The organism is Paraburkholderia sp. CNPSo 3281 (genome assembly GCF_024206515.1).
Lineage (GTDB): Bacteria > Pseudomonadota > Gammaproteobacteria > Burkholderiales > Burkholderiaceae > Paraburkholderia > Paraburkholderia nodosa.
The window spans coordinates 56,313-96,856 of the sequence record NZ_JAMBPS010000030.1 but is presented as its reverse complement, the minus strand read 5'-3'; the positions used below and the strand labels follow the sequence as shown (position 1 = coordinate 96,856).

At 65.3% G+C, this 40,544-nt stretch carries 36 protein-coding genes and 2 rRNA genes (1 of these 38 only partly in view); 17 read left to right on the top strand and 21 right to left on the bottom strand.

Annotated elements, in window-relative coordinates; translation table 11 throughout:
• The 5 genes from M3I56_RS25695 to M3I56_RS25675 form a co-directional block, all read left to right on the top strand.
• Positions 1-197: ribosomal RNA gene (locus M3I56_RS25695) — 23S ribosomal RNA — on the top strand; the annotation flags it as partial.
• Positions 198-358: 161 nt separating this feature from the next.
• Positions 359-472: ribosomal RNA gene (rrf, locus tag M3I56_RS25690) — 5S ribosomal RNA — on the top strand.
• Between the two features lie 531 nt (positions 473-1,003).
• On the top strand, positions 1,004-1,681 hold the full coding sequence (locus M3I56_RS25685; protein ID WP_028202497.1) for a CsgG/HfaB family protein: 678 nt from the start codon (positions 1,004-1,006) through the stop codon (positions 1,679-1,681).
• Between the two features lie 58 nt (positions 1,682-1,739).
• A complete protein-coding gene (locus tag M3I56_RS25680; RefSeq protein ID WP_254356312.1) occupies positions 1,740-2,105 on the top strand; it encodes a DUF4810 domain-containing protein in 366 nt (121 codons plus the stop codon).
• Positions 2,106-2,119: 14 nt separating this feature from the next.
• The gene (locus M3I56_RS25675) at positions 2,120-2,785 is read left to right on the top strand and encodes a DUF799 domain-containing protein (protein ID WP_028202495.1); all 666 of its coding nucleotides are present in this window, start codon (positions 2,120-2,122) and stop codon (positions 2,783-2,785) included.
• 93 nt (positions 2,786-2,878) lie between these two features.
• Here the strand turns inward: M3I56_RS25675 and rpoD are convergent, their stop codons facing one another.
• The 4 genes from rpoD to M3I56_RS25655 all read right to left on the bottom strand — a co-directional run bounded on the left by rpoD (position 2,879) and on the right by M3I56_RS25655 (position 7,041).
• Positions 2,879-4,861: an RNA polymerase sigma factor RpoD gene (gene rpoD, locus M3I56_RS25670; protein ID WP_028202494.1), complete on the bottom strand. Its 1,983-nt coding sequence runs from the start codon at positions 4,859-4,861 to the stop codon at positions 2,879-2,881.
• Positions 4,862-5,273: 412 nt separating this feature from the next.
• Positions 5,274-5,864, bottom strand: a complete 591-nt coding sequence (locus M3I56_RS25665; RefSeq protein ID WP_254356311.1) for a class I SAM-dependent methyltransferase — start codon at positions 5,862-5,864, stop codon at positions 5,274-5,276.
• 138 nt (positions 5,865-6,002) lie between these two features.
• The gene (locus M3I56_RS25660; protein WP_254356310.1) at positions 6,003-6,440 is read right to left on the bottom strand and encodes a GFA family protein; all 438 of its coding nucleotides are present in this window, start codon (positions 6,438-6,440) and stop codon (positions 6,003-6,005) included.
• Between the two features lie 259 nt (positions 6,441-6,699).
• Positions 6,700-7,041: a helix-turn-helix transcriptional regulator gene (locus M3I56_RS25655; RefSeq protein WP_254356309.1), complete on the bottom strand. Its 342-nt coding sequence runs from the start codon at positions 7,039-7,041 to the stop codon at positions 6,700-6,702.
• Positions 7,042-7,120: 79 nt separating this feature from the next.
• Between M3I56_RS25655 and M3I56_RS25650 the strand changes: the two genes are divergently transcribed.
• Genes M3I56_RS25650 through M3I56_RS25640 form a run of 3 tightly spaced genes read left to right on the top strand, consistent with a single transcriptional unit; the run spans position 7,121 to position 9,113 of the window.
• Positions 7,121-8,017: a hypothetical protein gene (locus M3I56_RS25650; RefSeq protein WP_254356308.1), complete on the top strand. Its 897-nt coding sequence runs from the start codon at positions 7,121-7,123 to the stop codon at positions 8,015-8,017.
• A complete protein-coding gene (locus tag M3I56_RS25645; RefSeq protein WP_254356307.1) occupies positions 7,965-8,213 on the top strand; it encodes a hypothetical protein in 249 nt (82 codons plus the stop codon). Before M3I56_RS25650 ends, M3I56_RS25645 begins: the two co-directional genes overlap by 53 nt.
• Positions 8,214-8,225: 12 nt before the next feature.
• Positions 8,226-9,113 carry an SAM-dependent methyltransferase gene (locus M3I56_RS25640; protein ID WP_254356306.1) on the top strand — a complete coding sequence of 296 codons (888 nt, stop codon included), beginning with the start codon at positions 8,226-8,228 and terminating at the stop codon, positions 9,111-9,113.
• A gap of 29 nt (positions 9,114-9,142) precedes the next feature.
• Here the strand turns inward: M3I56_RS25640 and bcsR are convergent, their stop codons facing one another.
• Genes bcsR through bcsB form a run of 9 tightly spaced genes read right to left on the bottom strand, consistent with a single transcriptional unit; the run spans position 9,143 to position 24,335 of the window.
• Positions 9,143-9,352, bottom strand: coding sequence for a BcsR/BcsP family cellulose biosynthesis protein (bcsR, locus tag M3I56_RS25635; RefSeq protein WP_254356305.1), 210 nt, complete (start codon positions 9,350-9,352; stop codon positions 9,143-9,145).
• The gene (bcsG, locus tag M3I56_RS25630; RefSeq protein WP_254356304.1) at positions 9,352-10,938 is read right to left on the bottom strand and encodes a cellulose biosynthesis protein BcsG; all 1,587 of its coding nucleotides are present in this window, start codon (positions 10,936-10,938) and stop codon (positions 9,352-9,354) included. Before bcsG ends, bcsR begins: the two co-directional genes overlap by 1 nt.
• Positions 10,939-10,977: 39 nt before the next feature.
• A complete protein-coding gene (gene bcsA, locus M3I56_RS25625; protein ID WP_254356303.1) occupies positions 10,978-13,572 on the bottom strand; it encodes a UDP-forming cellulose synthase catalytic subunit in 2,595 nt (864 codons plus the stop codon).
• A complete protein-coding gene (gene bcsQ / locus M3I56_RS25620; RefSeq protein WP_254356302.1) occupies positions 13,569-14,396 on the bottom strand; it encodes a cellulose biosynthesis protein BcsQ in 828 nt (275 codons plus the stop codon). Before bcsQ ends, bcsA begins: the two co-directional genes overlap by 4 nt.
• Positions 14,393-14,596 (bottom strand): hypothetical protein, encoded by a 204-nt coding sequence (locus M3I56_RS25615; protein WP_254356301.1) that lies wholly within the window; start codon positions 14,594-14,596, stop codon positions 14,393-14,395. The genes bcsQ and M3I56_RS25615 overlap by 4 nt, the downstream gene beginning before the upstream one ends.
• A 9-nt stretch (positions 14,597-14,605) precedes the next feature.
• Positions 14,606-16,459, bottom strand: a complete 1,854-nt coding sequence (bcsE, locus tag M3I56_RS25610; RefSeq protein ID WP_254356300.1) for a cellulose biosynthesis protein BcsE — start codon at positions 16,457-16,459, stop codon at positions 14,606-14,608.
• A gap of 57 nt (positions 16,460-16,516) precedes the next feature.
• Positions 16,517-20,635: a cellulose synthase subunit BcsC-related outer membrane protein gene (locus tag M3I56_RS25605; protein ID WP_254356299.1), complete on the bottom strand. Its 4,119-nt coding sequence runs from the start codon at positions 20,633-20,635 to the stop codon at positions 16,517-16,519.
• A complete protein-coding gene (gene bcsZ / locus M3I56_RS25600) occupies positions 20,617-21,906 on the bottom strand; it encodes a cellulose synthase complex periplasmic endoglucanase BcsZ (protein ID WP_375541787.1) in 1,290 nt (429 codons plus the stop codon). Before bcsZ ends, M3I56_RS25605 begins: the two co-directional genes overlap by 19 nt.
• Positions 21,907-21,956: 50 nt before the next feature.
• Positions 21,957-24,335 carry a cellulose biosynthesis cyclic di-GMP-binding regulatory protein BcsB gene (gene bcsB, locus M3I56_RS25595; RefSeq protein WP_254356298.1) on the bottom strand — a complete coding sequence of 793 codons (2,379 nt, stop codon included), beginning with the start codon at positions 24,333-24,335 and terminating at the stop codon, positions 21,957-21,959.
• Positions 24,336-24,803: 468 nt separating this feature from the next.
• Here bcsB and M3I56_RS25590 point away from each other — a divergent pair, with 468 nt between their 5' ends.
• Positions 24,804-25,472, top strand: a complete 669-nt coding sequence (locus M3I56_RS25590; RefSeq protein WP_254356297.1) for an O-methyltransferase — start codon at positions 24,804-24,806, stop codon at positions 25,470-25,472.
• A gap of 266 nt (positions 25,473-25,738) precedes the next feature.
• Here M3I56_RS25590 and M3I56_RS41125 read toward each other — a convergent pair whose 3' ends face one another.
• A complete protein-coding gene (locus M3I56_RS41125) occupies positions 25,739-25,936 on the bottom strand; it encodes a hypothetical protein (protein WP_302056994.1) in 198 nt (65 codons plus the stop codon).
• A 197-nt stretch (positions 25,937-26,133) separates the two neighbouring features.
• Between M3I56_RS41125 and M3I56_RS25580 the strand changes: the two genes are divergently transcribed.
• Positions 26,134-26,862 (top strand): PIG-L deacetylase family protein, encoded by a 729-nt coding sequence (locus M3I56_RS25580; RefSeq protein WP_254356296.1) that lies wholly within the window; start codon positions 26,134-26,136, stop codon positions 26,860-26,862.
• Positions 26,859-27,554 carry a 4-carboxy-4-hydroxy-2-oxoadipate aldolase/oxaloacetate decarboxylase gene (locus M3I56_RS25575; RefSeq protein ID WP_254356295.1) on the top strand — a complete coding sequence of 232 codons (696 nt, stop codon included), beginning with the start codon at positions 26,859-26,861 and terminating at the stop codon, positions 27,552-27,554. The genes M3I56_RS25580 and M3I56_RS25575 overlap by 4 nt, the downstream gene beginning before the upstream one ends.
• Before the next feature lie 127 nt (positions 27,555-27,681).
• Here the strand turns inward: M3I56_RS25575 and M3I56_RS25570 are convergent, their stop codons facing one another.
• The 3 genes from M3I56_RS25570 to M3I56_RS25560 form a co-directional block, all read right to left on the bottom strand.
• Positions 27,682-28,809, bottom strand: coding sequence for an aminotransferase class V-fold PLP-dependent enzyme (locus M3I56_RS25570; RefSeq protein ID WP_254356294.1), 1,128 nt, complete (start codon positions 28,807-28,809; stop codon positions 27,682-27,684).
• Between the two features lie 113 nt (positions 28,810-28,922).
• The gene (locus tag M3I56_RS25565) at positions 28,923-30,491 is read right to left on the bottom strand and encodes a sensor histidine kinase (RefSeq protein ID WP_254356320.1); all 1,569 of its coding nucleotides are present in this window, start codon (positions 30,489-30,491) and stop codon (positions 28,923-28,925) included.
• The gene (locus M3I56_RS25560) at positions 30,488-31,171 is read right to left on the bottom strand and encodes a response regulator (RefSeq protein ID WP_254356293.1); all 684 of its coding nucleotides are present in this window, start codon (positions 31,169-31,171) and stop codon (positions 30,488-30,490) included. Before M3I56_RS25560 ends, M3I56_RS25565 begins: the two co-directional genes overlap by 4 nt.
• A 145-nt stretch (positions 31,172-31,316) precedes the next feature.
• Between M3I56_RS25560 and M3I56_RS25555 the strand changes: the two genes are divergently transcribed.
• From M3I56_RS25555 to M3I56_RS25540, 4 genes are all read left to right on the top strand, one after another.
• On the top strand, positions 31,317-32,405 hold the full coding sequence (locus M3I56_RS25555; protein WP_375541789.1) for an ABC transporter substrate-binding protein: 1,089 nt from the start codon (positions 31,317-31,319) through the stop codon (positions 32,403-32,405).
• 124 nt (positions 32,406-32,529) lie between these two features.
• A complete protein-coding gene (locus M3I56_RS25550) occupies positions 32,530-34,278 on the top strand; it encodes an ABC transporter permease (protein ID WP_375541788.1) in 1,749 nt (582 codons plus the stop codon).
• Entirely contained in the window at positions 34,271-35,338 is a 1,068-nt protein-coding gene (locus tag M3I56_RS25545) for an ABC transporter ATP-binding protein (RefSeq protein ID WP_254356291.1), read from the top strand. Before M3I56_RS25550 ends, M3I56_RS25545 begins: the two co-directional genes overlap by 8 nt.
• A 97-nt stretch (positions 35,339-35,435) precedes the next feature.
• Entirely contained in the window at positions 35,436-36,506 is a 1,071-nt protein-coding gene (locus M3I56_RS25540; protein ID WP_254356290.1) for a porin, read from the top strand.
• 75 nt (positions 36,507-36,581) lie between these two features.
• On the opposite strand, the gene M3I56_RS25535 is transcribed toward M3I56_RS25540, so the two are convergent.
• Positions 36,582-37,004 (bottom strand): hypothetical protein, encoded by a 423-nt coding sequence (locus M3I56_RS25535; RefSeq protein WP_254356318.1) that lies wholly within the window; start codon positions 37,002-37,004, stop codon positions 36,582-36,584.
• A 223-nt stretch (positions 37,005-37,227) separates the two neighbouring features.
• Between M3I56_RS25535 and M3I56_RS25530 the strand changes: the two genes are divergently transcribed.
• On the top strand, positions 37,228-38,328 hold the full coding sequence (locus M3I56_RS25530; RefSeq protein WP_254356317.1) for an NADH:flavin oxidoreductase/NADH oxidase: 1,101 nt from the start codon (positions 37,228-37,230) through the stop codon (positions 38,326-38,328).
• A 35-nt stretch (positions 38,329-38,363) separates the two neighbouring features.
• Here the strand turns inward: M3I56_RS25530 and M3I56_RS25525 are convergent, their stop codons facing one another.
• Entirely contained in the window at positions 38,364-38,756 is a 393-nt protein-coding gene (locus tag M3I56_RS25525) for a cupin domain-containing protein (RefSeq protein ID WP_254356289.1), read from the bottom strand.
• Between the two features lie 2 nt (positions 38,757-38,758).
• The gene (locus M3I56_RS25520; protein WP_254356288.1) at positions 38,759-39,349 is read right to left on the bottom strand and encodes a LysE family translocator; all 591 of its coding nucleotides are present in this window, start codon (positions 39,347-39,349) and stop codon (positions 38,759-38,761) included.
• Positions 39,350-39,450: 101 nt separating this feature from the next.
• Between M3I56_RS25520 and M3I56_RS25515 the strand changes: the two genes are divergently transcribed.
• Positions 39,451-40,341, top strand: a complete 891-nt coding sequence (locus M3I56_RS25515; protein ID WP_254356287.1) for a LysR substrate-binding domain-containing protein — start codon at positions 39,451-39,453, stop codon at positions 40,339-40,341.
• Between the two features lie 27 nt (positions 40,342-40,368).
• Here M3I56_RS25515 and M3I56_RS25510 read toward each other — a convergent pair whose 3' ends face one another.
• Positions 40,369-40,544, bottom strand: the end of a protein-coding gene (locus tag M3I56_RS25510; RefSeq protein WP_254356286.1) for a LysR family transcriptional regulator. It continues 715 nt past the right edge of the window; only the last 176 of its 891 coding nucleotides appear in the window; its start codon lies off the right edge, out of view; the stop codon is at positions 40,369-40,371.

Genomic DNA, 40,544 nt, shown 5'->3' with positions numbered 1-40,544 from the left:
GGCATCGCCGGGTAGCTATGTTCGGAAGAGATAACCGCTGAAAGCATCTAAGCGGGAAACTCGCCTTGAGATGAGATATCCCCGGGGCTTCGAGCCCCTTGAAGGGTCGTTCGAGACCAGGACGTTGATAGGTCAGGTGTGGAAGCGCAGTAATGCGTTAAGCTAACTGATACTAATTGCCCGTAAGGCTTGATCCTATAACAGGTGTGCCTCCGCCCCGCGTGGGTGGGCAGGACGCACAGGTTGAGAGATCGGTGTTGTGCCGGAAACAACACAACCCCAATTCAGCAGCACACTCTTTACGCTTCTTCCCGATTGGCTGTGGCGCGATAACACCGCGACGCAGCAACCCGTCATGCCTGATGACCATAGCGAGCTGGTCCCACCCCTTCCCATCCCGAACAGGACCGTGAAACAGCTCCACGCCGATGATAGTGCGGATTGCCCGTGTGAAAGTAGGTAATCGTCAGGCTCCTTATGCTGTAACGTCCAGAACCCCGGTGTCTCCGAAAGAGCACCGGGGTTCTGGCGTTTGGGCGCGAGAAAAGACGATCATTCCCAGCGACTGATTTATTCGCGGTCGATAGCCAAAGCAAAAATCTCCAAACCGCTTTGAATAGCATTTCATGCGTGCGTCAATACGCCTCAGAAATCGCGCAAATAAAAATCCAATTCGCATTAAATTGCAGCTTTCCTAAAGTTTCTCCCTAACCCGGCCGATACATGCGTGTGTAGTCATTAACTACCAACTAAAGACCACACGCTACACCAATAAGAACCGGGGAGCTTCCACGCATGCGCTCGCGTGCGGGAAGCGAGAAACATGCACGACCGCTGGAATGACTGCGCGCGCAGCGACGCACTGCGCCCTCTATCTCCGCCGCAACGACGCTTGCGAGGACGCCCTGCGTGCTCCGCGTGCACGCCGCCGCCGCCGTCTGGTACCGCATCTCGCCAATCTCCCCTTGTCCAGCCGTTTCTGTCCTGACAACAAGGAGAATTCATGAAATCGTCCAAAACGTGCGGTGCGGTCCTTGCCGCCGTCGCCATCGTGGCCCTTGGCGGATGCGCGACGGAGTCGTCGCGCTCGCTGCCGGTGCCGCCAGTCGCCAGCGCGCAGCGCCCTGCCGTCGGCAAGCCGGTACAGATCGCAGTCGGCAAGTTCGACAATCGCTCGAGCTACATGCGCGGCATCTTCTCCGACGGCATCGACCGCCTCGGCGGCCAGGCAAAGACCATCCTGATCACGTCGATGCAGCAAAGCGGCCGCTTCAGCGTGCTCGATCGCGACAACCTCGACGAGATCCGCCAGGAAGCGGGCTTCACCAAGAAAGCCCAGGCGATCAAGGGCGCCAACTATGTCATTACCGGCGACGTCACTGAGTTCGGTCGCAAGGAAGTCGGCGATCACCAACTGTTCGGCATTCTCGGCAGCGGTAAAAACCAGATCGCTTACGCGAAGGTGAGCATCAACGTTGTCGATACCACGACTTCGGAAGTCGTCGCGTCGGCGCAGGGCGCGGGCGAGTACAGCCTTTCGAACCGCGAGATCGTTGGCTTTGGCGGCACCGCGAGCTACGACTCGACGCTCAATGGCAAGGTGCTCGAGCTCGCGATCCAGGAAGCGGTCAACCATCTGGCCGACCAGGTCGACGCGGGCGCGCTGCGCACCGCTCACTGACCGCCCACGTCGTCCGCGCTTCACGCTAGATCAGAACAACTACTCATACGGGGTTTTCATGAAATACATCGGCACGCTTCGGGGACTCTGCCTGCCCATCACGGCGGCAACGCTGCTGCTCGCGGGCTGCGCGAACACCACGCCGCCGCTCTACCAGTGGAGCGGCTATCAGCCTGAGGTCTACGACTACCTGAAGGGCGAGAAGGCGCCGCAGCAACAGATCGATGCGCTCGAGAAGTCGCTGCAGGAGATCCGCGCGAAGGGCAACATGCCGCCGCCCGGATTCCATGCGCAACTGGGCTTGCTCTACGCGAACGTCGGCAACGACACGCAAGCCATGCAGGAATTCGACGCCGAGAAGCACCTCTTCCCGGAGTCGTCGACCTATATGGACTTCCTCATGAAGAAACCGAAACAACAATAAGCGAGCGCACCGATATGACCAGATTTTCAACTCTCAAGCTCTGGCTGGCCCTGTCTGCGCTCGCATTGCTGGCCGCCTGTGCACAGCCGGTCAAGCACGCCGACTACACGGCGTTCAAGAATGCGCGTCCGCGCTCGATCCTCGTACTGCCGCCCGACAACGCGACGACGGATGTGAATGCGTCGAACAGCATGCTCTCCCAGATGACAATGCCGCTCGCCGAGGCGGGCTACTACGTAATTCCGGTCGCGGTCATGGAAGAAACGTTCAAGCAGAATGGACTGACGACGGCGGGCGACATCCAGCAGACCCCGCCGGAGAAGTTGCGCGAGATCTTCGGCGCCGACGCGGTCGTGTACTCGAAGATCACGCAATTCGGGACGCAATATCGTGTGATCGACAGCGCGACGGTGGTGACGGCGACGGCGAAACTCGTCGATCTGAAAACCGGCAAGGTGCTGTGGCAAGGCGCGGCAAGCGCCAGCAGCAACGAAGGCAACAACAGCAGTGGCGGCGGCCTGATTGGCATGCTGGTGATGGCGGCGGTCAAGCAGATCGCGAATTCGCTCACCGACAAGAGCCACGATATCGCCGGTATCACGAGCTACCGTCTGTTGCACGCGGGCCCGCCGACGGGCCTGCTCTACGGTCCGCACTCGCCGAAGTACGGCACGGACTGACCGGCACTTGCGTCGCATAAAGAAAAAGCCCGTCACCGGAAGGTGACGGGCTTTTTTTCAATCCAGCTCCGGAGAGCGCAGCAATAAAACCGCTTAGCGCTCCAGGAACGGACGCAGCTTGTCGGCGCGGCTCGGGTGCATCAGCTTGCGCATCGCCTTGCTTTCGATCTGGCGGATACGCTCGCGCGTCACGTCGAACTGCTTGCCCACTTCCTCGAGCGTGTGGTCCGAGGTCGTGTCGATGCCGTAGCGCATGCGCAGCACCTTCGCTTCGCGCGGCGAGAGCGCCTTGAGCGCCTCGTCGATGGCAGCGCGCATGTTCGCGTGGATCGCGGCATCGGCCGGCGAGGCCGAACCTGCGTCCTCGATCATGTCGCCGAGCGTCGCGTCGCCGTCGTCGCCCACCGGGCTTTCGAGCGAGACCGGTTGCTTGGCGATCTTGAGGATGCCGCGCACCTTCTCTTCGGTCATGCCCATACGCGCGGCGAGGTCCGCCGGATGGGCTTCCATGCCCGTTTGCTGCAGGATCTCGCGCGAAATGCGGTTGAGCTTGTTGATCGTTTCGATCATGTGCACCGGCACGCGGATCGTGCGCGCCTGGTCGGCGAGCGCGCGCGTCACGGCCTGACGCACCCACCACGTCGCGTACGTCGAGAACTTCCAGCCGCGGCGATATTCGAACTTGTCCACCGCCTTCATCAGGCCGATGTTGCCTTCCTGGATCAGGTCGAGGAACTGCATGCCGCGGTTCACGTACTTCTTCGCGATCGAGATCACGAGACGCAGGTTGGCCTTGACCATCTCGCCCTTCGCCTGACGCATCTTCGATTCGGCGACGGTCATGCGGCGATTGATCGCCTTGATCTGCTGCAGCGACAGCGATGCAGCCGCTTCGATCTCGGCGAGCTTGCGCTGCTCTGCCTGGATAGCCGGCAGGCTGCGCTCGATCGAGGGACCGTACTTGCTCGACGCGGCTGCGGCGCGCACGCCCCAGTCCAGATCGGTTTCGTGGCCCGGGAACTGCTCGACGAAGGCTTCGCGCGGCATGCCGCAGCGATCGACGACGATGGAGAGCACATTGCGCTCGATCGCGCGAATCTGCGCGACCTGATCGTGCAGCAGCGAGCACAGGCGGTCGATGGTGCGAGCCGTGAAGCGGATCGGCGCGAGTTCCGTCTGGATGTCGGCACAGATCTTCATTTCCGCAGCCGAGGCGCGCGCATTGGCGTCCGACGTGCAGGCCATCTGTTCGAACAACGTGCGAACGCGCGCGAAGATCGCGAGGCTGTCTGCCTTCAGCTGCGCGAGCAGGGCTTCGTTGGCCTTGCTGTTGTCGGCGTCGCTGTCTTCGTCGTCGCTCGAGTCGTCCGACTCTTCTTCTTCCGCTGCCTGGACTTCGACTTCTTCGCTCGCATCTGCGTCGGCCGCCGTGGCGGGTTCCTGCGCGGCTTCGTCGCTGCCGATGCCGTCGACGAGTTCGTCGATGCGCATCGCTTCAGCCGCGACGCGGTCGGCGTCGGCGAGGATGGTCGCGACGATCGACGGGCATGCCGCGATCGCCTGGATCATTTCCTGGAGGCCGTCTTCGATGCGCTTCGCCACTTCGATTTCGCCGGCGCGCGTGAGCAGCTCGCTCGAGCCCATTTCGCGCATGTACATGCGCACCGGGTCGGTCGTGCGGCCGAATTCGGAGTCGACGGTCGAGAGCGCGACTTCGACTTCTTCGTCGGCTTCGTCGTCGGCCTGCCGGTCGGCGCGGGAATCTTCGTTCAGGAGCAGCGTGTCGGCGTCGGGCGCCTGTTCGTACACCTGCACGCCCATGTCGTTGAACGTGGCGACGATCGTTTCCAGCGCGGCCGTCTGCGCGAAGTTGTCGGGCAGATGGTCGTTGATGTCCGCGTGGGTCAGATAACCGCGTTCACGGCCGAGCTTGATGAGCGCCCGCATTTGATGCTGGCGTTTTTCGAGTTGCGAGCCTGCGTCCATGGGCGTCGTATCGCCGGTCTTGTCTTTGGACGAGCGGCGTGCGGGGCGGGCAGACGAGGTGAGCGCGTCGTCCCGGTCATGGCTTGTCAATACATTCTCCTCGAAGGGATAGCCCGACAAGGGCAAAAAAGGTCACGCGCCAGCGGCGTGGCGTCCTGGCGATGACGAAATTGCAGGGGAGTGGGCGGGGGCGCATGCCGGTCCCGCCAAGCGAGCGCCAAACGTCTGACGACGTGGCAGCCTGGATTTTCGTGCAATGCAGAAAGACCGCGTATGGTAGTGCGTTACGGCATGCGAGGCAACCCGAATCGTCGTGTTTGCGGCACATTGTCCGCCTTCAGGGTCGTACCGTTTGCTAGCGCTCCGCCTTACATATTTCCTACATGAGTCCCTTAGACCATTTTTCAAGCGAGAAGTTCACGTATTTGTCACTCGCCTGGCCTATGGCGCGCTGTTATTCCCCGCCAATTCCCCGTTGTCCGATCGCCATGCATGGCAGCGCTCACGCGCGAATCGCGACAATCCGTTGAACGCGTTTGCCGGAGGACCGGTTGACCGCCTCCTCGTCGAGCGCGATGGTCGTGCCCTCGAGCGCGGCGGTGACGAGCGCCGGGTCGAAGGCACTATATAGACGTCCCGCCGAGTCGCGCGCGCTGTCGCCGTCGGTTATACGCCAACTTAGATAGAGCACGCCGCCGGGCTCGAGCAGTTCGACGAGGCGGCGGCAGGCCGGGCCGATCTGCGCGACAGGCAAATGCATGATCACGGTCTCGCAGAGGACGTTGTCAAAGCTCGCGGCGGGCACACCCTTTAATTCAGGCAACGTGGCCAGACCGAAGGCGTACTGCGGGTGGTCAGCGGCGGCCTTTGCGATCAGACCCTCCGACGCGTCGTAGCCCGCGGTGGGGTAGCCATGGGCGTTCAGCCACGCCACGTCGCGCCCCGATCCGCAGCCGATGTCCACCGTCCTTCCCTGGGGTCGGAAATACTGCATGAGACGCGCATAGAGGTCGTCTGGCGCAGGCTGGTTCGCCCATTCGGCTGCGTAGCCCGCGGCGCCACTCGTGTACGTCTCGATCGTCATGGAGTCCATATGGGGCTCGCCGTTCTTGTCACAAGAGGAAGGACGCTTCGAGACTAGCCGATCAACGCGACCACAGGCAGTAGCACAGTGATACCGGTATGGCCGCTGCCATGCTCGCCTGCGGCAAGTCACGCGATGCACACGACGTCAGGGCGGGAATTCGTCGTACTGGGGCAGCGAGTCGGCAATCTCGAACCACGGCGCTTTCGAGCGCACGAAGATATGGCCGGCGGGGCGGATGTCCGGCGGATCGGTCAGCGTGCCGAGCGTCACGTGCACATACGCTCCTTCGCGCACGACTGAATAGAGCAGTGAGCCGCAGCGGCCGCAATGCACGTCGTGGGCGGCCTGCGGATCGCCGTAGACCAGTGTCTGCCCTGCGCCCCCGGTGAGTCGCAGCGCCTCGCTTTCGATGCCCGCGAACGGTTTGAACGCGGAACCCGTGGCACGGCGGCACTGCGAGCAGTGGCAATGGAACGCGTAGCGGAACGCATCGGCTACCGCGTAGCGCACGGCGCCGCAAAGGCACTGGCCGCGCAGCGTGGCGGGAGCATTCGTGTGGGTGGGGGCAGTGTCGGCGGACATGATGGAGGCGGCGCTTTGGTGGCAAGTATCGAACATTGCACACGGACGGCTGGCGTGTGTGCACTCACATCATACGTTTGAGTCACCCGCGGCACAGGGAAACGCAAAGGTCGCCACATATGGGGATTGGCCGGCCGGTCATGGCCTCCGCACGGTTCGTGGCGGCCCTGTAGCCTCGAAATTCGCGGCGAATTTCCCATGGATGGTTACCTTTCGCGCCCTCGTGCACAACACACCGCCTAAGCCCACCCAGGCGAATCTACGCGGCCCGTTCCCGCAGTTCCTTCAATCCCTTGATGACGACGAGCAGCGCGCGGCCGTGCTCTTCCGAGCCGTCCCACGCCTCGACGATCGCATTGCGCAGCAATTCGTTGTAGGCGGCCGCGTGCCGACTGGACGGCGGCGCCTGCACGCCATAGAAACTGCATAGCTTATTGAATGACGCGCTCCGGCGTACCCGCCACCCGTTCGACGTGCGAAGACGCGAGACAGTAGGCTGGCTGACTCCGGAAAGCCGCGCAATTTCGCTGGCAGAGCGTGAATCGTCCGATAACCGCCGCAGCAGTTCCTGCACCGGAAAATAAGTATCTGGGGCTTCCATGTCATGCATTATACCTATACAGTAACGGTTATTGAATTGCCTGCCAAAATTGGCGGGCGGCTGCAATCCGAGGAAGTCGATGGCACTGAAACACCTACCGCCCACGTTTTGCTGGTCCCGCATCGGGCCAGAGGCTGGCGTTGATCTCCCCACACTGATCCTGCGCAAGGAGTGGGAGCGTCGGCAGGGTGGCGGGCGCTTCCTGTGGGGCATCGGCCAGTCGCTCGGCAGCAGCGCTCAAGTCGCCGCGCTGCGCACCGGTTCGCTTCTCGCCCTGTTCTCGCCGGCGGCAAGCCGCCCGCGCGCCACGCAAGACAAGCGCGGCAAGCGTGCCGGCGTGGTCGTCTGGAATGCGTGGGTCGATGCGAGCGGCCAGGTGCGCCAGCTTCCGCAGCACGTGTTCGTCACGAGCAGCGCCACGCTGCCCTCGGGCGCCGCGCGCGAGCATCACTACGCGCTCGTGTGCGTCTCGCCAACTGAACTGAGCGTCGGCAGTTCGCTGCGGGTGGTTCCGGAGCGGCTGCGCAGCGTGAGCACGGGGAAGCCGCCAGGACGCTCGCAGGGCACGGTGGTGGTGGATTGCGTCGAGCGCGCCGCCCAGGCGGGCGGCAAAAGCCATCCGCTGGTGTTCACGGCGGAACTGGAGGCGCCGTACTTCGTGCGGCTCACGCAGCCCACGCTCGTCAAGGCACGCGACCTCGCGGCCATTCACGAGGCGTCGCGCATGGGCGACTTCGACACCTACGCAGATCTCACCAAACGCGTGCGCAGCGAGGCCTGCGCGCAGCAAGCGCGCGGCGTCACGCGCGATCTCTTCGACGTGCCGCCTGCCGAGCACACGGCGTCTTCACGGCTTGGCGGCGCAAGAACGCGCCACGTCTCCCGGGCGGGAGACTGGACGCAGCTCACAATGGAACTCTTCCATGGCGATTCACATCCCTTCACAAGAGGCCGAGGCCGCGCAACGCTTTTTTGAGGCGAGCCGCAACGTCGACCGGGCATTTCGCGCCCTGCGTGCCGATGCCCATGACTACGTCGCAGCGCCGCTTGGCTATGGCGCCGCGCAATCGCGGCTCGACCACGCGCTGGACGAACTGGCGCGTGCCGAGGCGTTGTTCGATACGGTTACCGAAGTCCAGGCGCGTCAGATGATGGATCATCAGGATCACTGAGGAACTGGCGCGATGACCCGCGAAGCGGCGCGCACCGGCACGGGTCCCACTACGCTGGTCGCCGTCGAGCAAAAGCTGCCGCGCGCGGAGCGCATCGTCGACGATGCGCTTGCCGCCGCTTTTCTGCCGGTCGCGGCGCGAGCGTTTCTGGCCTGCTGTGGCCCGCGCACCGCAGGCTGGATGATGCAGGCGACCGAGCGGAAATATCCCGGCCTCTGGGGCGGCATGCTGTGCCGCAAGCGCTATATCGACGAGGCACTGCAGGACGCGTCGGCACCCGTAGAGGCGCTCGTCAACCTGGGCGCGGGCTTCGATACGCGTGTTTTCCGGCCAGGACGGGAGCCTGGCCCGGCGCTGCCCGCATGGGAGCTGGACCAGCCCGCGAACATCGAGGCGAAGCGGCGGCGGGTAGCGGCCCGCTTTGGCAACGTGCCTGTGCATGTCAGGCTCGTTCCGATCGACTTCGAGCACGAACCCATCGCGGCGGCGCTCGCCATGCAGGGCTACGAACGCACGCGGCGCACGTTTTTCATCTGGGAAGGTGTCACGCAGTATCTGGACGAAGCTAGCGTGCGCACGACACTCGATTTTCTTTCGACGGCCGCGCCGGGCAGCCGGCTCGCGCTGACCTACGTGCGCCAGGACTTTCTCGAAGGCCGCGAGCTTTACGGCGCGCCGGCCATGTATCGACGTTTCGTGGAGCGGCAGCGGATCTGGCGCTTCGGCCTCGATCCGCAGACGCTGCCCGCGTTTCTCGCGACCTACGGCTGGCGCGTGCTCGACCATCCCGAACCCGAGGCATTCGAACGGCGCTACATCGCACCCACGGGCCGCTCGCTGACCTGCATGCCGCTGGAGCGCTGTGTCCTCGCGCAACGCGTGGAGCAAGGCGGATCCTGATCGCGCCGCAGAGGCGGGTTCGCGCTAACTCAGCCTTTTTCCCCTGCAACCGGCAGCTCCAGCACGGCTGCCACGAGCGGCCAGCGCTTCGCGGCCGCCTGCCAGGCGTCCTCGGCCTGAACGTCGAGATAACGGTCGCGGTCCACGCCCTCGACGAGACGCGCGAGCGCATCGATATCGCCCGGCAGCGCGGGACCACTGCGCAAACGCCGGCCGGCCCCCCACAAGCGTATCGCCATTACCTGCCCTCCACCCACACGCCGTCCGGCGTATGGATCACATAACCGGTGGGCGTCGTCATCGTCACCGTGCCTTCGTTTTCGCCGACCATGCGCGTTTGCGGCAGGTTGTTCGCATACTGTGCGAGCGGCGGCGCGCCGGTGGCGAACGGGCTGTGCGCCACGAGATTCGACAGCAACTGCGCGAGCGCGAGATAGCTCGTGGGCGTGTCGATCGTCGTCACGCCGCCGGTGTGCTCGCTGCCGGCCGGCAGACCCACCACCTTCACGCCCACCGGCACGTGGACGATGTTCGGCGTGGGGATCTCGCGCATGCCGGCAATCTGGTTCTCTTCACCGCGCAGCGCCGCGCCGTGCTCGGGCACGAACACGATGACGGCGCGCCGACCCGATTGCGCGACGAGATTGATCAGCTTGTCGACGTCGCCGAGCAGATTCTGCAGGCGGATCGGGTACGACTGCAGGCTCGTGAGATTGGTGTTCGGAGGCGGCAGGCGGTTGCCGTCGTGCATCGAGACCGTGTTGTAGTAGAGCGCGACCGGGCCGCCACCCGCGGCGATGCGCTGCTTGTACCAGCGCGCGAGCACGTCGTAGTCGCCGACCAGTGTCGAGCCGTCGAACTCTTTCATCGCTTCCGGCAGGCCGTCGTTCGACGGAATCGTCACGCCCGGCACGCCGATTTCATTGGTCACCGTGCTGCGGAAATTGTCGAAGCGGCCGTTGTGGTTGAGCAGCGCCTGCGGCTTGTAGCCCGCTTGCGCGAGTTGCACGAACAGGTGGCACTCGGGCGGTGCGGGGTCGTAGAGCGCCTTGTGCGGTTCCTGCCCGCAGCTCGCGCGCAGCACGCGGATTGCGGCGGGCCCGCTATAGCTCGCGCCGGAACTGAAGTTCTGGAAGATGTAGTCGAAGCGCGAGAAGAGCGGGTTGTTGCGCATCTTCACGACATCCATGTCGTCCCACGAGAGCGAGCAGATGTGCACCACGATGATGTCGAATTGCGCGTTCGCATCGGTGGTGAGCGGCGTGAAGTTCACGTGCCGGCCTTCCTCGTTGGCGCGGAACGCCGCGAGCTGCTGGTCGTAGCTGCCCGACTGCTCGTCGCGCTTCTTGCCCGTGCCGCCGTCCTCGTCGCCGTTGCTCGCAAGTGAAGCGTTGGCAGTGGCGTTCGCCACGAATGAACCCACGCCCTGCCAGACCGGCATGACGACGAGCGCGATCAGCACGAGCGTCGTCACGCGCACCCAGCGGTTGATGAGGAAGTAGAGCAGCACGGCGATCGCCGCCGACACGACCATCGAAAGCGAAATCACGCGCCGCGTGAGCTCGAACATGTACGAGGGCGTGAAGGTGAGGAGCACGGGGATCTGCGAGATCGCCCGGCCGATATCGGGCATGCTCGACTCGTGGTACGCAATGGCGATGCCCACGATCACGGCGACTACATCGCGCGCGACACGCAGCCACCGGTTGTGCAGCGGCACGAGCAGCAGGATGACGAAAGCGAAGTTCATCCACCACTCGGGCTTGAGCGTGCCGATCGAGTAGAGGTACAGCTTGGCGAGGAAGTAAAGATTCCAGAGACCCATAGTGTTTCGTGTTCCAGGGTATAGCGGTGGTTCCGGTTATCAGGGCTGGCGGACCTGGCCAGCCCGGCGTCGCGTGAAGAAGTTTTCCAGCGCGTCGAAGAACGCATCGATGAGGCGCATGTAGCCTTGCCAGCTCAGCTCGATCAACTGAACGAGGCCGTGCAGCGGCGCGTCGGAGGGCGGCACGTCCTCCCATTCGAGCCAGGCATCGGCGCGGCCGAACGTGCATTCCACGAGCTTGCGCTCCGTCTCCACCGTCATGCCGACGAAGCGCACGCCGAGGCGCCGGTCGGCCAGACGCGCGACCACGGCAGGGAAGTCGTGCTCCAGCACGCCGCGCGCGAGCGTCACGTTGATGCGCTCGCCGGGCTCGAGCTTCGCTACGGCATCGGCGGGCAGCATGAGGCCGAGGCCGCCCATCGAATAGTTCTCGGTCTTGCAGGCGAGCGTGCGGCCGTCGGGCAGCGTGAGCATGGCGGGCACGCGCAGCGGAATGCGGTGCGCCACGCGCACCTGCTTCGCCTCTTTGGCCACGCCGAGCGCGAGCCCGAGAATGGTGAGATTCACGCCGGCCCAGAAGAGGTTCATGAACACGGTGGCGGGCTCCTCGGACTGCCAGATCGTGAGGCGGCCGATGCCGGCGAGCACAGAGCACAGGTTGATCGCGAGCAGCACGAGATAGGGCTTCGAAATCGTCCAGTCGAGATACTCGTGCTCGATATGGCCGCCCTTCGAGGTCACGTTGAACTTGCCGAGCTTTGGATTGATGAGCGCCATGGTGGTGGGCAGCACGATGTACCACGCGAGCACGGACTCATAGGCTTCGGCCCAGAACGAGTGCCGGTAGCGTCCCTGGATGCGCGAGTTGGCAATCGCGGCAATCACCAGATACGGCACCACGTAAGCGAGGATCACGGGCGCGGGCGTGTTGATCACGTGCAGTCCGAAATACAGGTACGCGCCCGGCATCACGAGGAAGATGAGCCGCGGGAAGCCGTAGAAGAAGTGCAGCATGGCGTTGCTGTAGCACATGCGCTGGAAGAACGAGAGCCCCTTGCCGATCCACGGATTGTCGACGCGGAAGATCTGCGTCATGCCGCGTGCCCAGCGGATGCGCTGGCCGATGTGGTCGGCGAGGCTGTCGGTGGCGAGGCCCGCCGCCTGCACGGTGCGCAGGTAGGCCGACGTATAGCCGTGGCGATGCAGCCGCAGCGAGGTGTGGGCGTCCTCGGTCACGGTCTCGGTCGCGATGCCGCCAATGTGCTCGAGCGCCGAGCGCTTGATGACCGCGCACGAGCCGCAGAAGAACGTGGCGTCCCAGAAGTCGTTGCCGTCCTGGATCAGCCCGTAAAAGAGACTGCCTTCGTTGGGCACGCGGTGGAAGGTGTCGAAGTTGCGCTCGAACGGATCGGGCGAGAAGAAGTGATGCGGCGTCTGCACCATCGCGCATTTTTTATCGGCGAGAAAGACGCCCACGGTCGTTTGCAGGAAAGAGCGCGTGGGAATGTGGTCGCAGTCGAAAATCGCGATGTACTCGCCCTGCGTGAGCGGCATCGCGTGATTGATGTTGCCGGCCTTCGCATGCGTGTGTTCGTCGCGGCGCAGGTAGCCCACGCCCGCCTCGCGCGCGAAGTCGCGGAATTCGTCGCGGTCGCCGTCGTCGAGAATGTAGACGCGCAGCTTGTCGCGCGGCCAGTCGATCGAGTTTGCCGCGAACACGGTTGGCCGCACTACCGAAAGCGATTCGTTGTAGGTCGGAATGTAGATGTCGACGGTCGGCCAGTCGGCCGGGTCGTCGGGCAACGGCTGCGGCTTGCGGCGCAGCGGCCAGGCGGTCTGCACATACCCGAAGATCAGCACGATCCACGTATAAAGCTCGGCCGCGTAGAGGATGTAGCCGACGATGGCCTCGGCGGGGCTCGAAAGATGCAGCGTTTGCGTGCTGCGCCACCAGACGTAGCGGCCCGTCATGAGGATCGAGAGCATCACCATGAGCATGGTGGCGAGGCGCCCCGGCAGGCGGCGCGCGATCATCACCACGACGTACACGAGCAGGAACAGCAGCACCTGGCCGGCGAACGGCAGCGGCGTCGTGCACACGGCGACAGCCGCGACGAACGCGAGCCACAGCAGGCCCTGGCGAAGGTAGGGCACGTTGTCGAGCGCCGCCGAAAGCTTCTCGAGCTGCTGCTCGATGCCTTCCCACGGCACGTCGGGCAGGCGCGCACCGACTGCGGCACTCGCGCGCGAGGCGCGGCGATAGATGGGTTCGAGCCGCCTGTCGAGCCATGCGCGCAGCGCGAAGCGATGGTGTCCTTGCGGCGCCTTGTGAAGCTTGCGCAGATCGGCGGCGAGACGCTGACGCGCGCGCCGCGGGCGCAGGAAGATGCGCAGGAGCCACGCGCCGACGCTGCGGTCGCGGCCCATGTTCAGCCGCTGGCCGATGTCCTGGCCGATCCGCGCGAAGGCGAGCGCGGGCACGTCGCGCTGGCCTGGGCGCGGCGGCCGGAAGAAGGCGCGCAGCAGCCACTGGCCGCCCGGCGCATCGGGCGCGAGATTGAACTCGGGCGCGCTCAGGCGGCGCAGTGAGGTCCAGAACGCCGTCCACAGGGCGACGATGCGCTCGCGGATCATGGCGTGCTCCCGCGCGCAACGTGTTGCGCGAGCAGTTCGTCGGGTGCGTCGAGGCTCGCGCCCGTGCTCCAGTGCGAGAGCCACGAGGCGATGCCGTGAAGGTCATGCGCGGCCTGCGAGCTGGGTGCGCTCAGGCAGAAGTTTTCGCCGGCGGCGAGCGCGGCGGGCACGCCGGTGTCCGCATGCACGAGATACGGGAGCATGGCGGCGCCGAGGCGCGCGCGCAGCAGCGCAACGACGTCCATGTGCAACTGGCGCGCGGGCACCACCGCATTGGCGACGAACACGCTGCGCTTCTGTGCGCGCACGAGCGCGGCGATCAGGCGCGGCAGCGTCGCGCACGCGCTGGCGCAGGGGGTGAGAATGCCGAGCACGAGGTCCGCGGCATCGATCGCCTGGCGCGCGTGCGCCGAGGGCCACGTGCCCGCATCGACGAGCGCGATCGTATGCGCCGGCAGGTCCACGCGGGCGAGCAGTTCGCGCAGCCAGCCGGGGCGGGCGTCGAGCAGGGCGCTGGCATCGTCGTCGCGCGAGTCGTCGGATGCATTGCCATTAGCGAGGCTGCCCCACGGCAGCACGAGCACGCCGTCGTCGCTTTGCAGCGCGGCCCGCGACCAGGCGTCGCCGGGGCCGCCCGACAGATGCGTGACGAGCCCTTCACGCGCACTCTCGCGCAGCCCGAAATGGAGCGCCAGCACGTTGCGCGGGTCGCATTCCGCGGCCAGCGCAACATGTTCGCGCGCCGCCAGCAGGCCGGCGAGCGCCGCGGTGAGGGTGGTGCGGCCCGCACCGCCCACGCTGGAGACGATGGCGATGGTTTTCATCGGCGCGGCCCCGTCTGGCTGAAGCGGCGCTGGCCGCGAATCAGCAGGGCGTCGACCTGCGGCGGGAGCTGGAGCGGGCGCGAGCGCGCGGGGCGCAGCCACATGGGCACGAAGCGCGCAAGACGCAGGCGCCAGCCGATCCAGTAGAGCGGCACGGCCAGTATCAAGCCCCAGACGAAGTAACCGAGGAAGACGTTCATGTCGCTCTCCTATGCTTTGAGCGGCAGCGGCGCGCGCTGCGGCGCTGCTCGCGGTTTCGCGTTGTCGGTGCGCGCGGCGGGGTCGAGCGCGGGCAACAGGTCGCCGTTTATGGGAGCGATGTTGACTGGCACTGCGGGTTCCGGTGCCGCGGTTTCTCTCGTTGCTGCCGTTGCTGCGCCCGGCGCGATCGAGGAAGCCGCCGCCGGAGGCACGGTCTGGCCGTTGGCCTGCACCGAAACGGCCGCGGGCGCGGCGGGCTGCCCCTCGTTGAGCGCGAGCCAGCCCGAATAGTCGGGCGGCGGCGAGGTGTCGATTTCCTCGGCGAGCGTGTCCAGCGCCTCCGTGATCGCGCGGCCGTCGCCGTAGCGCTCCTCGCCCTGGAACAGCTCGGCGAGCGGCCGCTGGAACACGCGCTGGCACACGGCGTCGGCGTCGCTCATGCGGCACGCGAAGAAGAACACGTAGAGGCTGTCGCCGCTCGCCGTCACGATGTCGCCCGCGCGGCGCAGATGGCACGCCTTGAGCGCATCCACGTGGGCAACTTCCGGCATCAGCGCGAGGCGAATCAGCACGCTCGGCAGCTGGATCACGCGGCTGCGCTCCACCGCCGCGCCCACGAGTTCGACGAAGTGCGCCGCGCCCACGTAACCGCTCTCCTCGCCATGCACTACGGCGGCGAGCGCCGCACGGTAATCGGCAGGCATGGGCCGCGAATACACCTGGCCCAGCAGACTGTCGACGATGGCCTCGACCTGCGCGAGCGGCGTCTGCCGCGCGACCACGCGGTTCGCGCCGAGGTTGAGCATGAGCGACTCGTAGCGCATGGCCACGGCGTCTTCGCGCACGATGATCTTGAGCGCTTCGCCGCACTGCAGGCGCAGCGTGTGCACCTGCTCCGCGAGCGTTTCGAGGTCGCGGTTCACGCTGAAATCGAGAATCACCGTGGCCGCGACCGAGGTGCGCGCGGCGGCCACCGCGGACTCGTTGTTATCGACGATCTGCCAGGCCTGCGGCAGTACGCGCTCGTGCAACATGGCGTCGCGCGAAACGATCACGCGGCCTTCGTCGGGCGCGAGCAGGCCCGCCTCGCCGATCTCGGTTTCAAAGGTGCCGCCGGAAACCGTGAGCCGGTGATCGGCGGCGGAAAAACGCAGCGGCACGCTCTGGCTGCCGTGCACGGCGTCGCCCGCGCGCCAGAACGCGACTTCCCAGTGATACTGCCCCTGCACCTGGTGCAATTGTGCGGCGCCCGCGAAGCGCGCCTGGAAGGCGGCCAGCTCGGGATGTTCCTGATCGTCGCCGAGACCGGGCGGCGCTGCCACGATCAGCACGCCGTAACGATGCTGCGCGCACCAGCCCGCGAGCTGCGCGCCCTGACCTGCGAGCGCGGCGGGGTCCTGCCAGTTGAAGAACGCCTCCGCGCCTTCGATGAAGAACTGGCTTTCGGGCGCGGCGCACTGCTCGGCGAGCGCGTTGAGCGCTTCGATCAGCACCTGCGCGCCGTCACGCTCCGGGAGCGGGCGCAGCGCGCATACGTTTGCCCACGCATGCGTCGAACCGCTCTTGTCGAGATCGACGCCATGATCGCGCAGCGCGGCCGCGAGGCTCGCGCCGTCGCGCGTGGAAAGGACGGTGGCGGGACCCATGAGCGCGGCGGCGGCGGTTTGCCAGAAAAGCGCGTCGCGCGCGGGCGAGGCGCTCGCGTAGACCACGTGCACCTGGCCCGCGCCGAGCGAAGCGAGCGAGGGCGGCAGGCCGTCGATCGCGAGCGGCTCGCGGCGCGCGAGCCGCGAGAACAGCGAGCGGCGCGTATCGCGGCCGGCGCCGGCGGGCGCAGCGGGGAGGGTGGCGGGATCGTTCATCGTGTCGCTCGTCTCGCGAGTTTCATCGTTGTCATGTGCGCTCGTTCAGTGGCCATGTCAGTAGGCCGAATATGGGACGACCGGCCGCGGCGGGAACGGCACCGGCCCCTTCTGCGGCGAGAAGAAATAGCGCAGGTAGAGCACGCCCACGTTCGGCGCATAGTCGCGCGAGCGGTCGAGCCGGAAGCGGCCGCCCACCACGAAGTGCGGCGTCACGCGATATTCGGCCGCCGCTTCGACCGTATAGCTGAAGCCGCCGCCCGAGCCGCCGCCGAAGAACGGCGAGCCGAGGTTGTTGGCGCTCATGAACGCGAGCGCCTGGGCCTGCAGACCGGGCCGCGTCGGGTAGAACGGCGACTCGTTCTCGTTCGTGAACGACATGCCCACCGATCCGTCGATCTCCCAGGAAAGCTTCTTGTAGCGGCCAGTCCAGTCGAGCGGAATGCTGACCGAGAAATAGCTTTGCGGACTGTAGTAGCCGCCGTTACCGAACGTGTAGTTGTGTTCGTTCTTCGAGTATTTCCAGTAGTTGAGCGTGAGGCCGCTCGACACGATCTGGTCGGGCCGCTTGAACACCGACCAGTCGTAGCCGCTGCGAACCTTGAACTCCTGGTTGGTCTCCACGTTGGTGCCGGTCAGCAGCCCGAAGCCAATGCTCGTGAAGATCGTGCCGGGCCCGAAGTCCTGCGCGCCGCGCACGGTGAAGCCGTTTCGCACCACGCCGCCCCATTTCTCGCCCGTGACCGGATCGATGCCGCCCGCATAGGAAACCAGGCTGGCGGTCACAGGACGGCGCGAGACGTCGAGCGAGAGCGACGAACCGCTCTGGAAGTCGTGGCGGTACTGAATGCCGCCCAGCACGCTCGTGATCGGGAAGCCCACCGGCGTGCTGCCGATGTCGGCGCGCCAGCTATTGTTCGCACCGCTGAACTCGTAACCCGCCGCGAGCGCGACGCCCGTCGCGGTCTCGTTGACGGATCCGAGCCCGGCGTTGCCGAGCGCGGCGATCTTGCCGTACTTGTACGCGATGTCGAGGTCGTTGCCGGGCAGCGTGCCCGCGTTCAGATAGACCGTATCGGCGTGGAAGAAATAGTGGCCCGTATAGCCATCAGGAATGCGAACGTATAGCGGGACTTCGGTGGCGTGCAGCTCGGAAATGCCGGGGTCGCCCGAGAGGTTCGACTGATACCATCCGGTCGCGACCTGCCCCTGCTTGCGGTCTTCCAGGCTTTGCAGCGCTCGGCCTGCCGACGTCGTGCCGTCGGCGTCGGGCTGCGTGCCTTCGGCCACTTCCTGCGTGCGCGAGGTCCGATAGAGGCTCGCGGCTTCGTTGTAGTTGCCGCGCGCCTGCGCAATGCGCCCCGCCTGGATCGTAATGTCCGGGTTGTCCGGATACTGCTCGCGCAACGGATCGACCACGGCGGAAGCCTCGTCGTTCAGCCCGAGCGCGGTGAAGCGCCGCGCCACGGCAAGGCGCGTGTCGATGTCGTTCTCCGCGGTGTCGGCCAGCACTGCGCGCACCATGTCGGCGGCCTCCCGGTCTCGGCCCATGCGCTCCAGCATACGCGCAACGGCGAGGCGTGCATCGGCGTCGTCGGGTTGCGTCACGAGCACCTTCTGCGCCGACGCCATCGCGCCCTTGTAGTCGCCCTTCGCTTCGCGCAGATCGACGTCTTCGAGCAGCCAGCGTTTGGTCGTCTTCAGGCGGTCGGGCACGGCGTCGAGCGTATGGCGGGCGCCCGTCAAGTCGCCCGCCTCGATCTGACGGTCGGTTTCGCGCGCGACGAGGCGCAGCTCCTGGTCGTCGAGACTGGCCAGTTGCTCCTCGGTGATGCCGGGCTGATCGCGCGTGGCGTCGATCCAGTTCGCCCACGCGTCGTCGCGGTTGGCCGCCGCCAGCAGCTCGCCGTAGCGTACGCGCGCGCCGTTCGCCGCCGGGTCGTCGGGGTGCGCCGCGAGCCAGTCCTGCACGAGCTTGAGGCCCCGGTCCGGCTCGCCTATCGCGATCCACTCGCGCCCGACCGTGGCGAGCATCTGCGGGTCGTTGGCCGCGTTCGCGTCGGCGGCCGCGGAATCGAGCAGCGCGCGCGCCTCGTCTTCCCTGCCCTGAGCGATGAGCTGGCGGGCCTGCGCGATCTTCTTCTGCGCGGCGAGATTGCCCATCAGTTCGCGCATGCCTTCGCTGCGCTCGGCTGCGGGGACGGCGTCGAGCTGCGCGGCGGCGGCATCGACGTCGTCTACGGAATTCAGATAGAGCGCTGTGGCATAGCGCATGTCGGGCGCCTGCGAGACCTTCAGGCCGTCTTCCATCACCTGGCGGCCTAGTGCGGGCAGGCCGAGGTCGCGGTATTGGCGCGCGAGCGTGAAGCGCGTCCATGCGTCGTCGGGCGTGAGTCGCACGGCCTCTTCGAGTTTAGCGATGGCCGGGCTCTTGCGGTTGTCCGCCAGTAGCTGGTCCGCCTGAATCGAGAGCAGTTCCGCGTGCAACTGCTTTTGCTCGGCGCTCGAGCCGCTTACGCGCGGCGTCGTGGCCGCGATGAGCGGCTCGATCTCGCTTTCGCGTCCCGTCTCGCGCAGCACCGTCACGAGGCCGCGCAGCGCATCCATGTCGGGCTTCGGCGCGTTCACGAGCGGACGCAGCACGGCTTCGGCTTCGGGCCACTTCTTCTGCGCAATGAGCGCGTTGCCGAGGATATCGCTGGCGGTCGTGTTGCCCGGATCGAGCTTGAGCGCCTCGCGCGCGAGTGTTTCGGCTTCTTCCGGTTTGCCCTGCGAATTCGCCTCGCGTGCCTTCGCAATGGTGCCCCAGATGGTGGCCGTCTTTTCGAGGCTGCGCCACTTGCCGGCGTTGTCCGGGTCGAGCTTGAGGGCGCGCGCGAACAGCTCGCGCGCCTCGTCGTGGCGGCCTTCGCGCAGCCGCACGAGACCGAGCGCGCCGATGGTTTCGCCGTCGTTGGGGTTCGCGCGCTGCGCGCTTTGCAGCGAGGTTTCGGCGTCCTTGAGATCGCCGCGATCGAGTTGTGCAAGGCCGCGCGCGCGATCGGCGGCGCCGGGGCCGGGACGGGGGCGTGCACGCGCCTGGGTGGACGCTCGCGCGTTGCCCGCGGCCGTGCCAGGCGGTGCGCTAATGACGGCCGATGGGTTCTGCGCCAGTGCTTGCGCCTGCGCTTGGCCCTTCGAACCGAGCTTCTTGCCGAGATCGGCGACGGTCTGCTTCGCGTCGGAGTCGTCGGGCACTTCCTGCAGATAGCGCAGATACCACACGTAATAGGCGGGATCGTCGTGCCCGGCGCTCGCGAGCGCGCGCCGCCACAGTTCGAGCGCGAACGCCCGGTTGCTGTCCTGCCGCTGGTACACGTGATAGATGAGGTTGAGGCCTTCCATGCGCGTGTCGGCGCGGTCGGTGAGCAGGTCGCCGAGGATCAACGCGAGGCGGGGATCGTTCGGATTCTGCTTCACGCGCGTGCGCAATTCGCTGATCGCCTGCGCGCGGCCCGCGGTCGTGCCGGCCAGGATGCGGTAGTAGTCGCCCGCGAGATCGCCCGCGGGCGCGCCGTTCGGAAACAGCTTGAGCAGGCGCGCCGAAGCTTCCTCGCTCTTGCCGGCGGCCGAGAGCAGGCGGATCTGGGCCATCTCCATCTTGCCGCTCGTGGCGACGCGGTAGGCGTCGTCGAGCTCTTTCGTTGCGCTCGCATTGGGCGCGATTTTTTTGAGCTGCGCGAGGATTTTCGCGGCTTCCGCCGGGCGGTTCGAGCGCAGCTCGATTTCGCCGAGCAAAGCGAGCGCCTCGGGCTGCTGCGGGTCGAACAGCAGCGCTTTTTTCACGAGCCCGCGTGCGATATCCGGACGATTCTTGCCTTCCCACATGCGCGCGGCCGAGAGCAGCTGCGCGGCCTGGGCGGCGGGCGTGGCGGCGTTGGCCGCTGGCTGCGGGCTGGCCTGCGCCGAGGCCAGATACGTCGAGGCCGCGAAGAGCAGCGCGACGATCGGCGCGAGTGTCGGTGCGAATTTTGGTGCGAGACGCGGTGCGATGTTCGGCAGCAAGCGTTGCGGCGTGCGTGAAACCGCCTCGCCTCGCAAAGCGTGCGCAGCCGCGCGCCGCGCCTCACGGCGCGCGCGGCGCACATGGGCAGCGCGGCGGGCGGACGCCAGGGCGTTCAGCGCGGCGTGGGGCATGCGCTCGTCCATGCTGGGGCAACGCGGCCTTGCGCGTCGAAATGGTAGAGCCCGTCGAGGTAGCCGAGCGCGAACAACATCAGCACGCTGCTGTAGTAGCCAGGCGGCGACTTCTGCGCGAGCGTGCGGCTGCGCTCGGCCTGGGCGTTCGCGAGATCGCTGCGGCCGAGCGCAGCCAGATACGGTGCGACCGCGGCGGAAAAGCCGCCGTTGCCCTCGTTCGGCCCCGGTGTGCCCGTGGTCGTGTCGACGCGCTCGGGCGGAAAACCATGCGCGCCGACGAAGTCCGCGAGCGGCTTGAAGGTGGCGAGCGTGCTGGTGCGCAGCGGGTCGTCGCCCGCGAGCATGCCGGCCCACAGGTAGACGCGGATCGCGTTGTAGGCGCTTTCGGCGTGCGTTTGCGCGTCGGGGGCGAAACCGCCTTTCGCGTGATATTCCACCCAGTCGGGCGAGTAGCCCTTCGGCGCGGTCTCGTTGACGAGTCTCGCCGACGAGGCGAGCAGCGCCTTCCATTCGCCCGCCTCCGGCAGCGCGAGCATGAAGCGCCGCATGACCTGCAGCGGCACGTAGCTGGGGTTCAGGCGCCAGCCGTCCTTGCCGATCGTAAAGCCCACGGGTCCCGGCAGCACCGTGCGGCCAAGACCTGGCAGCACGGCGGTTTCCTCGCGCACGATGTTGCGGGCCATCACCGTGCCGAGCGCGGTGTAGCGGCGCTCGTTCCAGAGGCGTCCGGCTTCGAGCAGCGTGTAGGCGATCCAGAGATCGGCGTCGCTGGCGGGGTTGCTGTCGATCACGCCCCACTGCGGCTCGCCGGCATGCGCGGCGCCTGAACTGCCAGATGCTGCCGACGCCGCAACCGGCTTGCCGTCCTCGCCGATGTCGCGCCGCCCCCAGATCCATGCAGGCAGATGCGTGGCGAGGTCGCCCTGCGCGAGATTGTTTTCGGTCCACGTAAGGACCTTGTCGAAGCTCGCGCGGTCGTTCGCGACCAGCGCGAAGAAGAGCGCGTAGGACTGCCCTTCGGAAACGGTCACCTGGCGCGGCGTGCTCGCGTCGATCACGCGGCCATCGGCGCTCAGCAGCGTGCCGCGAAACGCATTCCATGCGGGCCAGGCGCAGGCCGCGGGGCTGGCGGATTTTGCTGCGCTGGCATTGACGGCTGGCGCGGCCGCCTGTGCCGTGGCAACCGGCATCAGCAGCGCCAGTGTTGCGAGCGGTGCAAGCGGCACGAGCGGCGCGCAGGCGAGCGCGCCGGCCGCGAGCCAGCGCATGAGCCGTGGCGCCAGAGCGGGCGCAAGCGTAGCCAAGCCCGGGCGCATCGTCAGGTCCCGGAGCGGCGGGAGGCCATGCGGCCGAGCGCCCAGAACACGGTGAGCGCAACGATCAGACCGGCCAGAATGCCCGCGAGCGCCATCAGTGCCGGGTAGCGCGAGATAAACACCCAGGCGCGCGCATACCACGGCAGATCGCCGACAAAATAGCGGTTGCCCACGCGCAGGCCCTCCACCTGACCGGAGCGCACGAGCGTGAGATCGCCGTGCATCTGCGAGATCTTGCCGCCGTCCTGGAGCGCGTCGAGCACGTCGCCGAGCTGCGCCGACGAGGTGGCGGCGAGCGCCACCACGCTCCTGCCCGACTTGAGCGGCGACTCGAAGCCGATCAGCGCCGCCATCGGTCCGCCGAGCGTGACGATCGAGCGGCCCGAAGGTGTCGGGTCCTCGTCCTCGGTGCCCCCAAGCCAGCCGGGCCAGCCGCTGCGCTGGTCGCGCGTGGTTATCTCGGTCCTGCCGCGCTCGATGAGAAGCGGCAGATCCTTGCCCCACTTCTCGAGCAGTTGCGCGCCTGAGCCCGAGCCGATCACGAGCAGGTTGCTGTCGCGCACGCTGTCCACCTGGCTGGCGGGCACGATCGTCAGGCGCAGCGCGGGCAGGCCGGTCCACTGGCCCATGTGGCCGAGCAGCGTGAGCACGGCTTCCTGATCCTTCGTGTCGGGTTGGTCCGGAATCACGAGGGCCGTGTCGGAAAGGTCGGCCATGCGCGTGAACGGATAGCCGCTGTTCGCAAAGTAGGCGAGGTTGGGCAGCGCCGTGTAGTGCGCGAAGCCACTGAAGTCGATGAGCGAGTCGGGATCGACGGCTGCGCGCGCGACATCGGTGGCGGTGGAGGTGCACAGCCCCGTCTTCTGCGAATCGATATGAAACTGGAACTGGAACTGGTTGTCGCTGCCCACGCGGAATGCGGGGATTTCCAGATTGGTGGCGGCGCGCGTGTCCGAGCCCGAAAGCAGCGGCACGTTGATGCGCGCTTCGTCGGAGGCGCGCGTGACGGGCCGCAGCCGCTGCGAGCGCACGAGCTGATCGTTGATGCTCACGTTGAGCACCGAGTCGTTCCACGCGGAAGGCGCCGTGTAGCGATAGCGGATGTCGAGCGGCACGTTGCCCCGCGCCCACGCATAGAGGTCGGCGGGCACGCGCAGATTCACGCGGATCGCGGGCGGGTTGTAGCCCGACACCTGGAGCTGTTGCGGGTCGGTCACCAGCTCGCGGAACAGCACAGGGCGGTCGGTGGGCACCCAGTTCGGCGCGTCGTAGGGCTCGCGCGCCGGGCCGAGATCGATCGATTTCACCATCACGCTGCTGCCGGCCATGCCGGCCTGGCCGAGCGCGACCGCGTAGGCGGCGTTCAGGAGTTCCTCGGGCGTGCGGCCCGCGAGCACGAGCAGCTTGCGGCCCGACTGCGGATCCGCGGCCGGGTTCGCCATGACCGAGACCGTGGGGCCTTTGATTTCCGGCAGATTCAGCCCTGTGGGCACCTGGCCCGGCAGCACGAGCGCGATGGCGTTGGCGTCGGGCGGCACGGTGCGCGAGACCGGGAAGCGCGAGCCGCGATAGCTCGCGAGCGCGCCAAGCCACGATGAGACGACGCCCGCCGCGTGGAGCACGGGCACGCCCGCGTTGGCGGCGAGCACGAAGGGCACACGCACGAGGCGGTTGTCGTGGCGGTCGAAGAACGGCACAGGCAAAAGCCCGAGGCTGTCGGGCAGGACGATGCCCGCCGTATTGAGCGTGAGCGACGTTTCGGGACTCACGTCGGCCCAGAGGCTCGAGTGATAAGGATCCTCGCAATGATCGAGTGTGTAGTGCGCGATCATCTGCACGCTGATGCGGTTGTAGTCGCTGAAGAGGCGTGGATCGAGATCGATCTCGCTCGTCACGAGTTGCCCGGCCGTCTCCTTCACGAGCGGAATCGTGGCGACGACTTCACCGTTCACAAACACCTTGAGATGCGAAAGCGACCAGATCAGAGAGGGCGAGTAGGTGTAGACGAGCTTGAGCTTCGCGCCGGTCACGACTTCGTCGGTGCGCACATCGACGCTCATGCCGGCGGTGGGGTCGAGCCCGCGCAACGCGATGGGCCCGTACACACCCATCTGGCGCAGCGTGAACGTGCGCGTGCGCGGCTGCCCGAGCGGCGCCGACGCGGCAGGCTCGGGAATGACGGCGCCGGGGGCCGTCTGGATGACAGCGGGCCCGGTCAAGGTGGCAGAGGCCGCGACTGGCGCCGCGGCGGGAACGTCGCTTGCTCCAGGCGTCGCGGTCTGTGTAGCCGCGACAGCCGATTTGTCCACCGCGAAGAGGCTCGCCCCCAGCAGCAATCCGGCGACGAGTGCGCCCAGCCCAACTTGAACGGAGAGTCGCATCGCAACAGCCCTTTGTTTTCTTCGCAGTGCCTGTCTTTATCTTGCAAAGACAGCGACCAGGGATATTGGCGGCGTGGTGCCGCCAGGCGTTATCTCGAAACGGCGTCAATGTGGGTGGAGTTTAGCGGAGAGCCGAGGATCGCGCCCTATGAATGCACGTGTTTATGCCCGTTGCGTAAAGCGCGCAGATGACGGGCTGGCGCGGCCTGGCGACCGGTTTGACAGTTGGGCGCGTGGGTTGGGCCGGCAGGTTGGAGCGCTTGACAATTCCTGTGCGCGCAACAAAGCGCGGCGACATTGCGATTGCGCAACGCGGGCGCCGGAGGTGGTGTGCCGAAAGTCAGCGTTCCGGTTCATTCAATTAATCAGGATGCCGTATCGTTGAGGCGCGCAACAATCTCTCGCTTGTGCAGTGTCGCGAGCGGGTGAGGTAATCTTGGCGGCTTGATCCAGAAACGGAGCAGGTTGATGAACGAGCAAACGTGGCAGGCAGTGGACGACTGGTTCTGCGACCGGCTGATCGGTCCCGACGATGCGCTCGACGGCGCGCTCGCGGCGAGCGCCAAGGCGGGCCTTCGCGCGATCAACGTGGCGCCGAATCAGGGCAAGTTTCTGCATCTGCTCGCGCGCATTCAGGGCGCGCGACGCATACTGGAAATCGGCACGCTCGGCGGCTATAGCGCGATCTGGCTCGGGCGCGCGCTGCCCGACGACGGCGCGATGGTGTCGCTCGAATTCAGCCCGGAAAACGCGGCCATTGCGCGGGAGAACATCGCGCGGGCCGGGCTCGATGCGAAGGTGACGGTCGTGACGGGCCTCGCGCTCGAATCGCTCGATGCGCTCATCGCGCAAGGCGCGGCGCCGTTCGACTTCGTGTTTATCGACGCGGACAAGAGCAATAACCCGAACTACCTCGAACGCGTGCTGAAGCTTTCGCGTCCGGGTACGGTGATCGTGGCCGATAACGTGGTGCGCGAAGGGCGCGTGGCCGACCCCGCGCATCACGAGGACGACGTGGTCGGCTTGCGCCGCTACTTCGACATGCTTGGAAACGACAAACGGCTCGCGACCACGGCTGTGCAGACGGTGGGCAGCAAAGGCTGGGACGGCTTTGCGATTACGGTGGTGGGCGGGTAACAAACGTCGATTGCCCACACACATACGCCAACAGCAAAAAGGGCCTGGCAGATGAACTGCCAGGCCCTTCGTCCGTCTAGCTACGCGCTGACGATCGCCGGTCAGAAGTCCGTCGTCATCGAGAACAGCACGGTGCGCGGCGCGCCCATCGTCAGACCGCGTATGTGACGGGCGGCGCGCGCCACACGAACGAGCACGGCGAATACTTCTCGCCCTACTGTGGATCTGGGTGCGCGCTATGCGACGAATGTGTTCGGGCGCCCGACTCAGCCGGGCAGGAAGTCGTACTCGGCGCGCAGGAAGTTGCCGTAACCGTAGGCGGTGCGCACGGCCGGATCGTTCGAGAGCACGTCGCCAATGGTGCGCGCCTGCTGGTCCTCGATCAGCTTCGCGGTGTACGAAAGGTTGGGGAATTCGGGGCCACAAGACTTGAGCGCGTCAGGTGAGCGCGCGGTTTCGTCCAACGTTGCGCGCTCAACCAATGTGCCGCGCGGCGCTTGCCGCCGCATGGGCGAGACGCGGCCCGGCCCGATTTCGAGGCGCGTTCCATGCGGCGTCGATAAGCAGATTCGATGCCTTTCTGCAGTCCTTTCGTTGGTTCGCGCGGCGCGCCCAAACCTACAATGGGGCTTCGTGATAATCGACGTCGGGTGAACCGGAAATGACTGAAAAATCGATGCTCGTGGTCAGCGCGCACAGCGCGGATTTCGTATGGCGCGCGGGCGGTGCGATTGCCCTGCACAAGAACGGCTATCGCGTGAAAGTGGTGTGCCTCTCGTTTGGCGAGCGCGGCGAATCGGCGAAGCTCTGGCGCAAGGGCCCCGACATGACCATCGAGAACGTGAAAGCCGCGCGCCGCGAGGAGGCGCTCGCCGCCGCCGAGATTCTTGGCGCGGAATGCGAGTTCTTCGATCTGGGCGATTACCCGCTGCGCGTTTCCGATGAAGCGCTCCTGCGCCTCGTCGACATCTATCGCGACGTGCAGCCCGCGTTCGTGCTGAGCCACTCGCAGAAAGACCCGTACAACTTCGATCACCCGCTCGCCATGCATGTGGCGCAGGAAGCGCGCATCATCGCCCAGGCCGAGGGCCACAATCCGGGGCAGAAGATCGTCGGCGCGCCACCGGTCTACGCGTTCGAACCGCACCAGACCGAGCAGTGCGAGTGGATTCCGAACACCTTCCTCGACATCACCGAAGTGTGGGACGTGAAGCGCCGCGCCATCGAATGCATGGCGGGCCAGGAACACCTTTGGGAGTACTACACGCGTGTCGCGCAACAGCGCGGCGTGCAGGCCAAGCGCAACATCGGCATTACGGCGAAGCGCGACGTTCAATACGCGGAAGGCTATATGCGCCTGACGCCCGCAGTGGTGGGAGATCTGTCATGAAACGTGGTGTCGTCGTCACCCAGATTCCGCGCGCCGACGCGCGTCACATCGAAATCCTCAAGGAAGCCGGCACGGCCACCGTGCACGAGGCGCAAAGCCGTCTCGGCCTGCTCGCCACGTATCTGCGGCCCATTTATTCGGGCGCCGCGATTGCGGGCCCGGCCGTGACCGTGCTTATGCCGCCCTCGGACAACTGGATGCTGCACGTGGCCGTGGAGCAGTGTCGCGAAGGCGACGTGCTCGTGGCCGCGCCCACCTCGCCCTGCGAAGACGGCTACTTCGGCGAACTGCTCGCCACCTCGCTCGCGGCGCGCGGCGTACGCGGCCTGATCATCGACGCCGGTTGCCGCGACGTGCGCGCACTGAAGGCGATGGACTTCCCGGTGTGGTCGAAGGCCGTTTCGGCGCAAGGCACGGTGAAGGAAACGCTCGGTTCGGTGAACGTGCCGATGGTGTGCGCACAGCAAATCGTGCATCCGGGCGACGTCATCGTGGCCGACGACGACGGCGTGGTCGTGGTGCCGTTCGCCACGGTGGCGAAGGTCGTGGAGGCGACCCAGGCGCGCCTCGCCAAGGAAGAAAAGACGCGTGCGGTGCTCGCGGGCGGCACGCTCGGCCTCGACTATTACGGCATGCGCGAGCGCCTTGCCGAAAAGGGTCTGCGCTACGTCGACACGCCGGCAGACGCTTGAGTCTGCAACGTTCGATGGCTTTACACGAGGCGCACCGCAGCAAGAACGACAACGGGCGCCGCAAAGGCGCTCGTTTCGTTTCGCGATAACCTGAGGAAGCGCGTCGCGCGCCTCGAGGAAAAGCGGGTTAAAGGATCCGGTCCAACGCCTTCGCGAACCTTGCGACCGCGCCTTCGATGTCATGCAGTTTTTCGAGGCCGAACAATCCAATGCGGAAGGTCTTGAAGTCTTCAGGCTCGTCGCATTGCAGGGGAACACCGGCCGCGATCTGCAGGCCGGCGTCGGCGAACTTCTTGCCGGATCGTATGCCATCGTCGTCCGAGTAACTGACCACGACGCCGGGCGCCTCGAAGCCTTCGGCCGCCACGCTTCGGAAGCCCTTGCTAACGAGCAGCGAACGAATGCGCTTGCCGAGTTCGAGCTGCTCCGCCATTACCTTGTCGAAGCCGTATGCTTCGGTTTCCTTGATCACGTCGCGCAGCGTCGCGAGACTGTCCGTGGGCATGGTTGCGTGGTAACCGAATCCGCCGCTCTCGTAGGCTTCCATGATCTGCAGCCACTTGCGAAGATCGCAGGCGAAGCTGGTGCTGGTCGTTGCGTCGATTCGTTCGCGGGCGAGCGGGCCGAGCATGACGAGCGCGCAACAAGGTGATGCGCTCCACCCCTTTTGCGGTGCGCTGATCAGGATATCGACGCCGCTTTTCTCCATGTCGACCCAGACCGTACCGGAGGCGATGCAGTCGAGTACGAACATGCCGCCTACGGCATGCACGGCGTCGGCCACCGCGCGCAAATACGCATCGGGCAGCATCATTCCGGATGCGGTTTCGACATGCGGCGCAAAGACCAGATCGGGCTTGTTCTCCCTGATCGCCGCGACGACTTCTTCGACCGGTGGCGGTGCGTAGGCGGCCTGCCTTCCCTGTTCGACCGGACGCGCCTTCAGCACGATCGATTCAGAGGGAATGCTGCCCATGTCGAAAATCTGCGACCAGCGGAAACTGAACCAGCCGTTGCGAATGACGAGGCACTTCTTGTTCGTCGCGAACTGCCTGGCAACGGCTTCCATGCCGAAGGTGCCGCTGCCCGGGACGACAACGACCGACTTCGCGTTGTAGACTTTTTTCAGGGAGCTGGAGATATCTCGCATGACGCCCTGAAAGAGCTGCGACATGTGATTGATCGAGCGGTCGGTGTAAACCACTGAATATTCGAGGAGTCCCTCGCGGTCGACGTTGGGAAGTAAACCTGGCACGCTCGCCTCCGATAAGAAAATGAATAGTCGAATCGACAACCGATTCTAACCAAAGCCGTCTGCAATTGCGGCGACAAGGCTGTTCGCAATGTTGCACAGGTATTAGATCACGCTCATTGCCCGTTCGCGGCAATGTTAGCGCGCTCACTCTTTTTTGCGGAGCAGCAAATATCGACTGGCGCAGGCGCCGCCATGTTGAATCGCCTGTTTCGTGAAACTCCCTGCCTGGGTGCCCGTTCTGCGGGCGCGGCAGTGGTCGCGCTCGCGGTCGTGCCCGGTGCAATTGGCGCGCTAGCCGGGAACGCGACACTGACTGCGAGACCTCCGCCGGGAGCTTCGTCGAGTGTAACGCGTGCCTCGTGCACGCGCGCGATCTCCGCGACGATCGCGAGACCCAGCCCGTTGCCTTCTACGTTCTGCGTCGATTCGCAGCGGTAGAAGCGCTCGAACACGACTTCGCGCTCGTACCGGGCGATGCCCGGCCCGTTGTCGGTGACCTCGAGCACGGCACAGGTATGGCGCCGCCCCACTCGCACCGTGATGACCGCGCCGTCGCCCGAATAACGGATCGCATTGTCGATCAGGTTGCCGATCAGTTCCTTCAACAGGTCCCCGTGACCCACCAGTTCGACCGCGTGCTGCTGGTCGAAACCGAGATCGATGCCGCGTGATCGCGCCACCGGTGACCAGTCGAGCGTAACGCTGCGCGCGATCTTGTGCAGCAGCACCGGTGCCCGCTTCGCCGCCTGATCGCAGCCGGCATCGAGCCGCGAGAGCGAAAGCAACTGCTGCACTGCCCGCACCGCCTGGCGTACCGCCCGGTTCAGGCGCCGCAGATGCAGGCCGGTGCTGGCGTCGAGGTTGCCGCGCTGAGCCAGTTCCGCTTCCGCCTGAATCACCGCCAACGGGGTCTTCAACTGATGCGCGGCATCGGCAAAAAACCGCCGACGCGATTCCTGCATGCGTCGCGAGCGCGAGATGTACTGATTGATCGCATCGACAAGCGGCATGACTTCGCGTGGCAGGCCCGAAGCCGCCAGTGGCGCGCCGTCGTCCTCGCTGCGCGCCGCGACCTTTGCCGAAAGGCGGTTGAGCGGACGCAGGCCTCGCCCGACGCCGAGCCAGACGATGCCGAGCGCGAGCACGACCAGCAGCCCCTCCTGAAGCAGCGAACCGATCAGGATCTGCTGCGCCAGCGCCTGACGTGGTTCGATGGTTTCGCCAACCATGATCTGGACCATGCGCGTCTGCGCGGCGGGCACATCGTGAATGGGCAAACGCAGTAAGGCCATGCGCAAGGGCACGCCCCGATAGATCGTGTCGTAGAAGTGTGTCGCGAAAGGATCGAGACGGTGCCCCGCAGGCTGTGGCAAGTCTGCGTAGCCGGTGACAGGCCGTGCGTCCTGGCCCGCCTCTTCGCGAATCAGGTAGTAGATCTTGCTGTCGTTGCTGGATTCGAACATCTCCAGCGCGAGATAAGGCAGATCGACATGGACCCGCCCCTCGCGCAGGTGCACCCCCTCGCGGATCGAACGCAGCGAAAACTCGAGCGTGCGGTCGAACGCGGCATGGGCCGACTGCATTGCGCGCTGATAGGTGAGCCACGCATCCAGCGCGAGCAGGCCAAGCAGCGGCAGCAGCAGCCACAGCGACATCCGCATACGCAGATCGGGTGCCCTCAGGCGGGCGTGCATGCCTGCCTCGCTTCGAGCAGATAGCCGAGCCCGCGCAGCGTCACGATCGCCACGGCACTGCCTTCGAGCTTTTTTCTCAGCCGATGCACATAGATTTCGATTGCCTCGGCATTCACCGATTCGTCAATGCCGAAGATCTTCTCCGACAGCGTCTCCTTGTTGATCGCCCGGCCATTGCGCAGGATCAACACTTCGAGCACGGCGCGCTCGCGCGGCGTGAGAGGGAGCGGCTCGCCTTCGAGACTGAAGCCGCGGTCGGCGGCGTCGTAGACGAGTGTTGCGCAGGCCACGCGCAGACAATCCTGCCCCTGGCTGCGTCGTATCAACGCACGCGTACGTGCCTCCAGTTCGCTCAGCTCGAAGGGCTTGGCCAGATAGTCGTCGGCGCCGAAATCGAGTCCCCTCACGCGATCCTCCACCGATCCGTGCGCGGTCAGAATCAGCACCGGTACCGTGTTGCGGCGCGCGCGCAGCCGGCGCAGCACTTCCAGACCGTCGAGCTTGGGCAACCCGAGGTCGAGGATCACGAGCGCGTAGTCCTGGGTGCGCAGCACGTGATCGGCGGACTCGCCGTCATGCATGCAGTCGACCGTCAGACGCGCGCTGGAGAGCGCATCGGTCAGCGAACGGGACAGGATCGGGTTGTCTTCAACAAGCAAAACACGCATCGCCACCCCCAGGGAAATCCATGAGATGAATCATTCGTTTTCCTTCCAGTTTTCGCCCTGGATGAAAGCGTACAGAAAGCATTTAAACCTTACCATTCGCCAACACAAGATAAAAGCCCGTCTTGACCTGGAGGAAGACATGCCGATGTCATTCAAACGCTGTGCCGCTACGCTCGCTCTTGCACTCACCGTCAGCCCGGTCTGGGCGCAGTTTCCTGCCGGATACCCGAGCCACTACCAAGCCTCGGTGGAAGCCGCAAAAAAAGAAGGAAAACTGATCATCTACGCCGCGACGGATGCCGCCATCGCGAAGCCCCTCATCAAGGATTTCGAAAGCCTGTATGGCGTGAAAATCGAATACAACGACATGAACAGCACCGAGCTCTACAACCGCTTCATCAGCGAGAACGCCGCGAGCAGCACGAGCGCCGACGTGCTCTGGAGCTCGGCCATGGACCTGCAGATCAAGCTCGTCAACGACGGTCTGATGGCGACCTACGAGTCGCCCGAGACCCCGCATCTGCCGGTGTGGTCGCAATATCAGAAGCAGGCCTGGGGCACGACCTTCGAGCCCCTCGCGATCGTCTACAACAAACGCCTGATGCCGGCAGGCGAGGTACCGCAGACGCGCGCCGACCTGATCAAGCTGTTACAGACCCAGCCGGCACGCTACCAGGGCAAGGTCACCACGTATGACATCGAGAAATCGGGCACCGGCTTCAACTATCTGACCCAGGATGCACGCGTGAACCCTCAGGTCACGTGGGCACTCGTGCGGGCAATCGGCGCGACCGGTCCGAAGCTGCAGTCGAGTACCGGCGCCATGATGGAGCGCATCTCCTCCGGCGAAAATTTGCTTGGCTACAATATTTTGGGATCCTATGCGTATAGCAAGGCCAAAAAAGATCCATCCATCGGCTATGTCTACCCGAAGGATTACACGCAGGTGGTCAGCCGCCTGCTCACCATTTCGAAGAAGGCCCAGAACCCCAATGCAGCGCGTCTGTGGGTCGACTACGTTCTCTCGAAACGCGGTCAAACGTTGATTGCGAACGAAGCGAACCTCTTCTCGATCCGCGCCGACGTGACCGGCGAGACTTCGATGGCCGGCTTGACCGAACAGCTCGGAGATTCGCTTAAGCCGATTCCGGTCGGTTCCGGCTTGCTCGTCTATCTCGACCAGGCCAAGCGCCTCGAATTTCTCAGGCAATGGCAACAGTCGATCAAGCGCTAGCGCACGCCTGACACGGCGAACGCCGTGAAGCGCCGGGCGCTTCACGGTGCGCTCTCCCTGTTTCCCTTTTCCATATGCGGCCGCGTGCCGCAGGAGGACCCTCATGCTTTCACGACGCGCGCCCATCCCGGCCGCGGTGCCGCTCCATGCCAGGGAGATAAGCGATATTCCGGCGCTGCCCGAGGGGCCGCTGCGCCCCCTGGCTGGCTTGCTACGCTGGCTCGTCATCGCGGTACTGACCGTCGCTGTCGCGCTACCGGTTGCGCTCATCGTGTTCCAGAGTCTGTTGAGCGCCCCCTTCTTTGACGCGAGCCGCACCTTCGGCCTGGCCGGCTTCGCCTTCATCTTTACCGACGCCGATTTCTGGTCGGCCGCGGGCAACTCCTTCACGATCGCGAGCGGCATGCTGTTCATCTCCATTCCGCTCGGCGGCATCCTGGCCTTCCTGATGGTGCGCACCGATCTGGCAGGACGCCGCTGGCTCGAACCGGTCCTGCTCACGCCCATCTTCGTTTCGCCGATGGTGCTCGCCTTCGGTTACGTGATCGCCGCAGGCCCAGCCGGCTTCTACTCGATCTGGTGGAAGCAGTTGACCGGCATGGAGGGCACGCCATGGAACGTGTATTCGGTCTTCGCGATCACCGTGATCGTCGGGTTGACGCACGTGCCGCATGTCTATCTTTATGCCGCGGCGGCCTTGCGCAACCTTGGCTCCGACGTCGAGGAGTCCGCGCGCGTATCGGGCGCCCGGCCGCTGCGCGTGGCCCTCGACGTGAGCCTCCCCATGAGCATGCCCGCGCTGCTCTTTGCCGGCGTACTGGTGTTTTTCCTCGGCTTTGAGGTGTTCGGTCTGCCACTCGTCCTCGGTGACCCCGAAGGGCATCTCGTGCTGGCCACATATCTTTACAAGCTCACCAACAAGCTCGGCGTGCCCTCGTATCACCTGATGGCCGCGGTCGCCGTGTGCATCATCGCCGTGACCTTTCCGCTCGTGCTGCTGCAACGGCATCTGCTCAAGAGCGCCAATCGCTTCGTCGCTCTCAAGGGCAAAGCCACGCGGCAGACCGTGCTGGCACTCGGTACATGGCGTTGGGTCGCGCTCGCCGTCGTCGCGCTCTGGTTGCTGCTCACGATCTTCGTGCCGCTTTCCGGCATCGTGCTGCGAGCATTTGTCACTCACTGGGGCGAAGGCGTGGACCTCGTCGAGACGTTGACTCTCGCGAACTTCTCCGAACTGTTCGAGCACAGCAATCTGGTTCGGGCCATTTTCAACACCTTCGGCATCGGCGTGCTGGGCGGCGCGCTCGCGGTCGGGTTCTACACGCTGGCCGCCTTCGCGGGCCATCGCCAGCATGACTGGGCCGCCCGCCTGCTCGATTACATCGTGCTGCTGCCGCGCGCCGTGCCAGGCCTGCTCGCCGGACTGGCGTTCCTGTGGGTCTTCCTCTTCGTCCCCGGCCTCAAGGAACTCAAGAACTCGATGTGGAGCATCTGGGTGGCCTACACCGTTGTGTGGCTCGCCTACGGCATGCGCCTGATCCAGAGCGCGCTGCTGCAGGTCGGCCCCGAGCTCGAAGAGGCCGGACGCAGCGTCGGCGGCACACGTGCGCGCGTCAGCCTCGACGTCACGCTGCCGCTGGTGCGCTTCGGGCTGCTCGCCGCGTGGCTACTCATTTTCATGATCTTCGAGCGCGAGTATTCGACTGCCGTCTACCTGCTCTCCCCCGGCACCGAGGTCATTGGCGCCCTGCTCGTCTCACTGTGGGCCGCAGGGTCTGTCGATCAAGTCGCCGCCCTTTCCGTCATCAACATCGCAATGGTCGGCGCCGGTCTCGCCGTGGCCTTGCGCTTCGGAGTGAAATTGCATGGATAAGCTCTCGGTTAACGACCTCCATCTGAGTTACGGCGCGCATCCGATCCTCGAGGGCGTCTCGTTCGAACTGAAGGCGGGTGAAGTCGTATGTCTGCTCGGCGCATCGGGCAGCGGCAAAACCACGCTGCTGCGTGCGGTGGCCGGTCTCGAACAGCCCTCATCGGGCCGCATCCAGCTGGACGAACGCGTCTTCTTCGACGGCGCAGCCGGCATCGATCTGCCCGTCGAGCAGCGCTCGCTCGGTCTCGTGTTCCAGTCCTACGCTTTGTGGCCGCACCGCACCGTGGCTGAAAACGTCGGCTACGGGCTCAAGCTGCGTCGCGTGTCGGCCCCGGAGCGCAAGCGTCGGGTTCAGGCCGCGCTCGATCAACTCGGCCTCGGTGCGCTCGCCGCGCGTTATCCCCATCAGTTGTCGGGTGGGCAGCAGCAGCGCGTCGCCATCGCGAGGGCGCTCGTTTACAACCCGCCGGTGATTCTGCTCGACGAACCGCTTTCGAACCTCGACGCGAAGCTTCGTGAGGAAGCTCGCGCATGGCTGCGCGAGCTGATTGTCACGCTCGGCCTCTCGGCGCTATGCGTGACCCACGACCAAACCGAAGCCATGGCGATGTCCGATCGCATCCTGCTGCTACGCAACGGTCGCATCGAACAGGAAGACTCGCCGGCAGACCTCTACGATTCGCCCCGCACGCTGTACGCCGCCGATTTCATGGGTAGCAACAATCGCTTCGAAGGACACGTCTGCGCTGTCGAACCGAGCCATGTTGTATTGAGCGGCGCGGGCTGGACGTTGCGGGCATCCGCACGCGAAGCGCTTACGCCCGGTCAGGCAGTCGAAGCGGTGATCCGGCTCGAGCGTCTTCAGGTTGTCGATGGTCCCGGGCAGAACCGCCTGCGCGCCGAACTCGTCACGTCGATGTTTCTCGGCGATCGCTGGGAATACCTGTTCCATTGCGGCGAACTGCGCTTGCGTGCCTTCGGCGTGCAACCACGCGCCGCCGGCGAGCACTGGCTCGAACTGCCGGCGAACAACTGCTGGGCCTTTGCCCAGGCGGGCTGACAAGGGGCTCGTGCGATTCAAGCTTGTTTGCAGCTGCAGTAACCGTGGGTTGGCGCATGCCGCCACCGGAATCCAACGCAGAAACTGGGAGTAGACAATGAAGTCGCCTATCACAAGAACAACCATGTTGGGTCTATCATGCGCGGGCATCGCCGCCGTCGCGCAGGCGCAATCAACGGTCACCCTCTATGGGATCGTCGATGCGGGCGTCGAATACACGAATCACACCAGCGCAAACGGTGGTTCTGCACGGCTCGTTTCGGGCGGCAAGAATACGTCGCGCTGGGGTCTGCGCGGCGTCGAGGACCTGGGTGGCGGGCTGAAGGCGGTATTCCAGCTCGAAAGCGGCATCAACATCGCGAACGGCACCTTCGACGACGGCCCCGGTGCAATCTTCGACCGGCGCGCTACGGTCGGGCTGAAAAATCGTTTCGGGCAGTTGACGCTCGGGCGCACCTTCACGGTGACGTACGACTACATGCTGCCGTTCGATCCGATGGGCTATGCGCCGAACTATTCATGGGCGACATCGTCGAGCGCGACGGGCGGCCGCAAAGACGGTCTGTTCACCCGCTCGGCCAACGCCGTGCGCTACGACGGCGAATTCTCCGGGATCAAGCTGGGCGCGCTGTATGGGTTCGGCAATGTGCCGGGGAGCATGAAGACGAGTTCGAAATACGACTTCGCGCTCGGCTACGCCGGCGGTCCGTTCGCTGCCGTGGTCACCTACGATCGACAAAACGGCGCGGCGGACAGCGTCACGCCCGTCGATCAGACCCGCTACATTCAGGGCATCCACGCTGGTCTTTCATACGAATTCGGCGCGGCGAAGGCGATGGCCGGTTACCGGAATTATCGCAAGACATTCAGTACTGCGGCGGCAACGCTGCAAAGTGATATGTACTGGATCGGCGGCTCGTACGATTTCAACCCGTACTTCACGCTGCTCGGCGCGATCTATCATCAGAACATCAAAGGAGCGAGCGACGCCGATCCGACGCTGTTCTCGCTGCGCGGGCAATACTCGCTTTCCAAACGGACGCTGCTCTATGTCTCCGGCGGATATGCGATGGCTCAGCACGGTCAGAAGGTGGGCTTGTCGCGCGACCTCGTCGGTGCGGCCGACACGCAAACAGGGATGACGGCTGGCGTTCAGCATCGGTTCTGAGTGCTATCTGGCGCAAGTACGAAGCCCCTGGGTAGCCCAAGACGATGATGCGATGCGGCAGAACCGGTGTCTGTCTCACTTGCGCACGGGCGGCTGGGGATTGTTGGCCGGGTTCGTATCGAACCGGTTCACGCTTTCGATGCCCACCCGGCCAGCGAGGGCCGAGAGCCGCGCATACAGCCCGTCGGCGCTTTCCCGGTCGTAGACATCTTCGCCGCTAACGTACACCGCAAACGACGTCAGGTACTTCGCCTTTTTCCCGGGATTGGCGATCGTGTCTTTCGTCCATTGATACAGCGGATAGCGGTCTCGCCCGGCACGCTCCGCCTCTTCCACATAATCGGCGAATGCGTCGAACTGGCACTTCAAAGCGGCGTTGTACTCGCGCAAGACGGCTTCAAGCAAGTCGCGACCCTCATAGGGGCTGCTCGCCCGCAGCGCATCGGCCACCGCGGGCACGACGGTGATGCGGACCTGGAATTGCCATGTTTCTGGCATGGTGCCTCCTGTGCTGACGAACAGCATAACCGCTCAGGCGGCCACAACCGCCGCTCATGGCTATTCTCGTGGGGAATTAGCCTTATGAAGGATCTGCGAATTATCGCTTCCCTATGTGGCCACTACGATCTCCCTGTCACTCATCACCCGGCAGAAGATTTCCATGTCCACACTCGCAGGCAAAGCCTCCGTCATTAGCGGCACAGCAACAACTGGCACCGGTTTGAGCCATCCAACGCTGTTCACGCCGATACAAGTCGGCAACCTGACATTGGCCAACCGGATCGTAATCGCCCCGATGGCCCAGTACTCGGCCGAAGACGGGCAGATGAACGATTGGCACCTGATTCATCTCGGCCAGCTGGCGCTTTCAGGTGCGGCGGCGCTGACCATCGAGGGGACGGCGGTCACGCCCGAGGGGCGCACGAGCTATGGCGACGTGGGGCTCTATTCGGACGAGTGCGAAACTTCCATGGCGCGCGTGCTGCGGGGCATTCGGCGCTGGTCTGACACGCCGATTGGCATCCAGCTCAACCATGCTGGCCGAAAACGGTCTCGGCAGAAATTATGGGACGGCGGCGCACAGATTCCTCATGGTCACGCAAATGGCTGGAACACCCACGGCCCATCCCCGGTCGCTTTCGCGGCCGGTGAGACACCACCCGCCGCCCTGGACCGCGACGGTCTGGCCGCCATTCGCGATGCCTTCGCGGCCGCCGCGCAACGCGCCTCCCGGCTCGACCTGAACTTCGTTCAAATCCTCGGTGGGCACGGCTATCTGCTCCATCAATTTCTCTCGCCGCTCTCGAACCACCGGGACGACGAGTACGGCGGCTCGTTGGAAAACCGGATGCGCTTTCCACTCGAGGTCTTCGAAGCCGTGCGAGACGCGTTTTCGCATGATCGCCCCGTGACGATGCGGATCTCCGCGACTGACTGGGTGGACGGCGGGTGGTCCGTGCACGACGCGATCGCTTTTGTCCGCGCATTGGAGGCCAGAGGCTGTGCCGCGATCAATGTCTCGAGCGGCGGCTCGAATCCAGCCGCGCAAATTCCGGTCGGGCCCGGCTATCAGGTTCCCTTCGCGCGTGCCGTAAAGCAGGCGACGACGCTCCCTGTCATCGCCGTTGGAATGATCACCGAGTTCGAACAAGCCGAATCCATCCTCAGCGCGGGAGACGCCGATCTGATCGCGCTGGCCCGAGCCGTGCTCTTCGACCCGCGCTGGCCCTGGCACGCTGCCGCTCACTTCGTGGCGCGAGTCAAGGCGCCGCAGCAGTATCTTCGCGCTCAACCCAGTGGGCTGCCAAAGGTGTTCGTCTGAATCCGTCTTGTCGATGTCCGGAGGGCTGGGCCGTCTCAGTGTGAGCTGCCTAACTGCTCCTCGATCGTCCGCGTCAATGGCGATTCCACGCGTCCCGTGTGCATCGTCTGCACGGGCTCGATCAGCACGATCCAGCATTCGTCCTCTGCGACTGGATTGTGCAGCGTGCCGCGCGGCACGACGTGCATCGAACCCGCCGGCAGGTCGACGACACGCCCGCCTTCATACTCGATCTTCAGATGGCCGCGCACGACGAAGAACAGTTCGTCCTCGTGCTCGTGGTCGTGCCACACGAGCTGCCCGCGGACTTTGGCAACCTTCACGTATTGATCGTTGACCTGGGCGACGACTTTCGGCGACCAGTAATCGGACACGTCGGCGAACGCGGTTTCAAGATCGAACGATTCGGCAAACGGATGAACAGGCATCGTTATCTCCATGCTGGAATGACGGATGCGGCGAGCAGCACGCCCATCGCAAGATTGAGGATGCGCCAGTGGCGCGGCGTGCGAAAGAGCCGGGCGAGCAGCACGCCGAGCGCGCACCACAGCGCGAGCGAGACGCACGCCGCCACGCCGAACGTGGCGCCGAGCAGCAGCGCGAGTCGGTTCGGACTGCTTGCGAGCAGCGCGAACGACGCCGCCGCGCCGACCGTCATCGCCCAGCTTTTCGGGTTGAGCCAGAGCAACAGGAAACCGTTGACGAGCGTGATGGGGTGCGCGGGGCCGTTGCCTGCGTTCGGCGGCCCGCTGCGCGCGATGCGCCACGCGAGCCAGAGTAGATACGCGGAGCCAACTGCCTTGACGGCCGTTTGCAGCGACGGCAGCGCGAGCAGCAGACCGCCCAGCCCGAACCCGGCGACGGCGGCGAGCACGGCCAGGCCGATCGCGATGCCGAGCATCAGCGGAATCGAACGCGCGAAGCCGAAGCGCGCGCCCGAAGCGGTGGCGAGTGTGGTTGCGCCGCCGGGTGTCACGGTCGCAATGACGACAAACAGGAGAAGCGGCAGGATCGAGGTCATCGGTGCAGAGTCAGGTGAATGAAACTTGCACTGTACGGATCGCCGACGCTTCATCAAAGGCAATAATTCTGATGCGATCCATTACGCGGCATAATGCGTCAATGAGCCGAAACCTCGACCTCGATCTGATCCGCACCTTCGTTGCCGTCGCCGATAGCGGCAGCATGACGGTCGCCGCGAATCTGCTGCATATGACGCAAGGCGCCGTGAGCCAGCAGGTGAAGCGTCTCGAAGAGGTGCTGGATTGCCAGCTGTTCGTGCGCAAGACGCGCAAGCTGGAGCTGTCGCGCCATGGCGAGCCATTTCTCGTGAAGGCGCGCCAGCTGCTGCAGCTGAACGACGAAATCTGGGCCGACATGACCGGTCGATCACTGCGCGGCAGCCTGCGCGTGGGCGTGCCCTACGATCTCGTGACACCGCTCGCGCCTGCGATGAAGGCGTTTGCCGATGCGCATCCGCAAGTGGAGATTTCGCTCGTGTGTGCGGCGTCGCCGGAATTGAGCGAAGCGGTGCACAGCGGCCGCGTGGATATATCGCTGGTCGAATATGTCGCGAACGAAGCCGAAGGCGAAGTGGTCCGCATCGAGCCGTTGGTGTGGGTCAGGGGGCGCGGCAGCGATGCCTGGCAAAAGCGGCCGCTGCCGCTTTCGATGGTGGACGAGCGATGTGCCTTCCGGCCGGTCGTACTCGGCGCGCTCGCAGACGAGGGCATTGCGTGGCGCACGGTCTTCGAGAGCGGCAACATCGAGGCGACCGCCGCGACGGTGCGTGCGGGCCTCGCGATCACGGCCTGGCTCGCCTCCACGGTGCCGGCCGACCTCGAGACGCTCGCGCCTCGAGCAACCAGCTTGCCCGCGCTGCCGCCGTTCGCGATCTGTCTGCGCTTGCCCGCAACGGTTCAGCCCGCGGCGCAGGAATTCGCGCGCCACGTGCGCGAATCGATGTCGAACGACGCAGGCGCTCGACGCGCGCAGCTTGCGAGCATTGCGTGACGTCGTGCATTCGAAGCCGTCGCGCTTCTACACGCGCTGCGGCAGCGCAGCCGCAAAGAAGTCGGTGATCCGGCGCACGCGCGCAGGCACGAAACGACGCCTCGGCCAGACGATACTGACGTCACGGGCGTCCCCAATGAAGTCGTCCAGCACGGTGACGATGTCGGGATGCTTGAGTTCATCGGTCAGCGAGAGCTTCGCGA

Bases quoted from the DNA above. Each gene is read 5' to 3' on its own strand.
- M3I56_RS25540 (WP_254356290.1), top strand. From the start codon at position 35,436: ATGAAGTCGCCTATCACAAGAACAACCATGTTGGGTCTATCATGCGCG.
- M3I56_RS25555 (WP_375541789.1), top strand. From the start codon at position 31,317: ATGTCATTCAAACGCTGTGCCGCTACGCTCGCTCTTGCACTCACCGTC.
- bcsA (WP_254356303.1), bottom strand. From the start codon at position 13,572: ATGATCCGCGAGCGCATCGTCGCCCTGTGGACGGCGTTCTGGACCTCA.
- M3I56_RS25580 (WP_254356296.1), top strand. From the start codon at position 26,134: ATGACTGAAAAATCGATGCTCGTGGTCAGCGCGCACAGCGCGGATTTC.
- M3I56_RS25515 (WP_254356287.1), top strand. From the start codon at position 39,451: ATGAGCCGAAACCTCGACCTCGATCTGATCCGCACCTTCGTTGCCGTC.
- M3I56_RS25650 (WP_254356308.1), top strand. From the start codon at position 7,121: ATGGCACTGAAACACCTACCGCCCACGTTTTGCTGGTCCCGCATCGGG.
- M3I56_RS25640 (WP_254356306.1), top strand. From the start codon at position 8,226: ATGACCCGCGAAGCGGCGCGCACCGGCACGGGTCCCACTACGCTGGTC.
- bcsB (WP_254356298.1), bottom strand. From the start codon at position 24,335: ATGCGACTCTCCGTTCAAGTTGGGCTGGGCGCACTCGTCGCCGGATTG.
- M3I56_RS25545 (WP_254356291.1), top strand. From the start codon at position 34,271: ATGGATAAGCTCTCGGTTAACGACCTCCATCTGAGTTACGGCGCGCAT.
- M3I56_RS25645 (WP_254356307.1), top strand. From the start codon at position 7,965: ATGGCGATTCACATCCCTTCACAAGAGGCCGAGGCCGCGCAACGCTTT.
- M3I56_RS25680 (WP_254356312.1), top strand. From the start codon at position 1,740: ATGAAATACATCGGCACGCTTCGGGGACTCTGCCTGCCCATCACGGCG.
- M3I56_RS25525 (WP_254356289.1), bottom strand. From the start codon at position 38,756: ATGCCTGTTCATCCGTTTGCCGAATCGTTCGATCTTGAAACCGCGTTC.
- M3I56_RS25590 (WP_254356297.1), top strand. From the start codon at position 24,804: ATGAACGAGCAAACGTGGCAGGCAGTGGACGACTGGTTCTGCGACCGG.
- M3I56_RS25560 (WP_254356293.1), bottom strand. From the start codon at position 31,171: ATGCGTGTTTTGCTTGTTGAAGACAACCCGATCCTGTCCCGTTCGCTG.
- M3I56_RS25665 (WP_254356311.1), bottom strand. From the start codon at position 5,864: ATGGACTCCATGACGATCGAGACGTACACGAGTGGCGCCGCGGGCTAC.
- M3I56_RS25685 (WP_028202497.1), top strand. From the start codon at position 1,004: ATGAAATCGTCCAAAACGTGCGGTGCGGTCCTTGCCGCCGTCGCCATC.
- M3I56_RS25575 (WP_254356295.1), top strand. From the start codon at position 26,859: ATGAAACGTGGTGTCGTCGTCACCCAGATTCCGCGCGCCGACGCGCGT.
- M3I56_RS25660 (WP_254356310.1), bottom strand. From the start codon at position 6,440: ATGTCCGCCGACACTGCCCCCACCCACACGAATGCTCCCGCCACGCTG.
- M3I56_RS25615 (WP_254356301.1), bottom strand. From the start codon at position 14,596: ATGAACGTCTTCCTCGGTTACTTCGTCTGGGGCTTGATACTGGCCGTG.
- M3I56_RS25520 (WP_254356288.1), bottom strand. From the start codon at position 39,349: ATGACCTCGATCCTGCCGCTTCTCCTGTTTGTCGTCATTGCGACCGTG.
- M3I56_RS25655 (WP_254356309.1), bottom strand. From the start codon at position 7,041: ATGGAAGCCCCAGATACTTATTTTCCGGTGCAGGAACTGCTGCGGCGG.
- bcsG (WP_254356304.1), bottom strand. From the start codon at position 10,938: ATGGGTCTCTGGAATCTTTACTTCCTCGCCAAGCTGTACCTCTACTCG.
- M3I56_RS25675 (WP_028202495.1), top strand. From the start codon at position 2,120: ATGACCAGATTTTCAACTCTCAAGCTCTGGCTGGCCCTGTCTGCGCTC.
- bcsQ (WP_254356302.1), bottom strand. From the start codon at position 14,396: ATGAAAACCATCGCCATCGTCTCCAGCGTGGGCGGTGCGGGCCGCACC.
- M3I56_RS25605 (WP_254356299.1), bottom strand. From the start codon at position 20,635: ATGCCCCACGCCGCGCTGAACGCCCTGGCGTCCGCCCGCCGCGCTGCC.
- bcsR (WP_254356305.1), bottom strand. From the start codon at position 9,352: ATGGCGATACGCTTGTGGGGGGCCGGCCGGCGTTTGCGCAGTGGTCCC.
- M3I56_RS25535 (WP_254356318.1), bottom strand. From the start codon at position 37,004: ATGCCAGAAACATGGCAATTCCAGGTCCGCATCACCGTCGTGCCCGCG.
- bcsZ (WP_375541787.1), bottom strand. From the start codon at position 21,906: ATGCGCTGGCTCGCGGCCGGCGCGCTCGCCTGCGCGCCGCTCGTGCCG.
- bcsE (WP_254356300.1), bottom strand. From the start codon at position 16,459: ATGAACGATCCCGCCACCCTCCCCGCTGCGCCCGCCGGCGCCGGCCGC.